Source organism: Sulfurospirillum sp. UCH001 (assembly GCF_001548035.1).
Taxonomy (GTDB): domain Bacteria; phylum Campylobacterota; class Campylobacteria; order Campylobacterales; family Sulfurospirillaceae; genus Sulfurospirillum.
In genome coordinates, this window is record NZ_AP014723.1 from 57,672 (window position 1) to 115,342 (window position 57,671).

Below are 57,671 nucleotides of genomic sequence, written 5' to 3' on the forward strand. Positions count from 1 at the left end.
TGCGCAACAGATGCGGTTGAGTAGCCTGCCACGTTTTTTACAGCGATGCCCTTTTGGCTCGCATAGGCTAAATCAACATTGTTTGTTCCTGTCGCGGTGACACAGATGAGCTGTAGGTTTGGGCAAGCGTCCATTGTTTCAGCATTGATAACAACTTTATTGGTCAGTACGATATTCGCATCTGCGATGTGTGCAATACACTCTGATGGTGCTGTTGTTTGGTATGTGTGAAACTCTCCAAAAGATTTAAAGAGACTTAAGTCTATATCGTCTCCCATGGTTTGTGCGTCTAAAAAAACGATCTTCATGCATTAATCCTTTTTAAGTAATGGTATCCATTCATCAAGTGTTAAAACACGACTAAAGCCAAAGGCTTGAGCAACCAAAAAAGAGCGGTGTAACTCTTCTGCGCTCACCTCGCCTGCACTATTGGAGAAAGCAAGAGTTCCGTTGGCGTCGCTTAAAAATTCCACATTATATCCTAGTTGCGATGCATCCCTCGCAGTAGCGTCACAGCAGTTTTGTGTCATGTATCCTATGATAGTAACGGTGTCAATACCGAGCGTTCTTAACCTATAGTTTAAGTCTGTTCCTACGAATGAACTGGCATGATTTTTTTCGATGTAAAGATCAGGTTTTATTTTTTTGATCTCATCGTGAAATTCCCACAAGTGGCTCCCTTTCACAAATGCGCCTGCATTTTCTTTGAGGCTGGTATGTTGCACTAAAACAGCAAAAATGCCCTCTTCTTGAGCTTTTGCAATAGCTGTTTTGATCTTCTCAAAACTATGAGGTGGATAGGAAATTGGCAAAGCACCCCCATCAAAATACTCATTTTGGACATCAACAACAATAAGAGCACGTTTCATAAAATCTCCTTGACTGTTTGGTCAAGAGGCATTGTAGCAGTTCTTGACTGATTAGTCAAGTGGACGAAAAATATGCTATAATCAACCCAATTATAAAGGAACTATAATGGAAACGACACGTGACAAGCTGATAAATGCAACATTTGACGAGGTTTTTTCGCATGGCTATCAAGGTGCGTCACTCTCTGACATCTTAGCCAAAGCAGGCGTACACAAAGGCTCGATGTATCATTTTTTTGCCAATAAAAAAGAGATGGCTTTAGCTGCGATAGAAGAAAGCATACTCAAGCGAAATATGGAAAAATACCGCTATGTTGAAACCTATAAAAGCGGATTTTTAGAAGAATTTTATACACGTTTGCGCGACACATCGGTGAGAGACTTCAAACGAGGATGTCCTATTGCTAACATAGTGCAAGAGATGTCCAATATCGATGAAGATTTTAATGTGTTGATGAAGTCCATTTATGGGGCGTTTCGTGCAAACATTAAAGCTATTTTAGACAAAGCCATCGAAGTGGGAGAAATGAAGCCATGCGATACAACAAAACTAGCTCTTTTCATCACCTCAATCATTGAAGGTGCCATACTTGCAGCAAAAGCCAGCGGCAATGCACAGGATTATGTCGATGTAATTGAGGAGTTGATCGTGCATATTGAGAGTAAAAGGTAGTTTAAAAATATTGCAACCGTGACTCTAGGCGTGAAGTCTAAGAGTTTATACACTGAGATTTATGTACCCATTGTTTGATTAACCAAGAACAAACGAAGTATAACCCACAACTCTGCTATCATCACCTGTGCGTGCAAAACTGGTACGGTAATCTAAAAAGTGTGCTTTTAGGTGATGCGAAAGTGCACTTTGTACCATTGCTTTAACGCCTGTCAGTCCACAGGCTTCACACCCATGTGAAAGAGCGTGTAGGTCGAGATGTGAAATAGCATTGATGCAGAGTGTATCGAGTTTGTTGGCTTCTTCTTCTGTGTAAAAATGGCTAAGATCCGTACTGATGACGACAAGTGTTTTTTCATCAAGTAGGAGTGTGTCAACAAGCGTTGAAAGCTCCCCATGGGTGATGTCTCCGTACACAATTTCAACAACGCTTGCATGTTTAAAATAGTGCCTAATAAAGGGCATTTGTACCTCTGTGGAGTGCTCTTCATGTGCCATAGGGTGAAAGTCTAAAAAGGCAAATTTCTTCTGTAAAGCATGGCTATACTCTAGGTCGATTTTGATTTCACCACAAGGTGTGTGGTACGCCTCAAACAGGGCGATGGAAGCACCGGCAATGTAGATGCGATGACTTGGACCCAGAACAACGACACGCTCTATATCGGGACGTTTTGAAGCGGTATAGTGGTAGGCAAGATTGGCAGTGTACCCACTGTAAATGTAACCCGCATGAGGCACAATAAGTGCGCGAGGTCGGACATCGAGTTTTAATGCTGGCATCTCTTTATCAAAATGGGCAATATAATGTTTTATGTCATTGCAACTATCGGGGTAGAACATGCCTGCTACGGCAGATTTTCTATATTTATTCATCAAAAACTCCTACGAGTTTGGTCTTGCAGCTGGGACAACATCCCTCAACAAGGTAGTTTTCAGTGACTTCAAAACGGTGACGCTTGATCAAAACTGTATGACACTTGGCACATTTTGTTGGGTTTTCAAGTCCTACATTGCCGATGTAGATGTGCTTAAGCCCTGCTTTTTGGCCGATAGCTTCAGCCCTCTTGAGTGTTTCTAAAGAGGTCGCAGGAAGTCCTTGTTCGTGGTAATCAGGATGAAACGCACTGATATGCCATGGCGTCTCTTCTCCTAACTCTTTAGCGATAAACGAAGCGATGGAGGTTAGCTCCGCATCTGAGTCATTTTTCGTTGGAACGATCAGTGTAGTCACTTCTACCCAGATGCCATTGCGTTTGAAATGTTTGAGGTTTTCCAAAATGGCTTCTAGTCCACCACCGAGTTCTTTTTTGTAATAGTCATAGTTGAACGATTTGAGGTCAACATTAGCAGCATCAATGATGCCCACCATATCATCTATCACTTCAGAGGATTCAAATCCATTGGTTACAAAGATATTTTTAATGCCTTTTTCATGAGCTAAAATGGCTATGTCTTTTGCATAAGGGTAAAAGATGGTTGGTTCGTTGTAAGTGTAAGCGATGGAGGCACATTCGTATTTGAGTGCCATCTCTACGATGTGTTGAGGCGCAAAGTACTCTTTAGACTGTACCGTTTTTTCTTGAGAAATACTCCAGTTTTGACAGAAAGGACACTTGAAATTACAGCCAATGGTGCCGAGTGAAAAAGCTCTGGTATCGGGTAAAAAATGATACAGTGGTTTTTTTTCCACAGGGTCAACGTGCATAGCGACAGGGTAGCCATAAACAAGGTTTTTGATGACACCATTTACATGTTTGTTGACACCACAAATCCCTACTTGTCCCTCTTTAAGATGGCAATAATGCGCACATAGCAAACACACAAGACGTGTACCTTCAGCTTTAAAATAGTCCATTATTTCACCTTTTCGACCTTGTATCGCCAAATATCAGGATGGCTCTCTAAACAGCTAGATTCTAACCCCGCTTTTTGACACAGATGTGAAAAGAAAAGCTCAAAAGAAGGAAGTTGTTCCCATACTTGAGGTAAAAAAGTTGCTTTTCGACTCCCTTTTTGAAGAATGATGCCATCCACATTCACATGAATTTTAGATTTTAAATCCGCAAGATCACGATACTCAACCACCTCAGGTACACTGAGCAGCGAGACTTCAATGTGAACGCGTGAAAATTCTGCAAGGCTGAGCGGATAAAATCTAGGGTCTTCAAATGCAGCAGCTTGAGCATTGTGAATAAGATCATCTAAAAATGCTCTATGTGCAATCAAAGATCCAATGCAGCCTCGAAGCTGGTTATCGAGTGTGAGCGTTACAAAGGTCGCCTTGGGTTTAGTAAATTCGGGGTAAAGCTCCAATAGAGCTTTTCTATCAATAGTAGAAGTATGGTTAAAGCCATCTTGGATGGCATGTTTAGCAATATCTAGGATCACGTTTTGCATGGCGCCTCCTTTGCAGAACATTATTATATGATAAAATGGCTAATAGGTTATACAAAAAAGGAGTTTAGATGCTGATGGCGATTTTGCAGCACACCCCTGTATGGGTTTATGTGCTGTTTGTAGCACTGTTGGGATTAGGATGGATGCAGAGTCGTGATCGTGTTGTGCCCTATTTTAGGGCATTTGTATTGCCATGTATGATGATGCTTTTTTCTATGTATGGTGTTGCATCTGCTTTTGGTATGGGTATTGGTGTGATTGCATGGAGTATCGGTATGATGATCGTAATGGCACTGGGTATTCGTATAAAAACGTTTTACAATGCAATTTATATAGAAGAGCGCAATGCCTTTGCGATAAAAGGAAGTTGGCTTTGGCTAGCTCTTATGATGGTTATTTTTTGGTTAAAATTTTCGGTAGGTGTAGTGCTTGCAAGAGAGTTAAAAATCGTTTCTGAGCCTTGGTTTATTCTAGGGATTAGTCTGTGTTATGGTTTGCTTAGTGGTATTTTTTTAGTACGTGTGATTATTTTATGGAAAATCAAAAGCATACAGGTAAAACATTAACACTGTTTTGCTAGACTAACGTATGATTTTTAAGGAGTAGTGGATGAAACAATGGATAGTGGCAATTCTAAGTATAGGGCTTTTTTCAGGCTGTAGCATGAGTTTTAATTATAATTTTTGGAGCCAGAAAGCACCCGAAACGCCATCTCCTGCTGCGGTAAAAGAAGTCAAAATAGCGCTTCCTAGTACAGTTTTGATGTATGATTTAGATATTACCGATCGTCCTTATACTAGCCTTGGTGAAGTAAGTGCAAGTCTGACAAAGCTCAATCCATGGGGTGAAGAGCCAACACAAGCTCAAGTAGAAGCTAAACTCAAAGAAGAAGCGGTGAAAAAAGGAGCGGATGCACTGATCTTTGTGCGTTACACCAAACTGGGTGCTTCATGGAACCGCCTCAGTGGCATCGAAGGCAAAGCTCAAGCCGTTAAATTCACACGATATTAATCATGACCAATAAAAATCTTTTTTTCTTTTTACTCTTTTTAGCGATGGTTGCATGGGGTGGTTCATGGGTCAATGTGAAAGTTTTAGGGCATTATGTCAGTGCTTTTGAGATGATCTTTTTGCGTTTTGGCATTACTGCTATTACGATGGTGCCGATTATCATATGGTTGAAGCATTCATTTAAAATTGACCTGAAAAGCTTTGGCTTAGTGATCTTAGTAGCGCTTGCATTGATTTTTTACAACAAATACTACTACCTCGGCACAAAATTTGGTACAGCCTCTTTAGGCGGAGCGATGGTAACAACGATGATTCCGATCTTAACCTTCATTTTACTTGCATTGATGGGAGTAAAGAAGGTGAGTTCTAAAGACCTGTTTGCCCTTGGTTTAGGCGCTGTGGGCGTTTTGACGATGTTGCACATCTGGACGTTTGATTTAGCGCACATCTTGGTTATTCAAAATCTTTACTTTTTTCTAGCGGCTATTTTATGGGCTATTTTGACGATTATCAGCTCAAAATCAACGAAAATTTCACCCATAGTTTTTACGTTTTATATGTATATTGTTACCGTTGTGCTGGATTGGGCATTGTTTGTAGATGTGAGTGCCATCCCTTTTGCATCGTTTGATAGTATCTTTTGGATTAACACGATTTTGATCTCCCTCGCTGCTTCCACCTTTTCCAATACGATCTATTTCTTAGGGATTGAAAAATTAGGTGCAGCAGAGGTAAGTTCATTTGTCTTTTTAGTCCCATTTTCAGCCATAGGACTAAGTGCTATCTTCTTAAATGAAAAAGTTGATTTTTTTATTATTATTGGAACAGTTTTAACGCTTTATGCGGTCAAACTGCTCAATAACATTACAATTTTAAAGCGACGCCAAAAAAGCGTTTGATACTCTCTAAATGGCGATCCAGCCCTTCAAAGCTGTGGTTGCCACCCTCTTCTACGACCATCTTGGCACCTTCTAAAACATCTTGTGCTTCTTCATAGTCTAAGACTTCATCCCCTTTTTGAAGTAGTACAAGCAGGTTATCAAGGTTTGGCTCTTCAATTTCATAGCTTTCTAACATATCAAGATGGGATTCATTCCATTCATAGGTTGAGTTGTCATAATAACTCACACCATGCCCAATGGCTCTCTTAAGTGTTTCAGGAGCATTGATGGCTGGGTTGATAAGGACAGCTTTGAGGTTGTATTTATCGCTCAGGTAGAGTGAATAATATCCACCAAGGGATGAGCCCATAAGATAAACAGGTTCATTGTCTTGATACGATTCGATGAGCTCACTGAGTGTTTTAATCGCAAGATCAGGAATAGTAGGGAGTGAAGGTGCAATAAAACGAATCTTATTTTCTTGACAATACGCACGAAGCATTTTTGCTTTGCTTGCCTCGCCACTCGAGCCAAATCCGTGAATATAGATAATCATGATTTTACCTTTTAATGAATAAGTTAAGCACCAAAGGTGCGCGGGCTTTGTGCCGAACAAAACCCAGTGTTAACGTAGTTTTCGGAGCTTTGCTTTGAAAACGTGAGTAGAGTTCTATGAAGAACTCTATTAAATGGAGTATAGCAAAAGTTTCGTTAGGCTATAATACGCGTAATTACTAAACGAGGTTTACATGAAATTACAAGAATTAGAAGCACGAAAAATTATCTTGATGGTCATGGGTGACAAGCGACCCCTTACAAAAACAGATGAAGAGTTGGCACTGCTTCTTAAAAAAAGATTGACTAAAAAAGAGTGTGAAGTGCTCAATACAGAAGTTTCTGGCAAAGATAAAGAAGTAACCATGCATGAACAAAAAATCGATGCAGTACGTTATGAAGCACTCAAAGCAAGTGCGATTAAAAAGATGAAAAATGAGTCTGTACATGGGGACTTTTTCTATACGAAAGGTGAATAAACGATGGAACATTTTGAAGTCATTGACAGTGTGTGTACCTACTGTGGCGTTGGTTGCGATATTGCTGCGAATGTTAAAGACAATAAAATTCACAGCATTTTTGCGCACCCTGAAGGCGTAGTATCTGAGGGAAACTTATGTGTGAAAGGCAAATACGGTTATGAATTTGTTGATGCGCCAGATCGTCTTAGAATTCCACGTATTCGTAAAAGCTTTTTAGCGAAAAATCCAGCTATTCAAGCACAGATTGCTTCAACACTGGTCGATCTTGATGAAACATGGGTTGAAACAACCCTAGATGGCGCTACCACAGCTGCCGCGATGAAACTTCAAGAGATTCAGTCAACGTATGGACGAACCAGCGTCTGCTCCATCGGAGGAGCAAGAACCTCATGTGAAAGTTCCTATTTGCTTCAAAAATTCACCCGCCATACCCTTAATTCTCCACATGTCGATAACTGTGCACGTATTTGCCACTCTCCAAGCCTTAAAGGTATGCGAACGACCATCGGTGAAGGTGCGGCAACCAACCCGTACAATGATATTTATAATGCCGAGTTTATGATTGTTTTTGGCTCGAATACGACTGAAGCGCATCCGATTATCTCCAATCGTATTGTCGATGTGGCAGGTAAGCACGATAATCTAGCTGTGTTTGATGTGCGCGAAATCACCTTGCACCGCTTTGCCAAGTACAAAGGTATTATCCCGCATGAATCAAATCTGTTAGTGCTGAATATGATGGCGTATGTCATCATCACTGAAGAGCTTTACAATGAGCATTTTTTGGCAGATCGTACCAAAGGATTTGAGGCATTTAAAGAGAAGATTTTAAATGATCCGTATGCCAATCCGAAGTATTTTGAGCACATAGAAGGCTATGAATACCTAAGCAAACTCATCCCAAAAGTAGCACGTGAATATGCCCTTAAAAAGTCGATGATTTTCTGGGGACTAGGAGTTACTGAACATATCGATGGCTCCTACGCGGTAATGGCGATTACGCATTTAGCGCTTATGACAGGGAATGTAGGAAAAACAGGTGCTGGTCTTATGCCACTTCGTGGGCAAAATAACGTTCAGGGTGCTTGCGATATGGGCATGCTTCCTTATTACGACCCTGATTATCAAACACCAAAAGAGATCGGTTTGATGACACCACAGCTCGTGGATGAAATGATTGATGGTCGTATTAAAGCGGTGATCAATATGGGCGAAGATCTCACGCATGTTCACCCTAACAGCAATAAAGTCAACCGTGCGCTTGATAATGTTGAGTTCATTATGGTGCAAGAGCTGTTTATGACTGAAATTGCCAATCGTGCTGACATTGTCATTGGCGTAAAGTCTGCTTATGAAAAAACAGGTGTTTATGTGAATGCTATGCGTCGTCTTCACCTCTCTCAACCGCTTGTGAAGTCTGATTTACCCGACGATTGGGAAGTCATCAAACTACTCGATAACAAATTAGGCGGAAATTATACTTATGAAGATTCCAAACAGATTTGGGATGAAGTACGAGAAGTAGCCTACAGACGTTTTTCAGGAGCAAGCTACAACAGACTAGAGCGCCACCGCGTTCGTGGACTACAATGGCCTGTACATACTGAAGATACACCTATTTTGCATCAACTCGATTTTAGAACTGAAGATGGCTATGGTGAATTTCATTACCACCAGTATGAGCTCCGCGGTATGGTGGAAGAGATACGTGAAAAAAGACTCACAGGTTATCATCTTACTACGGGAAGAACCCTTGCACAGTATAACAATGCCTCTCAAACCAGTCGTAGCGAAAGACTCAATAAGCGTTATGATGAAACGGTTTTACTCGTGCATGAAGATGACGCAGCCGACTTTACCAGTGAAAAAGTTATCTTAAAAACAGCATTTGGGCAAAGTGAACCGCTAACAGTAAAATTGACTGACAAAGTTCAACCTAAAACACTTTTCTGTACTTTTCACCATGCTAAATCGAAAATAAACAATCTTTTTGGTGATAGATGTGATGAATTTGTTTTAACTGCAGCATTCAAGTCGATCAAAGTAGAGGTTATAAACGTTTAAAGTGGCTAGATTCTAGCTGCTTTAAATGATAAGTTAGGGGATAATTTATAAAGAAGTGGCCGGGAGAGAGGGATTCTTGATGGGGGTGATTTCATACATTTTAAAACCTCAAAAGTCCTAAATTTAGGGATTTTAACTCTTCTAAAAACGATTAAAATAAACTTAAAAGTTGTAAAAAAGTTGTAAAAGCATTGTACTAAAAAACAGGTTTTTTGCCAAGATTTTTATATGTATTAGGTTTGTATTTAGTCCATGTTTTGCGATTCCAATTTTCTTTATTATTAGGGATTTCAAACACTTTTATGAAAAGTTAGATTAATAAAAGAAATAGCTCTTATTTTGTAAAATAAAAGACAATCATAAAGTTTGGTAAAATGGAAAAAATGAATACACAACAACTGACGTACATAGATTTATTTTGTGGTGCAGGAGGATTTTCACTAGGGTTTACAGATGCTGGATTCAAAAACATATTTTCAATAGATATAGAGCCAGAGTTTTGCGAAACATATAAAGCGAATTTCCCGAATCATAGATTAATAATCAAAGACATTAGCCAGCTTTCAGAGATTGAAATTAAATCTATCATTGGCAATAATCATGTAGACGTAATTATTGGAGGACCTCCTTGCCAAGGTTTTAGTATAGCTGGAAATATTGGGCGAAAGTTTATTGATGATCCTCGGAATAGTTTATTTAGGGAGTTTGCAAGAATCGTAGAAATAGTTAAACCAAGATTTTTTATAATGGAAAATGTCGCAAGATTATTTACCCATAACAATGGTCAAACAAAAAATGAAATTATTGATACATTTGAAAAAATGGGATATTTTGTTAATTGTAAAGTTTTAAATTCTGCAGATTATAGTGTCGCTCAAATTCGAAGAAGAATAATTTTTATAGGAAGTTTGGGTGGATCTAAGATAGTTTTTCCGAAAAAAAACTCTGAAAAATTTTTGACAATCAAAGATGCTATTGATAGTCTGCCCCCATTAGCATCTGGGGAAAAATCAAATATACCAAATCATGAAGCAATGTCTCATTCATTTCAGATGCTCACAAAAATGAGTTTTATAAAAGATGGTGGCAATCGAACACAGATACCTGAAGATTTAAGACCAAAAGCTGGAGATGTGCGTAAATATATACGCTACAAGAGTGAAGAACCTGCTATATGTATCACTGGAGATATGAGAAAAGTTTTTCATTATTCTCAAAATAGAGCATTATCTGTCAGGGAGTTGGCGAGTATCCAATCATTTCCAAATAGTTTTATTTTTAAAGGTAAAAGTATTTCTCAACAACAACAAGTTGGAAACTCTGTGCCTCCAAATATGGCTAAGGCACTTGCAAAGTCTATAGAGTTAATGTCAAGACACTATAAATACCCAAAAGTTAATTATATTGGAAATAAAGAAAAATTAGCAAGCTTAATATGTGATTATTTTCCAGAAGATGCTAATTCTGTTTTGGATGCTTTTTCTGGGGGGTGCTCGGTTAGTTTTGAAGCAAAAAAACGAGGTTATAAAGTTATTTCTAATGATGTATTGAAAATCAATTACTATTTAGCAAAAGCATTAATAGAAAATGAAGAAGTTACATTACAAGCACATGATGTTGAAATAATTTTTAATGGTAAGCCTAAAAAAGGATTTATGACTCGCAATTATGCAAATAAATATTTTTTTGAGCAAGAGTGTAAAGAGCTTGATAATTACAGAGAAAATATTAATAAACTTGATTCGGAATATAAAAAAGCACTTGCATACTCATTGATGAGAAGAGCCATGATTAGAAAAATGCCATATTCTAGATTTACCATTCCGTGGGAGCAGATAAAACAATTACGTGATGAAGATTATAGTTATCAAAAGTATAAACGTAAAAGAGCATATCATAACGAATCAATAAAATATCATTTTTTAGACAACTTGAATGAGTATAATAAGGCAGTTTTTAGTAACTGCCAAATAAATAAAGCATATAATGAAGATATTTTCTATTTGGTGGATGAAGTTAAAGCAGATATTGTTTATTTAGATCCTCCATATGCTGGTACAATGAATAATTATTTTAGTTTCTATGGACTTATTGATGAGTATATTGAATCTAAAAAAATACAACCATTTATAAATAACTTTATTGAAAAATCAGAAGTTTTTATGTTGTTTGATTTATTGTTTAGTAAATTAAAGAATTTTAAATATTGGATTTTGAGCTATAATAATGCTTCTTATCCATCAAAAGAAGATTTAATAATGTTATTAAAAAAGTACTCAGATGATGTTCAGTTTATAGAAATTGATCATGTTTATAAAATTACAGGAAAAGATAAAAAGCAAACACATTCTGAGTTTTTATTTATTGTAAAAAATAAAAACCATGATTCCGATAAGAGGATCAGAGGATAGTAATACAAGTGAGAAATATCAAAAAGTTGAAATAGTAAAATATTTTTCTTGAAGGGAGAGTTGTTTTATATGCCTCAAACTATACAAATATACGAAGAATATTGGCAACTAACAAATGCTTTTACAGACTATAATGGTGAAAAATTTTTAACAACGCTAAGGGTGTGTATTCAATTCATTGATCAATATAAGATTGAAGAATATAGTGAAGAAAAATATAAAAGGTTGCAAGATACCTTAGAACCTCATTTGCAAATAAATAAAATTTCAATTCGAAAAGCAATTAACCAATTAGTTAAGCTTGGCTTTATTAATTCTTTTCTTGTCTCTTACCACCCTGATTCTGTGGAGTATTCAAAAAACACTACAAGCAATAAAAAGCGTGAGTCTTTGCTCTCTAAAATTGTATATTCCAATTCTAGTTTTAATCGAGCAGTTAATAGAAATTCAGACTTGCATCAAATTAACTTTCTCATTAAAACATTAATCGAAAATAGTCCTTTGAGTCAAGAAGAAATTATTGCTTTAATGTTGGTAGATATTTCTTCAATACAAAAGGGGTATTTAGAAAAAAATGAGATTTTAAAGTATGTAAATGAGGCAAAAGAAATTGATTTTATATCACGTAAGTATAATCAAATTGGTTATTTGATTAATTTGCTAAGTAAGTTAGATGAATTAAAATTTGTTGATGATAAGTTATACTTTCAAGAAGATGCTAAAAGAATTTTTGGTGAAGATGTTTTCTACAAGGAAACGACAAAAAAACGTGATCCTTATTTACATAGGATATATAAGAACCAGCTCCAAGAAGAATCCATTGAATTGTTTAATAAGCCTGTTTGTATGATTGAAAAATTAGATTATCCAGTACTAATAGCTAGCCATATTAAGCCTTTTATAGATTCTAACAATGATGAAGCTTATGATCCTAATAATGGGCTTTTGTTGAGCAGGTCAATAGATGCTTTATTTGATTTAAAATATATAAGTTTTAATCAAGAAGGGTCAATTATTTTTTCAAGTGAATTAAGTGATGAAGTTAAAGAGGCTTGGAAAGACTATAAACTGGATGCAAGGGTTTTAAATCCTACACGATTAACTTATTTGCTCTACCATAATGATTTATTGAGATGAGAAATCCAAATTCTATGATACTTTTTGTACCATAGAATTTGGATTGATATAATTGATATTGTTGGATATTTGGGTTGAGTTCTGTGAGCATAGAGCAGTTCTAACCCTTCTCCTAGTCATAAAAACTTCCTCTTTCATTGGAATAGGGGTTCCAGAGGTATTTTTACTATTGGTTGTTCTTCTCTCTAAATATTGGATAGTCAATCCGTATTTTTTAGAGTATTTTTCAATCAAAGGGTGTCTGTAGTTAAAGTAAGTCAATTCCCCTTTAATCAATTTTAAATCCCTCAAAAGTTGTTCATGAGGGAAATCGTCCCCAAAATTTCCATAGTTAAAAGAACACCCACACGTCAGACTTAGAATCTCTTTGTGAGTGGTTTTATACTCTTGTGTTCCAATGGTTTGAGTGGCAAGTGTTTGATTTAAATGTTCTATTTTCTTGTCAAACTCTTCAATACTCATCATATTTGTCTGAAAATATGGAGGATCCATTGTCGTATAGGTGTCACTATGTCCACTATACTTTTTCAAAATTGTCTTATAGTCTTTGTTGTGAAACGTTACCTTTGCAGTGTTGTAAAGATAGTGGTATAGTCCTATCTTTCCCACAAAGTTGAAAAACCTTTTCACTTTCTTGGTGTCCGTTGATGCGGAGATGTAAGAGCCTGAATCTTTCATCTCGTAGTTTCCTCCAAAACCATTATTTAACAGAAAAAGAAGTATTGAACTTCCCTCGATGGTGTTTTTGGCTGTTCTGTTTTTCTCTATCCCATTCAGTTTTTGTAAAAGAGTGCTGTGGTACTCTTTGTATTGTTCTGACGTTGGTTGACATGTTTGGTATTGTTTAAACATGTCTTGAATGATATTTGAGATAAATACCATCATCTTTTTGTGCCCATTTTTATTTTGAACATTCTTGCTCAGAGTGTAAATTGATGGGTTTAAGTCATTCAAAATTACCGATGTATCTTTTGGAATATGGGTAAATAGTGAATAAAATGTTCCAAGACCACCCATGAACGGGTCAATAATGGTGGATATCTCTTGGCTGTCAACCACCTCTTTAAAATGAGTGTTGATAGTTTCATAAAACTTTTGTTTGCCCCCAGCGTATGGATAAAGATTTCCAAGATGTGGGCTGTTGAATGAAAAATACGGATAGTTTCTCAAAACATAGTCAGTCAAAACAGAATGGCTGATATCGCCCCTATCCAACAAGGCGTTAATTCTTTTAATGACTTGTGCATCTTTGGTATAGGTTAGTAAGGACAAAGCAAAAAAGATTTTAAAAAACTTCTTTGGGGATGCGTCTTTGTATGAAAATAAAACCTTACTCATTGTATCTCTGTTGATGCTCCTTGCCTCTGTTGTTTCCTCATGAGGGATAGACAAGATGGCATCATTTGTCGGTTTGACAAGATTTTTCAGTTTGATACTGATTAATTTCAATGTCGCTTTTAACTCTTTTAAATGGCTTATCTTGCCAATCGATTTGACAAGATAGTCAATCTCGTCAATTTTTTTGTCAGGGTTTAACTTACACAATGATTGCAAAATGGTATTTATCAACTTTTGGCATATGCCGTCAATCGTGTTGATACTCGTGATTTTTTTCTCTAAATCTTTGATGTAATCTGTTTTATGATAACTCTCTGCTTGATACATTTGAATCGGTTTCTTTGTTTCCATTTTATCTCCTTGGGTTTGATTTTGAGTAGCTGTTGTGTCCATCTTTTTTCCTTTTTTTGAATTTGTGATGACATCATAACAGGAGATAAAACTCTTTAAAAGTGCTATTTTATGGGTATTTGTATGGGGTTTAAGATTTAATTTATAAATAATTTATGGGATGAAAAATAGAGAGGTTTTTAATGTATGGGATAAAAATAGAATGAAAAAAATATCAAATTAATTTATGGGGTATGAGTGGATGGGTGGTGTATAAACTATGGGGTTTCAGTTAGAATTAAATGAAATTTATGGGATAAAGTTTTGAAAGAGAAAAAATAAATAATCTCTATTTTTTCTCAAATTGGCATAAAAAAGAGGAAATTATCAAAAAATAGTTATATGAGGGTCATTAAAGCGTTTCTTTTTAGCATTGTTTTTTCTTCTATCGACAATACCTTGGGCTAAATTTTCCTTTCGTTGCTTATCCGTTAATTCCATTAAATGGATACATTCATATGTGAGATGCTTTAAAATATTGTTGTACCACTTCTTGGATTGTTTTTCATTGTCATTAAGAAGTGTTAGAATGAACGCTAAAATCTCATTAGCATTTTCAGTAAAATGATAAGACTGATGCTTGCCCATAAACTCTATCAACTTTTTCTTATCTTCAAAAGAAACGCTGAAAGAACTTTTCTCTATAGCTTCTTTGATAGAACGATAGTCGCAACATCTATCTTCATAAACCACCCTTCTAAAAATTAATACATCATTACGAGAACAATCAGCACAACCTCTTGAATCAAGATAATCGGCTTCATTTTTAAGTTCTCTAAATGCTTTTAATTCTTGTGTTGTTTTATCAAACGTAATGAAATCTACTTCAACATAGTTCACAACTTTTTTCATTTGATTGTCAATCAATTCATTTTTCTTGCGTTGTGCATAAATTTGTGTGAGAGATTCTAATTTTAAAAAAGTATGACGAGTCATAAGCGGTGTATGTTTTGGCATGAATATTCCTTTTTGGGCAAACAAAAATAAAATTTTGTCTGATTTTTCTTTACTTATAATGTAATAGATAAGCAAAATCTTATCACATTTTATTTCAAAGGAGTGTCACGATGAACACGCAATTAATGATTATGGGTGAAATCAGTTTTATAAAAACTGGCGAGTATAAAGGTGAGGTGGTTAATAAACTTCAATTTTTTAATGAGGACGAGGCAAAAGGTATTTCAATTTTAGAAGTTAAATTGGATTCTACGCAAGATATGTCGGTTTTGAAAAAAGGTGTTAAAGTTCAAGTTCCAGTCACAATTTCAACTATGGATAGAGCTATTTTCTATAAACAACGAGGAAAAATTTTAACCAAATAAGCGTTTTTAATCTTCTTGCTCAAGGGTGTCACTTCTTGGGCTTCTTCTTTCTTTTATAAATTTTCAAAGGATGTATCATGGTAGACAATAATCAAAACGATGGTTTAGTGGAATATGTATTGGAGCAGATGTTTTATAATGAAACATGGTTATCTGTTGTTTTAGTGGTTGATAGTGCGATGGTTTTATGGGTGGCTCATCACTTCTTTGGTTTGAATATCTTTCAACTATTGGGGAAGTAATCAATGAATAAAGACATCATTTTTTTTCATTGCAAAAAAGTTATAAAAATGGGTGGTTACGCATTTATTGTGTTTATCTTTGTGGGGTTTTTAGAAGTCATTCACATTGATATTAAAAACAACAGCTATATTTCAAGCGTTACGAATGAAAAGGTGCCGTCAGGTTTTATTGTGAAAGATACACATCAAAATGTTCAATTTATTCGGCAAGAGCATGGGGAGTTGGTAAAAAATAGCCCATTCTTTCAAAAGCACGAACAACTTTATCAGTCTATTGATAAAAATGAATTTGTCTTTTCATTTATTGAGTATGTGAAAAATCTATTTCACTACTCTTTTAAAAATTCATACGCAAGCGAAGTCTATCAGGCTGATTTTTTCATGCGTATTTTGGTAGGTGGGTTGTTTTTTATATGGTTAATTTATAGGTATCTATTGAGGGCTAAATTTGAAATATTGCCTGTACGCTTCAACTTATACAATCAAATTGGAGAACAAAATGCACAATCTAAAAAAGTGTATGACATCTTTTCAAAAAAGAGCGATAATCAAATCATTTATAAAAACGCTTCTAAAATCAACTATGACAATTATGTCAAAGGATTAGAGGACATCAAGCAATTTCTTGGAATGGAAAATTTAGAAGTTCAAAGATTTAAAAAGGCTTCTGTTGCATTGGTGGTTTCTAAAATTCCCTCATCGGTAAAGTTTGATGTATCAAAACTAAAAAAGGGATTGATTTACATGGGGGTAGATAAATATTTAAAAGATTTCTATTTATCCATTAAAAATATGACACATACCATCGTGGTGGCTGAAACGGGTGCGGGAAAGTCTGTCTTTGTTCAAAATTTTTTAGTTTCTTTGTTTTTTAATCATGAAGAGATTGAGCAGTTCTATTTGATTGACCCAAAAAAAGCCGAATTTGGAAGGTATCAAAAATTAAAAAAAGTGACGTATGTTGAAAATGATATTGACATTTTGGAAACATTAAAAACGCTTCAATCAGTAATGTACCAAAGATATGAAACTATGAAGCGTGATGACTTAGATAATGGGGATGTCATTTATGGTGGAAAATTCATTATTTTAGTGATGGATGAGTTTGGAACTCTTGGAACGATTGCCGATACAAAAATGAAAAGCGAGGTGGAGAGAATTTTAATAGATTTGGCGCAAAAGAGTAGACGCGCAAAAATTAGAATGGTTTTCATAGGACAAAAAGCAACGCGTGAAAGTATTTCATCCAATGTCTTGGCAAATATCAGTACCAGAGGTGTTATGAAAACAGAGGATGGGGACAATATTATCAAAATGGTGGGCAATAAAGAAGAGTTAGAAGAGCGAGGGGTAAATCCTAAAAAATTTGTAAAGGGTAGGCTTTATTTCAAAGATGGGGCAAGTGGAGTCAATACTTTAATACAATCGCCCTTTTTTAACTTATCGGATAAAACCCATATTGAGTATTTAAAAACCATTGTGAAAGATTTAATCCCTCTAAAAAATGAAACGATTAAACAACCTTTGAGCGATGCAAGTATCAAAAGTATAAAAAGTGCTGATTTTTATGAAAAAAATTTAAAAAATTTGTGGGAGCGTGTTAAAAATATTCAGGATCAAAGTAAGGCAACAGAACTTAGAAAAGCAATTCAGAGCTGTAAAAGAGATTTGAAGCGTCAAAAAATCGATGATTTAGATATAAGGATAGAAACTCTTAACAAACAACTTTCCATTTAAAAACAAGGTTATTGGGGTTCTCCGTGGTGGCTTGCCACAACGGAGGTTCTCAATGTTCTTGTTTTCCACACAATCAATTTCAAAATTTGGCTTTCCCCCTTGTTTACTTAAAATATAGGTAAATAAAAAAGTGTGGTATGGAAAATGATAATAGACAAATACATTCAAGAGGCACAATCTTTATACGAGCAGAAGGAATTGAAAAAAAGACTTTTTGCTCAAAAGGTGCTTTTTACTCGAAAAGACAATTCAAGGGCGTTTAGCCTTGAAGATGTGAATACCTATAAGGAAAAAACAAAATCGGCATTGGTACAAAATGAAATCCGTTCCATCGCCAAGGTTATGGAAAAAAAGATAGTCATTTTTCAAACACGCACGATAAATCCCGTCTTGAATGTTCCATTACTAAATACAACGATTGAGAAGATTGATGTTGATATTAAAAAACAGTACGAACATTTCAAACGATTTCATAGACACATGAAGCAGTTTAAATATGAAGATAGAAAACTAAACTATAAATTTGTCAGGATGTATGAACTAACGAAGTCTTTAAATATTCATTCGCATTGTTTAGACATTTTGGATGACGCTTTGGATTTGGAGCATTATTTAAAATCAATCGTCCATGCAAGGAAAAATCACGACATTGGAAGAATTGAATTAGCCGTGAATGTTCCGACATTTCGACACATTGAAAAACTTTTTAAAAAAGGTTTTGTGGTAAGAGTGAATAATCAATACATCACTTTGAAACTGCATAGAAAATTTGGCTTTTATGTGATTTCAGATTTTGTGACAAGACAAAAAGGGAATTTCATTTATATCAGAGTTTTGCAAGAGAAGCAAAATGACGGCAAAGCCATCACAAAATACGCGTTTAAGTACCTATTGAAAACAACTAAAAAAACATCAAAAGAACAAGCCATTTTTTCAAAGTTAAAAATCAGGCAACAACAATTTTCAAAAGACTTTTTTAGCTGTGGGATTAGAAAAGACATCTTATATAGGACATCAAGCAAAATTTATACAATGGTTAAAAGAAAACGTGAGGGTATTTTTTTAAAGCCAACATTGGAAGATTTGAAAGGGTGTATTTTTTATACGTCACATCTTTTCAAAAGAAAGGTGGTGTTTCAACTTGAAAATTATGTTTTTTATCGTAAAAGCAAAAGAGCCAGTGAAAAATGGATTGAGTTATTGGATACCCAAAAATATGCGATTGAAGTTTATGAAGATAGATTTTCAGACGCTTCTTTATATGAGGACAAAGAAACCATCAATGGGTATTCCTCTTTGAGCGATTGGGTTAAAAAAGCCAATGACGTTATTAGAGCACTTTTTTATTCTGACATTGAATATCGTACCGACAAAGAGGAATTTGAAAAATGGTTTGAGGCTGAAAAGCCCTATTTGAGCTCTTTGATTACGATTGAAGAGATTCAATATGAAAACCAAAAAGCTCGAGAAGAGTATTTACACTATATAGACAAAATGGAGCAAAAAATCGCTGATTATTATGAGCGAGGTTGTCCTTATGTTATTGAATTGCGTTCTGATTTTTAGATGTATCCTCTGCAAAATCAAATGAAATTTTTGCAAGGTGTTTATACAAAATTTCGATTTTTGTCTGTGTCTTATAGTGGGTTTCTGTAATGTCGTCATTGAGGCTATGCCCGACAAGTTTTTTAATAATATCTGCAGGTGCTTCCACGTCATCTAATTTTTGTGTAAAGTTTTTTCTGAAACTATGTAGGCTTTTTAGTTCTTGATTTTCAGGGGTTAAAACAGATTTAATGGCTCTATTGAGGCGTTTTCCTATTTGATTATCTTCCCCATTGAAAAATAAAAATTCTGTCTCATTGGTTGCTAATTGATGTTTTACAAGTTCTAAAATATCGGGGTGGATAGGAACTCTTCTAATTGAACTTTTTGTTTTGAGAGTGCGTTCTCCCGATTCTTCGATGTTAAAATAGGGGATATTGTCCTCATATAAAATATCTATTTTTTTAAGCTCAATCAGTTCTTTTCTTCTAAGTCCTGTATATACAAATACTTTAAACATATTGCGGATGGTTTCGTCTTTGTAGTTTAAAAGCTCTTTGAGTTCATTATCGTCAAATTGGGTTTTATCAGACATCGCTTCCTCTAAATATTTTATTTTCATATTATTGGTTTTGATATAGTCATTACGCTCTAAATACTCAATAAGATTTTTGATATAAACAAACATATTATTGATAGTTTTGTTGGTAAGTTTGGGGAGTTGGTTAAATGCTTGTTTTTCTTTTTCGTCTTTAAATTTCATAATCTCATCAAAGGTTTTACCCTCAAATTGTTTGAATTTGAAAATATTGGATGGCAGTTGCTTGAGATTAGATTGTAAGGTGTTAAAAAATTTCTTTTTATTGATTTGGTGGATGTCCGTACTTTCATGGGCAAATAATAAAAGGTATCTGTACACATTATTAATTTTCTTGATGGTGTCAGCACTTTTGTTTTCAGTATCTTTTTTGTATGCCATAAACATAGTGAACGCTTCTTTGAGCGTAACGGGTTTAATTTCATCGGAATCTATAATGCGAACATTAGAGATTTTTTTCTGTCGTTTTTTCCCCATTAAAATACGCTCTATTTTATCGTTAAGCTCTTGGATAAGGGCTATATCTTCAGGGGTGTCGCCTTCATCTACTTGAATTTTATTAAATGTAAAATTGGGGTCAAGTTTTTTAAACATTGTCTGGCTCTTGTAAAGTTTGATTTTTAAAAGATTAGCACATAGTAGGTTATCCGTTCTTAAAGTCTGTTTAACGATGCTCCCATGAACTTTAATAACGAAATAGTAGGTGTTTCCAATCTTCTGTAAGTGCTTAGTGTTAGAATATAAAAAATTCCTTAAAAGTTGTAAAGAAGTTGTAAAAATCTCTCTGCGAAGTTGGTAAAGTGTCGGTTTTGTGGGGTGTTTTAATAAAGTGGCCGGGAGAGAGGGATTTGAACCCCCGGAAGTGTTACCTTCAACGGTTTTCAAGACCGCCGCATTAAGCCGCTCTGCCATCTCCCGACAGAAATTTTGTAGATAATAAATATAAAGGTGGAGGCGACACCCGGATTCGAACCGGGGATCAAGGCTTTGCAGGCCCATGCCTTACCGCTTGGCTATATCGCCACCGAATCTTCATCAGGTGGTGCCCGGAGCCGGACTCGAACCGGCACAGGAAAAACTCCCGAGGGATTTTAAGTCCCTTGCGTCTACCAATTTCGCCATCCGGGCAACGCATTTCTTTTCTAAACAAAACTAAATGGAGCGGGAAACGAGGTTCGAACTCGCGACCCCAACCTTGGCAAGGTTGTGCTCTACCACTGAGCTATTCCCGCGTCTAAAAAAGAGATGAGAGTATAGCAGTTTTTTTTTGAAATGTAAAGGTGTTTTGAGAAAATTCTTCAGATATAAGCTTTTTTAGAGTGGTTTTGCTATAATTTAAAAAAATTTTTAAGGAAGATTGATGCGTAGTGATCAAGTCAAAAAAGGGTACAACAGAGCGCCACATCGAAGTTTGTTTCGTGCGACAGGTTTAAAAGATGAAGATTTTAACAAACCATTTATTGGAGTAGCCAACTCTTATATCGATATTATCCCTGGTCACTTCTTTTTACATGAGTATGCGCAAATCATTAAAGATGAGATTCGCAAAAATGGTTGTGTGCCATTTGAGTTCAATACAATTGGTGTTGATGATGGTATCGCTATGGGCCATGATGGTATGCTTTATTCGCTTCCAAGTCGTGAGCTTATCGCTAACTCTATTGAAACAATGATGAATGCGCATATGCTTGACGCAATGATTTGTATCCCTAACTGCGATAAAATCGTACCAGGTATGATTATGGGTGCGCTTCGTGTCAATGTTCCAACCGTTTTTGTGAGTGGTGGACCAATGAAAAAAGGTTATACAAAAGAAGGAACACCAATTGACTTAACGACAGCATTTGAAGCGGTAGGCAAATTTGAAAAAGGCGACATTAACGAAGCTGAGCTTAAAGACATCGAGTGTAACGCTTGTCCAAGTGGCGGTTCATGTTCAGGTATGTTTACTGCTAATAGTATGAATACTCTAATGGAAGCTATGGGAATTGCACTTCCAGGCAATGGCACCATCCCAGCATTAACTCCAGAGCGTGAAGTGCTTTTGCGTGCTGCGGCAAAACGTGTGTGTGAAATTGCTATCGACGATCGCTTTAAAATCCGTAACATCCTTAATGAAAAAGCAGTTCGTAATGCCTTTGCCGTAGACATGGCAATGGGTGGAAGTTCCAATACCGTTTTACATATGTTAGCGATTGCAAAAGAAGCAGGCGTTAATTTTGCGATTAAAGACATTAATGAGATTAGCAAAAATGTTTCACATATTGCAAAAATTGCCCCTTCCCTCTCAACAGTTCATATGGAAGACATTAACCGTGCTGGTGGTGTGAGTGCTGTTATGAAAGAAGTTAGCAGACGCGATAATGGTATTTTATTTTTAGATAATTTAACGGTGACTGGTGAGAGTGTTGGTGAACGTATTGCCAATGCAGAGATTAAAGATACTACGATTATTCATACATTAGATAATCCTTACTCAAAAGTAGGTGGACTTGCAATTTTATTTGGAAATTTAGCCGAAGAAGGTTGTGTTATCAAAACAGCAGGTATCGTAGGTGGACGCCAATTTGTAGGTAAAGCAGTTTGTTTTGACTCTCAACAAGAAGCACTTTCTGGTATTGTTGGTGGCAAAGTAAAAAAAGGTGATGTTGTTGTTATTCGTTATGAAGGACCACGTGGCGGACCTGGTATGCAAGAGATGCTCTCCCCTACGAGTTTAATCATGGGAATGGGATTAGGCGCAGACGTAGCACTCATTACTGATGGTCGTTTTTCAGGTGCAACAAGAGGTCTTAGTATTGGTCACGTAAGCCCTGAAGCAGCAGAAGGTGGACTTATAGGATTGCTTGAAGATGGTGATACTATTCAGATCGATGTTGATGCCTATACTATCGAAGCAATCATTGATGAAGCAGAGCTTGCTAAAAGAAAAGCAGCATTTAAACCAAAAGTCAAAACGATTCACGGTAGCTGGTTGAAACAGTACCGTCAATTAGTAACCAATGCAAGCAGTGGCGCGGTACTTCGTACTGAAGAGGCATAATGACAGATTTTCTTAATCTATTGTTACAACATACCATTACTATGTTTGCGATCGTAGATCCGTTAGGAGTGAGTGCTATTATGCTCTCGCTTCTGCCTCAAAGTGCTACAAAAGAGCATATTGATAAAATAGCATGGAAAGCAACGATGACTATTATTGTTGCTTTTTTTGTTGTCCTATTGACGGGTAATTTTCTACTCAATTTATTTGGTATTGAAATTGATTCACTCAAAGTCATGGGTGGTATTATTCTACTCTTAACAGCTATCAAAATGGTACAAGGCTCAATGGAATCCAAAGATCAGACAGAGGAGGAGCGAGAAGAAGCCATCAGAAATGATGAATTTTCTGTCATCCCCTTAGGTGTTCCTATTACATTTGGACCAGGTATTTTTGCAACTATTATTATTTTACGTGGCCACAGCGAAGGAGTGACTTCGATTGCTGCATTGATTATCGCTTATTTGCTTGTTGCACTGAGTGTGTACTTAGCTTTTAAAAATAGTATTTATATTCGCCACTACCTCGGCATTACGGGGCAAAAAATCGTCAGTCGTTTGATGGGACTTATTGTTGGTGCAATTGCTGTACAGTTTATTGTTGGTGGTGTGAGCGTACTTGCAAAACATTATATGTAAGGATGTATGATGAATCAAGGTGGTTGGACATGCCCTCACGATGTTGAAGGGATTTGCGATATTATTAAAAAAGAGTGCGATCCTGGAGATCGTGGTTGTGTTTTATATGGAAAAGCAAAATTTTCCTGTGAAGATTCACCATCTAACGAAGCATTTGAAAAACGTATGGAACGTAAAATGCGTGAAATGTTAGGCGAAAACGAGAAGTAATTTCGAGAATATTTTAAGAGTAAAACTCATTTTGGAGTCATTGCTGACTCCAAAATCTATAACTGAAGATCGCTTTTTAAAGTGATTGAGACTGCGCTAAATATACAAAACCTAGAGCGAATAAAACAGCATTAATAAGGGTCATAGTTAATCCAGCTTTTACAACATTTAACTTTTTCATCTTTAAGCTCCTTTTGCATTTTCGGAATTATACGCATTTAAAACTTAAAAAACAATAAATTAAATTTTATCTATTTATTTTTATTTTCATTTGGTAACATTTTTACACCTTAATAAGAATAAAAAATATTAATATTAAATATATAAATTAAGTTAAAAATAAGTTAATTACTTGGATTAGGCTTTTGGTCTATACCCTATTCTAAAGCCACCCCAATGACGGCCTTTTACATAGATAGGGATTGAGATATCATGCATGACATCGCCATTTTCTCTACGATACGTTTGAAGAAGAACACGCTTCTCATGGTTTGCTCCTCTGACACCACTATCTGTAAAAATGCGTTTTGAGCGGTTACCGAAGAGGTCTTTTTCATAATTGCCTGTTAATGGCGCACGTGCATTGTGTGTAGAGATGTAACCTGATTTATGCATGGCAACAGCATAAAAAAGATTTTGTGCATTCTCTTTCATTAAGGTATCAACGATATCTGGAAAGGTTTGATCTGTAAAAGTATCATACGCAGTGGTATATTTTTGTGGATTTGTGTTAGCAATAGGTTTGAAATTAGTATCAAAAATAGCTTCAACAGTAAGTTTGCCGGTATTAATGGCATTCTCAAATAAGGTTTCCACACGTGACTTTGCGTTAAGACAGAGTTGATACATCTTTTCATGGTATTCATCCATTGCAAAAGCACTGAGGTTCTCATGGGCTTCTTCTGCACCAGAAATGATGGCTTGTGTTTGACCAGAAATGGCTTTCATCTCTTTTGTACCTGCTTCGAGCTGGTCACTGATTTTTGAAATAGCCTCTTTAATAGTAAGAAGCTGATCACTATTATAATCAGCACTTTTTGCAATCGTGTCAATTTGATCTTCTATTTTTTCAGCATTATTGATAAAGTGTTTGATTTCATCACCTACATGCTGAACCGTATGCGTAGCACGTTCTATTTCATTGCGCAATGTTTCGATACTTGCATAAACATCGTTTGTATCTTGTTGGATTTGTTTTACAATAATAGTAACTTCACTGGTTGATTTTGAAGTACGCTCAGCAAGATTTCGTACCTCATCAGCGACAACAGCAAATCCACGTCCATGCTCACCTGCGCGTGCCGCTTCAATAGCAGCATTTAAAGCTAAAAGATTGGTTTGATCTGCGATATCATCAATGACCGTTGTGACATTTTGAATCGTGATAGATTTTTCTTTTAGATCATTGACTTTTGATGAGGCATCGGCAGATTGTACATTGATGCTGTTCATTCGTGTGATAATTTCATTGAGCTCAGCAATACTTTGTTGACTCTCTTTCATTGATATTTTGGCAAATGTAGATGCTTCTTGTGCATTTGAGCTTACCAAATTCACTTGCTCGAAAATATTTTGTGTTGAGCTTGAAATCTCAGAAATAGAATGTGCTTTTTCTTCTAACTTTTTAGACATTGTGTCTATAGAATACATGAGTTGTGCCGTAGCAATAGAATTTTTCCCTGCACTTTGTGAGTAATTTTCACTCAAGTATGTTAAGAGTGTCACAAGACGATAAATTCTTGGAAAAAGAGAGTGAAGTAATGTATGCTTTTCTGTTACGTGTAGAAACTCTTTTTGATGGGCTTCACGTACATTTTTATCACGGGAGTCAAACTCGCTTAGAAGTTCTACTGCATGGGAAAAAGGTTGAATAATAACTTTATTGAGCGTAAGTGTTGCAATTATAAAAAGAACAAATGAAATGATTGCAATGACAAAAGGTTCTGTAATAAACCATGCAACGCCAAATAAGCCTACTCCTAACAGTATAAAAATACTACTGATTTTAAAAAAATAACGTTGAAGCATTTTTTTCCTCGACTCTATAAAGATTAATGTATCAGAGTAACACATTAAGATGATAAAGTCATGAAAAAAATGATTGTGACAAAAAAATAACTTTATTGTGTTTAGATTTGACACTCATAGAAAAAAGAGCAAAATTAAGATAAAATTTCACATTTAAAATTTTTAGGAGCGATACAGTGTCGAGTATCTCAAAATATAGCAAAATCAATAGTTTGAAATCTGTTAAAAAATGTCTTTTCCCTGCTGCTGGGTATGGTACACACTTCCTCCCTGCAACAAAAGCGATGCCAAAAGAGATGTTACCTGTTCTTACAAAGCCTTTGATTCAATATGGTGTTGAAGAGGCGGTTAGTGCAGGTATTGACACTATGGCGATTGTCACAGGTCGTGGTAAGCGTGCGATTGAAGACCATTTTGACGTGAGTTATGAGCTTGAGCACCAAATTAAAGGTACCTCAAAAGAGAGCTACCTTACTGAAATTCGTAATCTCATTGATAATTGTACCTTCAGTTATACCAGACAAGTGGAGATGAAAGGCTTGGGTCACGCAATTCTAACAGGTAAAACATTGATTGGAGATGAGCCATTTGCTGTTATTTTAGCGGATGACTTGTGTGACAACAATGATGATGACCCAGTACTTAAACAAATGGTAGAAGTGTATGAAAAATACCGCTGCTGTGTTGTTGCTATCGAAGAAGTTCCAAAAGAAGAAACCAATAAATACGGTGTAATCGATGGTAAAATTGTAGACGGCAATGAGTCGGTACTTCGCGTGTCTAACATGGTAGAAAAACCAGATCCAAAAGATGCTCCAACCAATTTGGCGATTATTGGTCGTTATATCCTTACCCCAGATATTTTTGAAGTCATTGAAAATACAAAACCAGGTAAAGGTGGAGAAATTCAAATTACCGATGCTCTTTTAGAGCTTGCAAAACAAGGTAAAGTTATCGCGTATAAATTCCAAGGAAGACGTTTTGACTGTGGTTCTATCGAGGGCTTTGTTGAAGCGACAAACTACTTCCACGATAAAGTAAAATAAATCTTCAGTAGCCTATTTTAGGGCTTTTCCCCTCTTGCATTTCTAAAGTGCAAGAGGTTTTTTCCATTTTCATTCTACTGCATAAACTCCAAGATAAACCCTTTATTAGCTTTGCTTAGCTATAATCTTGCCATTAAATAATAATGAGGCGGAATTATGTCCAATCACGAAACAAAGTATATTTTTATTACTGGAGGCGTTTTAAGCTCTCTTGGTAAAGGCATAGCAGCGGCGAGTATCTCTACCCTTTTAAAAAATGTTGGCTTTAAAGTCAGCATCCTCAAAGCAGATCCTTACATCAATGTCGATCCAGGCACGATGAGTCCACTAGAACATGGTGAAGTTTTTGTAACCGATGATGGTGCTGAAACCGATCTTGACCTTGGTCACTATGAGCGTTTTTTAGATGAAAACCTAACCCAAGCCAATAACTTTACAACAGGGCGTGTTTACTCTTCTGTTATCGAAAAAGAGCGCCGTGGAGATTACCTTGGTAAAACCATTCAGGTTATCCCTCACATTGTTGATGAGATTGCCAATCGTATTAAAGAAGCAGGAAAAGGGAAAGATATTCTCATTGTAGAAATTGGTGGAACCGTTGGGGACATTGAAGGCTTACCATTTTTAGAAGCGATTCGCTCTCTTAAAAGTGAGCTAGGCAAACGCAGAGCAATGAACATTCACCTTACTCTTGTACCATTCATCAAAGCAGCGGGTGAGCTTAAAACGAAACCAACCCAACACTCTGTTCAAGAACTTCGCCGTATTGGTATTACGCCAGATATGCTCATTTGCCGTTCAGAATATCCACTTCCTAAAGAGCTTAAAAATAAGCTTGCTTTCTCATGCGGTGTTGAGCGTAATTCTGTCATTGAGTGTTTGGATGCAACGACAATTTATCAAGTACCTCTTAGTTTCTTAAAAGAGAACATCCTAGCGCCAATTTCTGAGACACTTGATCTTGGAGATTTAACACCACATATGGACGAGTGGGATCTTTTAGTGAAGCGTGTGATTGCACCACGCGATGAATTAATGATCGCTTTTGTAGGTAAGTATCTTGATCTTAAAGAGTCGTACAAATCTCTTACAGAATCACTCATTCATGCAGGAGCACACCTCAATGCGAAAGTAAAAATTCGCTGGGTTGACTCAGAAGTGATCGAAGAAAAAGGATGTGAAGACATTCTCTCTGATGTTGATGGCATTTTGGTTGCTGGTGGTTTTGGCGAGCGTGGTGTTGTGGGCAAAATGGAAGCGATTCGCTACGCAAGAGAACACAATATTCCTTACCTTGGTATTTGTTTAGGTATGCAACTTGCAATGATTGAATTTGCACGTAATGTTCTGCATATCGAAGATGCTAATTCAGCTGAATTTAATCCAAACTGCAAAAACCCTATTATCTATTTGATTGACTCTTTTATGGATGCAAGCGGTCAAAAACAACTACGCACCTTCCAAAGTCCACTCGGTGGTACTATGCGTTTGGGTGGTTATGAGTGTGAAACAAAAGAAAATTCATTATTAAGAACAGTTTATGATGGTGCTAAAGTCATTCGTGAACGTCATCGTCATCGATACGAAGCTAATCCAGCATACCGTGAGTTTTTTGAAAAAGCAGGACTTATCGTGAGTGGTGAAAGTGATGGCTTGATTGAAGCCGTTGAACTAAAAGGACATCAGTGGTTTTTAGGTGTGCAGTTTCACCCTGAATTTACATCGCGTTTAACAAATCCTAATAAAACGATTTTAGGTTTTGCTAAAGCAGCTTTGACACAACGTCAAAATGGTTAAGTTACTGACAAAAGAGGATATAAAACGGATTCTTCAAAGCAGGTTTGAAAACGATGAGTGTACCCGTTTAAACGAGATTCCTAAGCCTTCCTCTTTAAAAGATATTGGGCGTGCATCTAAACGTATTGCTGACGCAATGCGTAACCATGAGCGTATTGCTATTGTTGGTGACTATGATGTGGATGGTGTTATATCTTCGGTTATTTTAAGTCAGTTTTTTGATGATCTTGGAGTGGATTACTCCTTGATTATCCCCAATCGCTTTACTGATGGGTATGGCTTAAATCCAGATATTGTTGCAAAGCTTGATGTGCATGTGATTATTACCGTGGACAATGGTATCTCTGCCATTGAAGCGGCACAAATTTGTAAAGAACAAGGGATTGATCTGATCATTACTGATCACCACAGTGTTCCTGCTGTTCTTCCTGAAGCCTATGCAATTGTGAATCCTAAACAAGAAGATTGTGCTTTCCCTCATTGTGAAATTTGTGGTGCACAGGTCGCGTGGTATTTGGTTGCGGCACTCAAAGAAGAGCTTGGAGTGGAGTATGATCTCTCTAGCTTTTTAGACCTACTGTGCATCGCTATCATGGCTGATATGATGGAACTTGTAGGGATGAACCGCGTGATGGTGAAAAAAGGTATTGGTGAGCTTAATCGTTCCAAACGCGCAGCATTCGAAGCCATAAGACAGTATTTTGGCAAAGCGACGTTAGAAGGTGATGATATTTCATTTTTAATAGCACCTTTGATTAACAGTTCTGGACGCATGGAAGATGCCATTTTCTCCTATGAATTTTTAAAATCAAAAGATGTGAATGACGCTTTGGTCAAACTTGATTATATTGTCTCTTTAAACGAAGCACGTAAAGAAGAGGAACGTCTTTTATTTGAGGCAACGCTTCCTTACGTCAAAGAGGCTGAAAATATCATTGTAGCATGGGGTGAAGAGTGGCATGAGGGGATAGTAGGGATCGTCGCTTCACGGCTTTCCAAACGCTTTAAAAAGCCTGCTATTGTTTTTTCTATCCGAGATGAAAAAGCCAAAGGTAGTGCAAGAGGCATTGGTGATGTTGATATTTTAGAACTGATCCGTTCTCAAGAAGCTATTTTATTAGGCTATGGTGGACATAAGGGTGCAGCTGGTGTTTCCATTGAAATCAAACATTTGGAACAATTTCGCATTAACTTAGAGAAAGCATCAAGCCAATTTACACAAGAAGTTTTAGAAGCAGACAATGATCTTTTAGGCGAGATTACTGCTGATCAGATTGATTTTGAGTTACTTGAAATTTTAGAAAATCAAGAACCTTATGGACAAAAAAACCCAAAACCGAGCTTTTTGTTGCGCAATATCGCTGTGAAAGTGGATCGTTTAATTGGTAAAGATGGACAACATCTCAAGCTTATTCTGCAAGAGGGGAGCGTTGCCCTTGAAGCACTTTTCTTTAATTATGATGTGAAAGCAAAACAAGGAGATCGTATTGATATTCTTTTTACCGTTTCACGCAATGACTATCGTGGGCTTGTAACGCCTCAACTACTGATTAAACAAATTCTCAAAAAGCACTAGGTTTTAAAACGTTTAACGGAGTTTTATAAGAACTCCGTTAAAACTCACGTCCATCTTTTACAGGTACAAAAAGACAATCACCGATGGTTTCTTTGCGTATGCCCTCTTCTGTTTTTATAAAACGAGTAATGATCTGTTTGTCGCCTTTTTCAATAGGTGCGACCAAAATTCCCCCAACCTTTAACTGTTCAAAGAGTTTTTGAGGAACTTCAGGGGTTGAGGCTGAAAAAAGGATACGATCATAAGGCGCAAACTCTCTCCATCCATTTTGACCATCATCAAAGCGTGTATGAATGTTTGTAATTCCTAGTATTTTAAAGCGTTCACGTGCCTCTTTAAGCAATCTTTCAATGCGTTCAATGGTAAAGACTCTACGAATGATTTTACTTAAAATAAGTGCTTGGTAACCACTACCACATCCTATTTCTAAAACACTATCTGCCCCTTTGGGACTTAATGCTTCGGTCATCTTCGCAACGGTTAACGGTGAGCTAATCCATTGGTTAGCGGCGAGTGGAAGAGCATCGAGTTTGTATGCGTGCAAACTCATCCCTTGTGGTACAAAGAGTTCACGCTCACTTTGGCAAAAAGCTTCATAGACATTAGGACTCATAGGGCATATTTTGGCGATTTCATCTGCCATTTTTTTATGTTTTTGAAAACGAATTTTTTCTTTAAAATGAGCCGTTTGCGGCATTATAGTCTAATCCTATGTCAAGATATCGTCGCATTTTTTTGATCTCATGAAAATCAAATGTTTGCATTATAAGCTTACTGTTATCATCGCTAGTGACATCACCAAATGGAGAGATAATGGCACTACTTTTAGCCATGCTCTCATCAGCACCATTTGCACAAAGTACATAGGCTTGATTGCTGATAGCAAGGGCTGTGGTAAGTACCTCAAAGTGCTTTTTGCGAAGTTTTCCCCAATACGCAGGCACTAAGATAAGATCTGCCCCTTTGATTTGCTCCCATAATGTGGGAAAGCGAAGTTCAAAGCAGATAAGTACAGCAATTTTTATTCCATTAACTTCAATAAGGCGGATATCTTCGTCTTTTCCTGCGCTAAAGTAGTGTTCTTCTTCCCCTAATGTGAACAGTTTAGCTTTTGCACGCGTACAAATCAGCTTTCCATGATGAAAAAGCTTGAAGTTATTCATATAGCCTAAATCTGTTTTTTCAATTAAGGTGAGTCCAAATGTTTTATTGGAAGAGAGTTTTTCAAGAGATGGAAGCACATGTGCGGAAAATGCGGCAGCTGCTTCCATGTTATCGTAGCTATAAGCACTTAAACAGAGCTCTGGTGCTAAAACAATGCTATGAGAAGGTGTTTGCTCAAGAAGCATTTGCAAGGTTGCAAAATTCTCCTCAAAGCTTCGGCCTTCATAGGCAAATTGTAAAGCACAAAGCGTCGGTTTAGAAGTCATCGAATGAGAGACTTCCTTTACTGTAATTTGAGACATTTCCTTCAAAGAAGTTTGTTTTTTGGTCATTAAATTTTGAAAAATCATCGACCCATTTAATTGGATGATTTGCATTATAGAGTTTTTCAAAGCCAACAGCCGTTAAACGATCATCAATGAGGTAGTGGATATATGTTTCAATGATATCATCGGTGAAGCCCATAATTTGATTTTGAGTGATGTATTTACCCCACTCTATTTCAAGTTCACCTGCTTTTTGGAACATATCATAGACTTTTGCTTTAAGTGCAGCAGTAAAGAGTTCTGGACGTTCTTTTTGAACCGAATTAATCATGTTTTGGAAAATGAGAAGGTGTGTGATTTCATCACGCTGGATAAAACGAATCATCTGTGCACTTCCAAGCATCCTTCCCGCGCGTGCAAGGGCGTAAATCGCCGTAAAGCCTGAGTAGAAGTAAATGCCCTCTAAAATTTGGTTTGCAAACATCGCAAGAACTAGTTTTTCATCGGTGACATCACCTGCAAGCTCTTCATAAACGCTTGAAATGTAGTCGTTTTTACGACGTAAAACCTCATCATGCTTTTCCATTTCGTAGATAAGGTCGGTATTATCGCAAATGGCTTCAACCATTACAGCATACGATTTAGAATGATTTGCTTCTTCATAAGCTTGTCTAGAGAGACATGCATTGATTTCTGGAGCTGTAATATAGGGATTGATATTGTCAGCAAGGTTATTGGTTTGGAAACTATCCATGCTAATGAGTTGTGACCAAACAAGATCGTACATACGTTTTTCAGCATCGGTAAGATTACGATTATAGTCAATAACATCTTTTGTGGTGTCAACTTCTTTAGGAAACCATGTATTTGCTTCCATCATATCCCACAGTTTAAGTGCCCACGTGTATTTTGCTTTAGTAAAATTTAAAATTCCATGAGGATTTCCACCAAAGACTCTGCGATCATTTAAGCTCTCATATGAGTTTGGATTATAGATTTTTTTGCGCTCCACTACTGTTTCCTTGTTTCATTTTTTGTTTTAAAATAGGTTCTGCCAACTCTGTTGGCAAGCTTTAGTGCCATAGCGGCAAGCGTAGTCAAATTAGCTTTGCTAGTTTGACGTATAAGAGATTATTGTATCAAAAATTTCTTAATTCTATGGGCAAAAGTGGGGTTAATTGGCTCAAATCAAACTGATTTTGTTGCTTTTTTGTTGCGCCAAGTGTGGGCTCAACATGCAAATAGTTTTGAAGATAATACGTCCCAAGATACTCTTTTTTATGCAAATCTTCAATAATAGCATTGATGTCAGCAGGTGTGAGTAAATCACTGTGTAATGTAGTTCGTACTTCAAAAGGCAAATAACTTCGAATAAGAAGATTCAAACTTTGTTCGAACCTCTCAAAATGCCGATAATGAGTGAGTTCAGTATATTTATAATGAGGTGCTTTATAGTCCAATGCTATGTAGTCCACAAGACCATTTTCTATTAATGTTCTCAATAACTCAGGATTCGATCCATTGGTATCAATTTTGATTTTATAGTCTAAGGCTTTGATGGCTTCACAAAATGCTTCAAGATGGGGATATAATGTACATTCTCCACCACTTAAAACAACACTATCAAGTCGCCCTTGTCTATTTTGTAAAAATTCGAGTGCTTCGTCTAAGCTAATGTTTCCATTATCTCTGACAATGTGAGGATTGTAGCAATAAGGACATGCCATATTGCATTTAGCAAACCAAAAAATAGACGCTAGATGATGGGGATAATCTAGCGTCGTAAATTTGGTAATGCTGTGGATTGGTTTATTTATGGCAGCATCTTTCAATAAACTGTGTTCGTTCTTTGTGCTCACCTGTTTTTCCTACGTTAAAGGATTCAACTGGGCGATGATAACCCATAACACGCGTGTAAACGATACATTTAGTACGTTTTTCTTTTAATTTTTCTAAGATTTCTGTTTTGCTCATGATGCTTCTCCTTTTTTGTATTGTTCAACGAGTTCTTCGTCACATTTAGGGCAAAATTCATGCTCACCACTGATATAACCATGCTTTTCACACACTGAGAAGACAGGTGTGATAGTAAGGTACGGCATACGGTAGTTCGTTATGACATTTTTTACCAACTTTTTACACGCTTCGCTTGAACTGATACGCTCTTTCATATAAAGATGCAGTACGGTTCCACCTGTGTATGAGCATTGAAGATCATCTTGTAAATCCAATGCTTCAAATGGATCATCGGTAAAATTCGCAGGAAGTTGAGAGGAATTGGTGTAATAAACATTTTTTCCTGATCCTGCTTGGATGATCTCAGGGTAGCGCTTCTTATCTTCTTTAGCAAAACGGTATGTTGTGCCCTCTGCTGGGGTTGCTTCAAGGTTGTAGAGATTACCTGTCTCTTCTTGATAAGCGACCATTTTGTTGCGCATAAATTCTAAGATTTCATGAGCAAATTCCATTCCATACTCATCCGCAATATTGTGTTTATCGTCTGTAAAATTGCGGATCATTTCGTTGATTCCATTAACACCAATGGTTGAGAAGTGACTGTTAAATCCTGGTAAATAACGTGCTGTATAAGGATAGAGGCCACGATTATACATCTCTTGAACAAACACACGTTTTTTTTCTAATGTTGACTTGGCGAGATCCATTAGGTATTCAAAACGCTCCATAAGTGCAGCTTTATTACCTTTGTAGAGATAACCAAGACGTGCCATATTGAGTGTTACAACACCAATACTTCCTGTCATTTCTGCACTTCCGAAAAGTCCACCACCACGTTTTAGTAGCTCTCTTAGATCGAGTTGTAAACGGCAGCACATCGAACGTACATGTCCTGGCTTATACGCTTTTGGATTTTCGACAAGTTTTCCATCAGCGTCTCTCACGTATTGGCTTCCAATAAAATTTTGGAAATAAGATGAACCAATTTTCGCTGTATTTTCAAATAGAAGGTCTGTATTTTCGCCATCCCAGTCAAAATCTTCAGTGATGTTAACCGTAGGAATTGGGAATGTAAAAGGTTGACCTGTTTTATCGCCCTCAGTCATCACTTCGTAGTAAGCTCTGTTTATGAGATTCATCTCTTTTTGGAAATGCTTGTAGGTCATAGCTTCAAGTGAAGTCACACCACGTTTTTTTGCCTCTTCAAGAAGTTCTGTATCGTTAATATCTTTGAAAAGATGGCGCTGACTTGATGTTGGAATTTGATCAGCTAAGTCTTTAGGCACAGTCCAATCAATCGTAATGTTGGTAAATGGGCTCTGTCCCCAACGAGCTGGTACATTAAGATTGTAAATAAAGCTACGAATCGCTTTTTTGATCTCTTTATACGAAATTTTATCTTTAAACGCATACGGTGCTAAGTAGGTATCAAATGAGCTAAACGCTTGCGCTCCTGCCCATTCGCTCTGAAGTATTCCTAAAAAGTTAGCCATTTGTCCCAGTGCTTCTCTAAAGTGCATCGGAGGACGGCTTTCAACACGACCACGAACGCCATTAAAGCCTTCATCTAAAAGAACTCTAAGGCTCCAACCTGCACAATAAGCTGTTAAACAGTCAAGATCGTGGATATGATAATCACCATTTCTGTGTGCTAATCCCTCTTCTTTAGAATAAATTTTATCAAGCCAGTAGTTTGCAATGACTTTTCCTGCTGTATTGTTAACAAGACCCGCATTAGAGTAGCCTGTATTGGAGTTTGCTTTGATTCTCCAATCGCTTTTGCCAATATATTCTTCAATGGTTTGACTTGAGTTTACATAGGTTGTATCTTCATTGAGTCCGTAAATATGCTCACGTTGCATTTTATGTGTATGACGATAGAGAATGAAAGAGCGCATAACATCGAAATAACGTGATTTATAGAGCTCTTGTTCGATCATATCTTGGAAGTCTTCGACCGCTGCTACACGTTTTTTCTCAATACGCTTAAGAATCTCTTTAAAGATACTTTCGTCGTACGTTACACCTTCACTTTTGAATGCTTTTTTGATTGCATCTTCGATTTTAAAAGGTTGAAATTCTTCTGTTGTGCCGTCACGTTTGAGTACTTTGGTTAGCATGGTTATCCTAGATTTAAAAGTAGTGAAGATTATAGTAAGTGTAAAATTTAAAGAAACTTAATAATTAAGCTGAAACAAATATGTCACAGGCTCTAAAAAACTAGATTTTATAGTTTTTTCTTAATGATTTTAAATGCTTATTTTAAGTGCTTTTATTCATATTTTGAATAAAAAATATTATATAAAAAAATTAATATTATTTTTTAAAAATTAGAAAGAAGTTTCTTGTTCTAGTGCGTGTTTAATTGCTTCGTTCACATGTAAAACAGTCGTGTCAAATAGCGCAAGATTGGAACTTCTTTGATCTAGTAAAAGCCCAATTTCAGTACATCCTAGAATAACGGAATCAATACGTTCATCACCTTTTTTCAAATCATCAATAATGTGTAAAAACTTTCTTCTTGAGTCTGTTTCAATTTTACCAATACAAAGTTCATTGAAGATAATCTGATTGATTGTCTCAATGGATTTTTCATCAGGAACAATCACATTAATCTTATGTGCATTTAAAATATCTTTGTAAAAAGATTCTTGCATGGTAAATTTTGTACCTAGTAAAATTGCATTGCGTTTTTCTTGAGTCAGTAATGCAGTGGCTGTGGCTTCGGCGATATGAAGAAAAGGAATGTTAACAAAAGGGGTAACTAGAGGAAGAATTTTGTGCATGGTATTTGTACATAGAAGAATGAAATCTGCTCCTGCACGTTGTAGTGAAAGGGCTGCTTCTTTAATAATTAAAGCAGCCTCTTTCCAATTTCCTTCATTTTGTAACCGTGCTATAGGTGCAAAATCAACAGAATAGAGAATAATCTTAGCGCTATGAAGGCCTCCGAGCTTTGCTTTTACACCTTCATTGAGAAGTTTGTAATAACTCGTTGTGGATTCCCAACTCATACCACCAATTAATCCTATCGTTTTCATGCTCACCCTTGCGTCATTATGGTTACTGGCACCCTTCACATTCGATACTTCTATCCGCTACTTCGAGCTTGTTTTCAGGCGATTGTGAACGTAGATAATACGTTGATTTAATACCCAGTTTCCAGCCTAACATGTAAATGTCATTGAGGTATTTACCACTGGCTTTATCTAAGGTGATAAAGATGTTAAGGCTTTGTCCTTGATCGATCCATTTTTGTCTAATTGCCCCCGCCTTAATCAGTACTCTTTGATCGAGTTCATACGCAGGCGTGTAAAATCCCCATGTATCAGGATTGAGGTCTGGAGCAACGACAGGAATCATGCCAGAGAGATTCTCTTCAAACCATTTACGTTTATACACAGGTTCAATCGTTTGAGTTGTTCCTACAAGGATAGAAATTGAGCTGGTTGGTGCAATTGCCATTAGATAGCCATTGCGCATACCATTTTGTTTTACTTTTTCTTTTAAGTTGTCCCAGTCATACATGTAACCAAAAAGTCCACCACGGTCTACTAATTTTTTTGCTTCTTCATTAGCTGTATCGATAGGGAATATACCTTTACTCCATTTTGAACCTGAAAATTCAGGATAAGCGCCTTTTTCAATGGCAAGATTAGAAGATGCAAGAATAGCGTTATAACTGATTGCTTCCATGACTTCATCAATTTTACTGAAGTGCTCGTAACTTCCCCATGCAATGTGTTGTTCTGCAAGCATTTGTGCTTCACCCATCACGCCTAAACCAATAGCACGTGATTTGAGGTTTGTATGTTTTACTTTTGCATGTGGATAGAAATTAAGATCGATAACATTATCGAGCATTCTAATAGCGACAGGTATCGTTCGTTCAATATCTTCTTTGGTATTGATTTTAGAAAGGTTGACACTTGCTAAATTACATACAGCCGTTTTTCCTTCTATCATCTCTTTTTCAACAATGAAAATATCTTTGCCATCGATGCTATCAAGAGCTGTTACCTTTTTAGCCTCTTTGGTAATGCCACTATCTACTTTAACTAAATCACTCTCTTCATAAGTAATATATGTTTGATCATTAAAAACGATTTTAATTTTATAGTGATTTGGTTGTGTATTTTGGAAAATCTCTGTACATAGGTTTGAACTTCGAATAATGCCGGTATGGTCATTTGGATTAGCCTTATTGGCGTTATCTTTAAAGCATAAAAAAGGACTTCCGCTCTCAAAATAACTGGTAAGGATTTTTTTCCATAATTCTTTCGCAGGTACATACTCTTTTGCAACATTTTCATTTTGTTCATATGCGATATAACGTCTCTCAAACTCTTCGCCAAATACTTCACAAAGATCGCCTGTCTCTGCTGGGTCAAAAAGTGTCCAAATGGCGTTTTCTTCTACACGCTTCATAAACAAGTCATTGATCCATAATGCTGGGAAAAGTTCATGTGCACGACGTCTCTCTTCGCCTGAGTTTTTCTTTAGATCTAGGAAGTCAGAAATGTCCATATGCCACGGTTCTAAATAAACAGCAATAGCACCTTTTCGTGTTCCCAATTGGTCAACAGCGACAGCAATGTCATTGGTAATTTTCAAAAATGGAATAACGCCACCAGCAGCATTCTTATGTCCATCGATCATTCCGCCCATTGAACGTACTAAGTTCCAATCCCAACCAATGCCACCGCCAAATTTACTAAGGAGTGACATCTCTTTGTAAGAGTCAAAAATACCTTCGATATTATCTGGAGTACTTCCGATGTAGCAAGAGCTTAATTGATGGCGTGTTGTTCGTGCGTTTGATAGGGTTGGAGTTGCAAGCATCACTTCAAACTTACTGATAACATCATAGAACTTCTTAGCCCAATCTTGTGAATTAAGCTCATTTTGTGCTAAAAACATTGCGATTGCCATGAACATATGTTGTGGCAATTCAATAGGCTTACCTTGTCTGTTTTTAATCAAATAACGATCATGTAATGTTTTGACACCAAGGTAAGTAAACTGGAGGTCACGCTCTGGTCTTATATAGGCTTCGAGATCTTTTAGATCATATTTTTCTTTTAGGCCTAAAGCGATGCGTCCCTCTTTTTCTCCACGTTCCAAATATTCTGCAAAGTTTCCATAACCTGTAAAACCATTTACTTTGTGATAGAGGTCATACAAGAAAAGACGTGCAGCAACATAGGTCCAATTTGGACGGTCAATGTCGATTTTATCAACCGCTGTTTTGATCAATGTTTTTTGAATTTCTTCTGTAGTGATTTGATCACGAAATTGAATTTTTGCATCGACTTCAAGCTCACTTTGAGAAACGTTATCTAAACCTTTGATGGCTGAGCTAGTATATTTTTGTATTTTAGAGATATCTAGTGGCTCAATGCGACCATTACGCTTTTGAACGGTTAACATTATTTAAACACCCTTTGAAAGATTTTATCAACATTTTTTGTATAGTAGCCATAGTCAAAACACTCTCTGATTTCTGCTTCACTAAGTTTTGCTCTTAAGTCCTCATCTGCTAATAAGTTTTGAAGGTATAAGCTCTCTCCCTCAGCATTAAGGGCAGGTTTTCCTTGTTGTAGGTCTTCCCAAACTTTCATCGCATTACGTTGAACAATTTTGTAAGCATCTTCACGTGAAACATTTTTAAGAGGGAGTTCTAGAAGAATTCTTTGTGAAAAGACAAGTCCACCTGTAAGGTTAAGGTTTCTCATCATATTTTCAGGGTAAACCACAAGTTTAGAGATAACGCTGTTAAGACGGTTAAGCATAAAGTCTGTTGTGATAAAACCATCTGGTAAAATAAAACGTTCAACTGAACTGTGACTGATATCTCTTTCATGCCACAATGCAACGTTTTCCATAGCAGGGATAGCATAAGAGCGAATCATACGGCAAAGACCAGTGATATTCTCACTTAAGACTGGATTGCGTTTGTGAGGCATTGCAGAGCTGCCCTTTTGTCCTTTTTCAAAGAACTCTTCACATTCATAAACTTCTGTACGTTGATAGTGACGAACAGCCACAGCAATTTTTTCACAACTTGATGCTAAGAGTGCTAGAGCATTCATCAAAGCAGCATAACGATCACGTTGAATCACTTGGTTTGAAACAGGTGCAGGAGTGAGTCCTAAATCTTCACAAACAAGTTCTTCAAGCTCAATAGGTGAATGAGCCATATTCCCCATAGCTCCACTGATTTGTCCAACAGAAATTACTTCCATTACATTTTCAAGATTTTTGAGGTTTCGTTTGATCTCTTCATACCAAATTGCAAGAACGAGACCGAACGTAATAGGCTCACCATGAATTCCATGACTTCTTCCGACCATCAAAGTCATTTTATGTTCCATAGCTCTCGTTTTCAAAGATTCCATAAGCACTTTAACATCATCAATAATAACGGCTAAAGAGTCACGCATTTGAAGTGCTACAGCAGTATCGATACAATCAGAACTTGTCATACCATAATGTACCCATCTGCTCTCTTCACCAAGGCTATCGGCAACACTTGTCAAGAAAGCGATAACATCATGGCGTGTCACTTTTTCAATTTCATCAATTCGTTCAATATTGAACTTTGCATTTTTAACGATTTTCTCACAATCAGCATCTGGAATGAGGCCTAGTTTATTCCACGCTTTTGTTGCAGCTTTTTCAACTTTGAGCCATGCGTCATATTTTGCCTCAATTGTCCAATGCTTTTTCATCTCTTCTCTTGCGTAGCGCTCTACCATTTTCATTCCTTGTCTGTTTTGTGATTTTTCTGTGATAAAATACTGTGAATTTATCTATAGAATCGTGTTTTATTTGATTCTTTATTTTAACAATATCGGACTAAAAAAGGGTTGAATTTTGGCGTATACTTTCAAAAAATTTGTTCTTGAAAAACCAACACTGGCCTTTCGTTTTTTAATGGATACCTTTAACATTAGTATGGGTGAAGCACAAAAAATGATTGACAAACGAAGAGTCTTTGTTGAGGATGAACAACTTCTCAAAAAATCAGCGCTGATTGTAGGCAACATTAGTGTTGTTGTTTTTGAAGGTTCTCCTAAAGGGCTACAACCCATTTTTGAAACTGAAGATTTTGCAGTTTTCGAAAAACCAAGTGGTGTAATGATGCATCCACGAAAACGCAGTGATGGTTATACTCTAAATGATGAAATAAAATCACTCTATGGGAAAGATGCAAATGCGGCTCATCGCATTGATAAAAGTACAAGTGGTTTAGTTTTGGTTGGCAAACACAAGCAAGCAGAAATTGAACTTAAACATATCTTTGCTACTAGGCAAGTTCAAAAAAGTTATATTGCCTTGGTTCATGGAAAAATTGATAGTGTTTTGATGATAGATGAAAAATTAAAACGTGATGTTGAGACAAGTCAAATTCGTTTGAAAGTTCATGTTGATGAACGAGGAAAAGCTTCTCAAACTAAAATTTCCCCCCTGCACTATTTTGCGGATAAAGATGCAACGTTGGTTGAGGCTATTCCTTACACTGGAAGACAGCACCAAATTAGAGTTCATTTGTTCCACGTGAAACATCACATTGTGGGCGATCCACTTTATGGAATTGATGAAATGGCTGCCGAAAAATTTTTAGATGGATTGATGAGCAAAGAAGAACAATTTGAATTAACAAAAAGCTCAAGATTACTTTTACATGCACAATCACTCTCTTTTGAATACAAAGGTATACCTTACAAGATAGAATCTACATTTGATGCAAAAACAATATTTTATAATTTAATGAAAGGATAGAAATGAAAACAGTTATAGTTGATGGTTCAAGAGTTGCACCTAGCAAAGTTGTTTGTGTTGGAAGAAATTATGTTGAGCATATCAAAGAGCTAAATAATGAAGTTCCTACTTCAATGGTTTTGTTTATGAAACCTAACTCTGCATTAAGTAGTGAGTTAATAACAGGAGCACAAACACCATTGCATTATGAAGGTGAAATTTCATTTTTGATTAGAGAAGGGAAGCTTTTTGCTGTTGGTTTTGGGCTTGATTTAACTAACCGTGAACTTCAAAGTGAGCTGAAAGCAAAAGGTTTACCATGGGAGAGATCTAAAGCTTTTAATGGTGCAGCTGTTATGAGTCAGTTTGTCAGTATAGAAGAATCTGATATAGCTAATCTCTCAATGCAATTATGGATTAATGGTGCGTTAGTTCAAGAAGGAAATAGTGACCTTATGATTTATAAACCACTCACTGTTATTGATGAAATTAACTCTTTTTCAACTCTTGTTGATAACGATATCGTTATGACAGGAACACCAAAAGGTGTTGGAAGCTATGTAAAGGGTGATAGATTTGTAGGAAAGATTTTTCTTGGAGATAGTGAAATTATATCACATGAATGGGTAGCTAAATAAAAAGAGCTTGATAGGATAAGCCCTTATTTTTCTTTTTTAAAGAGGACTGTAACGAGTCCTCCTACTCCTATAATTACAACAATAATTAAAAATCCTAATTGAAAAAGATCAAGCATTGTCATGTTTCTCTTCCTTATCTTTTAATTGTCCACACGCTGCACTGATGTCCAATCCTTTTGACTGGCGAATGGTACACAACACACCATGATCAACAAGATATTGTTGAAATGCAACCATATCTTTCTCTAAAGGTCTACCAAAATCACTTCCTGGATGAGGATTGAAATAAATCAAATTAACTTTCGATTTTATGCCATGTAGCAGCTTCACCAGCTTCTTTGCACTCTTTTGGTCATCATTGACTCCTTTCATGACCAAATATTCAAACATGACCCGTTTACGAGCATCTATTGGGAATGCTTTTACCGCATTGATGATGGATTCAATATTATAGGCTTTGTTAATTGGCATAAGTGTTTGTCTAAGTTCATCATCAACAGCATGAAGTGAAATAGCTAGTAAAACGCCTAAATCCATCTTACCCAACTTTTCAATTTGAGAACTGAGTCCACTCGTAGAAATCGTTTGCCTGCGCGGTGAGATAGAAAGACCATCTAAATCATTAAAGATACGTACAGCCTTACTCACGTTAGTGAGGTTGTCTAATGGTTCACCCATGCCCATATAAACAATGTTAACTCGCCTATTTTCTGCAATTGCGTTATCTCGTTTGATCATTAAAATTTGAGATGTTATTTCACCTACTGTGAGATTTCGTTTAAAACCACTTTTACCAGTTAAACAAAATGCGCAGCCAATTTTACAGCCTACCTGTGAAGAGATACAGATGGTGTAACGTGTATGATGCACAAGCTTACCATCTTCATCAGTTTGTTCTTGTTTCATAGGTAGAAGAACAGATTCCACTGTGCTCCCATCTTTAAGTGCAAAAAGATATTTTTTACTACCATCCCTACTCTCTTCAACTTTTACAATTCGAAGTGGATCAAGATAGTATGTAGCATTGAGCTGCTCTTTTAAATCTTTTGGCAAATTTTTCATTTCATCAAACGACGTAACGTATTTTTGATAGAGCCATTGATAGATTTGTTTAGCTCTAAAAGAAGGTTTTATAACTTCAGATAGTTCTTCTTTTGAAAGATCAAATATATTTTGTTTTTCCATAATTCCTCAAATTTTCATATTTTTTTCTACATGCAATATAATAAGTTCTTTTGCTTTTGCATGGTTTTTTATAAAATCAGTATGGGCATTTTCGTTGCAATAATTTGTTACAACAAAAAGACCAGAACAGGGAATTTTAAATTGATTGGCAACACTAATAACCGAAAAAAATTCCATGTTTTCAAGTTCAATACTCTTTTCAATCATTTTATTGGCGATTGATGTATCAACGGTAATGTAATTGCTTGAATTAACAATAGGAGAAAGATAATTTGTTCCACGTGAAACATATGGAATCTCTGAATCAATTTGATTCTTTAAAGGGGTATAGCACTGATTTTGTAAATAGCCTAGCTCAATATTGGCAGCACTATGGCTATGAACAATTTCAAATGGTTGATAATTACCATAGCTACCTGCTGTTCCAACAAAAAATAAAAAAGCTGGTTTTTCTTCAAGAATCAATTTTGTAAGATTGATAGCACTTTCTATAAGACCAACACCAATTGGTTTTGCAAAATCGAACGTTTCATTACGTCCTGCACAGAGAATCATAATCTTACTGCAATTCCCTCATGTGCGAGGTAGCGTTTTAAATCCATAATATCAATTTCTTTAAAGTGGAAAATGGAAGCAGCAAGTGCAGCATCAGCACCATTTAAAAATGCATCTTTGATATGTTCCATCGTCCCCGCTCCACCACTTGCAATGACAGGAATGTTAAGCATATTGCTCATTTGAGAGGTTAATGGGATATCATAACCATTTTTTGCGCCATCACAGTCCATAGAAGTTAAAAGTATTTCTCCTGCTCCACGTTCTTGCGCTTCTTTAGCCCAAGCAAGAGCATCAAGACCAGTATCAATCCTTCCACCATTGATAAAAACATGCCACGAATCACCCATACGTTTAGCATCAATTGCGACAACAATACACTGTGAACCAAAACGTTTTGATGACTCATCAATAAAATGCGGATTTGCAATAGCAGGAGAATTGATGCTTACTTTATCGCATCCTACATTTAAAAGACGGTAAATATCATCCAGTGTTCGAATACCCCCTCCAACAGTGAGTGGTATAAAAACTTCTCGTGCAACTTTTTCAACAATATCTACAATCGTTCCACGACCTTCATGACTCGCTGTAATATCTAAAAAAGTGAGTTCATCTGCACCCTCTTCATTATAGCGTTTTGCTATTTCAACAGGATCTCCTGCATCTTTGAGTCCAACAAAATTAACACCCTTTACAACACGTCCATTTTTAACATCGAGACAAGGGATAATACGTTTAGCAAAATGCTCCATAAACACTCTTTTTTAGATAAATTATAGAGTCAAATGATAGCGAAAGAATTAAAAAAAACTTCTGAATAGGGAGATTAATTAAGACTATAACTCTTTTATAAGTAAAGATTAGCTACAATCGGATAAATTTTAGAAAACAGGGTACAAATTGATAGAGGCAAAAAAGAAATTTGGCCAAAATTTTTTAAAAGATAGTACTGTTCTGAATAAAATCATCCAAGCGATGCCCCGAAACGATCGTAAACTCGTTGAAATAGGGCCTGGCTTAGGTGATTTGACGCAAGAACTGCTAAAGGTTAAGTCTTTAGTAGCATACGAGGTCGATGAAGACTTGTGCGTTTATTTGAGAAAAAAATTCTCAAAAGAGATAGATATGGGGAGCCTAACATTGGTCCACACCGATGTTTTAAGCCAATTTGAAAAAGGGTCACTGCTCAATGAACCCTATGATTTGGTGGCGAATTTACCCTACTATATTGCGACAACTATTATTTTGGAAGCTTTAGAAGACCCTTATTGTAAATCAATAGAGGTAATGGTTCAAAAAGAGGTTGCAGAGAAATTTGCAGCAGTTCCTAAAACCAAAGAGTTTACTTCTTTAGCTATTTTAGCTCAAAGTATTGGTTCCGCAGAACTACTTTTTGATGTCGATCCAACATCGTTTGATCCACAGCCTAAAGTTGTCTCTTCTATTCTCAAAATTGACAAACAAAAAGAGTTTGTTGAGGGGTCATTCTCAGGTATCTTTGAAAATAAAGAGCAATTGCAAAGCTTTAAAAAATATTTGCGCAGCTCTTTTCAAAGTCCAAGAAAGACTTGGTTGAAAAATATTTCATCTGAGTTTGATAAGCAATCTGTAAAAAATTTGATGCAGATGCATAATCTCCCTGAAACCATTCGTCCTCATGAAATAAGCGTCTTGTCTCATCATCTACTATTTAAACATTTAAGGTTGAATGATGCAAGAAAACGAAGTAACGCAACAACAGAACAACAGTAATCCAAAGCCCAAAGAACATACACCAAAAGCTTCAGGACAATCCAAACAAACGCATACTAACACTAAAAAACAAGTGAGTCAAAACTCACAAACAAATCCTCCTAAAGACGCATCAAGCGAACCTAGCGAGAAAAAACCGCGCAATAACAGACGACGAAAAGGTAACAAATCTCCTACAGCATCAATTGAAGGTAATGAGCCTTGGCAAAGAGATATGAAAAAGGCGATTGAAGCCAACCAAAAAATGCACAGAGAGAGACTCAATCGCTCAAACTTGATCGACCAGACTTCAAAGGGAAAGATTAAGATCACACCACTGGGTGGACTGGGTGAAATTGGTGGAAATATCTGTGTATTTGAAACCGATACCTCAGCGATTGTATTGGATGTAGGTATGAGTTTTCCGAGTGAAGATATGCACGGTGTTGATATTTTAGTACCAGATTTTAGCTATTTACGTCAAATTAAGAAAAAAATAGCTGGAATTATTATTTCACATGCTCATGAAGATCATATTGGGGCAATCTCTTATCTTTTCAAAGAGATGCAATTTCCTCTTTATGCAACGCCACTGCCACTGGGTATGATTTCAAATAAATTCGATGAACACGGTCTTAAAGTGCACAAAAAATACTTTAGACCTGTTGAAAAACGTAAAATCTATAAAATTGGGGAGTTTGAAATAGAGTGGATTCACATTACGCACTCTATCATTGATGCATCCTCACTTGCTATTACAACAGATGCTGGAACGATTATTCACACAGGTGATTTTAAAATTGACCACACACCAATTGATGGTTATGTGACTGACCTCAATCGTTTTGCGCATTACGGCGAGAAAGGTGTTTTGTGTTTGATGAGTGACAGTACAAACTCTTATAAAGAGGGTATTACACGTTCTGAAAGCACCGTTGGAAAGACGTTTGATTCAATCTTCGCAAAATCAAAAGGACGTGTCATTATGTCTACGTTCTCTTCCAATATTCACAGGGTTTACCAAGCAATTGATTATGGTTTGAAATATGGGCGAAAAGTATGTGTTATTGGGCGTTCAATGGAGAGAAACCTTTTTACAGCGATAGATTTAGGTTACATTCAATTGGATAAAAGTATTTTTATTGATCCGCATGAAGTAAATAAGCATAATGATAAAGATGTTCTTATCGTAACGACAGGAAGCCAAGGTGAAACGATGAGCGCGTTGTATCGTATGGCTACAGATGAGCATAGACATATTAAAATTAAGCCAACTGATCAAATTATTATTTCCGCAAAAGCAATTCCTGGTAATGAAGGCAGTGTTTCTAAAGTACTAAACTTCTTACTAAAAAGTGGAGCTAACGTAGCATACCAAGATTTTAGTGAAATTCACGTTAGTGGTCATGCTGCACAAGAAGAGCAAAAGTTGATTTTACGCCTTGTAAAACCACGATTTTTCTTGCCAGTACACGGTGAGTATAATCATATTTCAAAACATAAAGAAACTGCTATGCAGTGTGGTATTCCTGAGCGTAATATTTATCTGATGAGCGATGGCGATCAGGTTGAAGTATGTGCAAAATATATGAAAAAAATTAAAACCATTAAAACAGGAAAAGTGTTTATCGATAATCAAATTAATGAACAAATTGCAGATGATGTTGTTATTGATCGTCAAAAGTTAGCAGATTCTGGTTTAGTCATGTTAGTGATTCAGATTGATAAGAGTGAGCATAAATTGATTTCAAAGCCAAAAATTATCAGCTATGGGTTAGTACCAGATCGTGATGATAAAGCTTTCTCTATTGAGATGGAGGGCGTTATTGATCAGTTTATTGTTAATGCAAAAGCAGAACTTCTTGAAAATGCGAGAGCATTGGAAAATGAGGTTCGACAGGTAGTTCGCAAGCATATCTATCGCCAAATGAAAAAATACCCAACGATCGTACCGACGATCTTTATGATGTAGGAAATATGATGCAAGATTTTAAAGCAATAGCCAAAGAAGTATTAGAACTAGAAGCAAAAGAGCTCTTAAATGCAGCTCATATGATTGGTGATGAGATAAGCGAAGCAACCAATGTTATCGCTAACATTAAAGGGAAACTGATTGTAACAGGCGTAGGTAAAAGTGGTTTAATTGGAGCTAAAATTGCAGCAACATTAGCAAGTACAGGTACCAGTAGCTTTTTTCTCCATCCGACAGAAGCAATGCACGGTGATCTTGGAATGGTAGGAAAAGATGATGCTGTGTTAGCGATTAGTTATAGTGGTGAAAGTGAAGAGCTTATTAAAATATTGCCACATATCAAACGTTTTGATATTCCTTTAATTGGCATGGCACGCAGCAAAGAGTCTTCTTTAGGGCATTACAGCGATATCTTCTTGCCATTGCACATTGAAAAAGAAGCGTGTCCACTTGATGCAGCACCAACATGTTCAACTACACTCACACTTGCTCTTGGTGATGCGTTAGCAGTTTGTTTGATGAAAAAGAAAAATTTTCAAAAAGAGGATTTTGCATCATTCCATCCTGGTGGTAGTTTAGGTAAGCGTTTGTTTGTCAAAGTGAAGGATTTGATGCTCACGCAATCACTTCCAATTGTCCATGAGACAACTAAACTCAAAGATGCCATCATAACCATGAGTGAAGGCAGACTAGGTAATGTTCTCATTACAGATAAAGACAATAAACTCTTAGCAATTTTAAGCGATGGAGATTTGCGTAGAGCGCTCATGAGAGATGATTTTAGCATGGATGCAACAGCATACGAATATGCTACAAAAAATCCAAAAAAACTAGACGATGAAACGCTTTTAGCGAGTGATGCATTGGCGTTCATTGAAACATATAAAATACAGCTTTTAGCGATCACTGATAAAGTAGGGACGCTTAGAGGTGTTTTACATATCCACCATTTAGTGGAAGCAGGAATAAAATAATATGGAATTAATGAGACTAAACAAAATGATTTCGCATAACACGCATTATTCAAGACGTGAGGCGGATGAACTTATCAAAACAGGACAGGTCAAAGTAGATGGAAAAGTCGTTCAAGACCTTTCCACGCAAGTGAGTTTTAAAAATAAAATTGAATTAAATGGCAAAGCCCTTTTTGAAAAACATGGATATTCAGTGATTGTATATCACAAACAAAAAGGTGAGTTAGTAAGTAAAAAAGATGATCGTGGTCGTAAAACGATTTACGATACCCTCCCCTCAAAATTTGGACATTATCTTAGTGTAGGAAGACTAGACTTTGCAAGTGAAGGACTCCTTCTTTTATGTGATTCTCCTTCAGTCGTTTCAGCACTGATGCATGGTGATTTAGAACGTGTGTATTATGTCAAAATCAACGGCATGGTAACACCGGCAATGGAAAAAGCAATGCAAGAGGGACTCTCCTTAGAAGATGCTCGTAAAGGTGGACATGCGAAAAGTGAAATTCGTGCAATGGACTTTGCACCGTTTCTTTCCTATCGAATTATCAAAAATAGCCCAACGTTTTCAACGATTAAAGTGATGATTAACGAAGGCAAAAACAGAGAGCTTCGACGCTTCTTTGGTTATTTTGATGTAGATGTTGTCGATCTAAAACGTGTAAGCTATGGCAAAATTGATTTAGGTATGCTCAAACCTGGCAAGCATCGCTTTTTTACAGGAAGCGAATACTCTGCACTAAGAGATTATCTTGAATATATGAAAAAAGATAACGGCAAAGAAGCTAAGAGTGCTGATTGGGATGAAGAGGACGATGATCAATAACTTCGCCCTCTTCTTTCGCCCAAAAGCGATTGAAGAGTTAGCAGGACAAAAGCACCTTAGTGGTGAAAGTAGCCCTTTTCGTAAGCTTTTAAAGTCTGGCTCTATGAGCCACTCTCTTTTCTTCGGTCCTGCTGGCGTGGGAAAAACGACATTAGCACGCATTGTAGCTAGCGAATTAGGACTTCCGTTTTATGAACTTGATGCAACCAGTGTCAAAGTAGAAGAGATTCGCAAAATCCTCTCCCAGCATCGAGGTGCTTTACAAAAACCGCTTATATTTATTGATGAAATTCATCGTCTCTCAAAAACGCAGCAAGAGGTACTGTTGTTGCCTATGGAAAATCATGAAGCGATTGTGATTGGAGCTTCAACAGAAAACCCCTACTTTGTGCTAAGTTCTGGTATACGTTCACGCATGATGCTTTTTGAGTTTTATCCACTCGAATATCAAGATCTGAAAGCAATTGTTGGGCGTGTACGTGAAAAAGTGACATTTGAAATTGATGAAGATGCGTTAGCGTATTTGATAAGCTCAAGTGCGGGTGATAGCAGAGCGTTATTAAATCTACTTGAGTTCTCGCTCAAAGTTGATTTACATGTTACGCTTGAAATGCTCAAAACTTTACGACCTAGTGCTTTAAAAGATGGTGTTAGTTCTGATAACACGCATTATAACTTGATTAGTGCCATGATTAAGAGTGTTAGAGGTTCCGATGTTGATGCGGCTCTATATTATCTAGCGCGTTTGATTGATGGAGGAGAAAGCCCTGATTTTATTGCTAGACGCCTTGTTATTCTTGCAAGTGAAGATATTGGCAATGCCAATCCCAATGCATTAAATCTTGCCTCTAGTACACTCTTAAGCGTGAGTAAAATAGGTTATCCAGAAGCACGTATTATCCTCTCACAATGCCTTATCTATTTAGCGTGTAGTCCAAAGTCTAATAGCGCTTATTTAGCTATAAATAGTGCCTTAGACTATGTGAAAAACGAAAAAGCACTTAAAGTACCATCTCATCTTAAAAGCCCTTCTCCTAAAGGGTATCTTTATCCTCATGATTTTGGTGGTTGGGTCGAACAAAAATATCTTGAAAAACCACTTCATTTTTACAATAATTTGCCGATAGGGTATGAGAAAACACTTTCTGAGTGGCTTGTTAAAATTAAAACAAAAGATAAATTATCCTAAAAAGGTACGTACCATGATGTGCGGTATAGAGGTATTTTGATGGACGTTACAACGGCTTCACTGCTTGCTAATCAGCTTCAGACACTGGATCCAAAAGCAACAGCCAAAGAAAATGCTACCAAAATTATCCAAGATAGTGCTGATATTCCCTTATCACTCAGTGCACAAAAAAGTACAACAACACCCAATAATGCACAAGAAGTTGTTGGGCAGCTTTTAAGCACTGCTGTCAGTGAAGCAAAATCTAAAAGTGCCATTTTTGAAATTTTGCAAAATAACCAATTGTTTAAAAATATGGGTAATTTTGCAGAAGATATCAAGAGTTTAACGTCTCTTATTAAACTTGATTCATCGATTACTAAGCCACTAGCTCTCTTACAACTTTTTTCTAAAAATATTGAGCAAGTAGATGTCAAGATGCTTCAAGAACAAATAAAGAATTCAGGTATTTTTTTTGAATCAAAGTTAGCTAACATTGTTACTCAAAAAGGTGTTGCAGAAACAATTCAGACACTTACATTAGAGCTAAAAGAGCATTTTAGTAGTACCAGTACAGCAGTGAGCCCTATTGCCAAAGAAATTACTGTAATTATGGATCGACTCAATACTTTGCAAGAACTTTCATCAAAAGAGGCTCAAATAAGCCTTAAAAGCCTACTTGACCTTTTTCGTCAAAGCATTAAAAAAGAGCTTACATCTGAGACTATTCCTATGTTTAAAGAGGTCTATCAAACGGTTCAAAAGCTTGATTATGCCATTGAACAGATGGATCTTATTAACTCAAAAATTGATAATTATCCTCCGAGTATGAAAGTAGAAGAACATTTTACGACACAGGTAAAAGTGTTGTTAGAGCAGATAAAAGAGAATTTGAGTACTTTACAGTTAGATGACTTACAACCGAAGATTGATCAATTACTTACTAAAGAAACGTTATTAAAACAAGGCAATACTACAACTCCTCTTCTAACAAACGATGCGTTAGAAAGTGTTACTAACGAAGTTAAACAAGAAATTGTTCATTCCCCTACTCAATCACTGTTAAAGAATGATAATTCGATTGATGAAACACATTTACTCACTAAAGAAGCGATCAAAGCACCAGAACAAAGTATATCTCCTACTTCATTAGCGACAGCACTAAGCAGCAATACAAATTTTCAGAAATCTTCTGAAACAGTCGAAGAAGCGCTTAAGATGGTTGTAAATCGCCTTAAGCAGCAGATCGAAATTTTGGATACTAAAACAATTCAGCAGGCTAATTTTGTCGATAAAAGTGCAATTTTGGAACAAAAAATTCATAGCTTGATTAAACCAGAGCTTTTTGTAGGTAAAGCTATGACGCAGAAACTTTCACTGGACCCAACAGATGTTGAACTATTGAGTGACATGAAAGGTGTCTTAACAAAGTTGAATGATTCTTTGGCTCCAACACCTCAGAATCGAGAGGCATTGGAGATTACCAACCGATTATTGACACAAATTGAGTACCATCAACTTTTTTCTTATGTGAGTAGCTCAACGCATCTTTACATTCCTTTTAGCTGGGATGGGCTAAATGGAGGCTCGATGATGATGAAACAAACGAGCGATGAGAAGTTTCATTGTCAGATTGATCTTGATTTAGAACAGTATGGGAAGCTTAATATGATGCTTTTGCTTTCAGGAGAAAAGTATATTGATATTTCTATTGCAGCTCAAAAAAAAGAGTTAGGCGAAAAAATTACACAACAATTAGTTGAACTTAAGCGTGCTTTAAATGAGGTAGGACTCATTACGGGTACTGTAAAAATGTTAGAATATAAAGACGTAAGTGCCGTTAAAAATGACTATTTTAGTGGCGAGAAGCTTCAATTTGGGATTAATATTAAGATATGAATACACCAACACCAAAACCTCAAAAAGCTGTTGCTCTTAAATACGATCGTGAAAAAAGTGGTGCACCCAAAGTGATTGCTTCTGGTAAAGGCGAGGTAGCCAATAATATTATCAAGTTAGCGCAAGAACACGATATTTTTATTAAAAAAGACGCAGATTTGGTGGAACTTCTCTCCAAGATAGAGCTTAACAAGGAAATCCCACCGATGTTGTATAAAGCGGTTGCCGAGGTTTTTAGCTTCATCTACAAAATTACAGATGATAAGCGCAAATAAAAGCTAAATACCTCGTACTTTTAGACTTAAGAGCCCTACATACTCATGCAGTGCAATATAGCTTTTGTAAAGTGAATGTGCATTAGGAAGATAATCCCACATATCTTTAGCTCTGTGATTGATTTTAAAATTAGTTGCTGCAGGAATCACTTTAAATCCAAAGTGTTCATAAAGCCTAATTGAGCGTTTCATGTGATACGCAGATGTCACAAGATAGATAGTCGGCTCTTTAAGCCCTGCTTTTTCAAAAGCAACTTTACTGAATTCAGCATTTTGGTAAGTGTCGAGACTTTTGTCTTCTACATGCAAAGAAAACTCTTTGGTACTTAGACTTTTTGAAGTTGGTGTAGCAATTTCAAGATAGAGTTTCAACTCTTTGAGACTATCTAAAAAAGCATCACTCTCTAAATACTCTTTTTGCGTTCCACCACCACTAAAAAGTAATGGAAGATTGTTAGATTTTGCAACCATGAGTCCCCACATCATACGCTTATATGCATCACTACTAAGTGGTAGATTCGCAACACCTTGCGTATGCCCTCCTCCAAGCACAATAACAGCATCTACAGGTGTCTTGACAATGTTTTGGTTAAAAGGATCTTCCAATGGCCTTAAAAGCCAATCTGAGACATAAGAGTTGCTTAAAAGATAAAAAATAATGGCATTGGCTATAAAAAAGAGTCGAAAACGTTTTGCATAGAAAGCAGCAAGGAGAAAAAGAATAATAAAAATACCTGGTGGTAGCACCAGGTATGTAAAAAGCTTTGAGAGAATATAAACGCTACTCATTAGAGCATAATGGCACTACGTTCGCCAGCTTTAAGCTCACCGATGACATAGCCATCACTGTTTGCAAGTACATCATCGACATTTTCAGGGCTAACAACGAGGATCATGCCTACGCCCATATTGAAGGTACGATGCATTTCGCTTTCTTCTACGTATTGGCTCATAAAGTCAAAGACAGGGAGTGTTTGGATTTTTGATTTATAGACGTGTGCTTGTAAGCCTTCAGGAAGAACACGAGGAAGGTTTTCAACGATACCACCGCCTGTGATGTGTGCTAAAGCGTTGATTTTAGATTTAAGTGCTTTAAAAAGCTTAACATAGATGCGTGTTGGAGTTAAAAGGGTTTCAATGAGTGGCTTACCATTGAACTCTGTCTCAAATGTATAACCTAACTTATCAAAGAAGAGTTTACGTACCAGTGAAAAACCATTAGAGTGAACGCCAGAACTTGGAAGAGCAATGAGAACATCACCAGCTTTGACGTGTGGTAAGCGGTTCATTTCATCTTTTTCAGCAATACCAACAGCAAAACCTGCAAGATCAAAATCTTTACCGTGGTACATACCTGGCATTTCAGCAGTCTCTCCACCAATGAGTGAACACTCTGCTTGAATACAACCTTCTGCAATACCTTTAACAATGTTTACAGCAGCATCAATTTCGAGTTTACTCATAGCATAGTAATCAAGGAAGAAAAGTGGTGTACCGAAGTTACAGATAAGATCATTTGCACACATAGCAACAAGGTCAATACCAACAGTCTCATAAATTCCTGAATCAATAGCAAGTTTAAGTTTTGTTCCAACACCATCCGTTGCACCTAAAATAACAGGTTTTTGATACCCTGTAGGTAACTCATAGGCACCTGCAAAAGAGCCAATGCCTCCGATGACATTTTTATCAAAAGTAGATTTGACTAGTGGTTTAATATTTTCGACAAATTGGTTTCCCGCGTCTATATCGACACCAGCGTCTTTGTAGCTGACAGTGCTCATGGATATGCCTTTAGTGAGGTTATTGTTTAATAGATTTTAACAAAACTATGTTAAAATCGTTATAAAAATAGCAGAAGGTATTAAGATTAGATGGCGTATGAACATGCAATCGTTCTTACAGGCAGTATTGGAACAGGAAAGAGCACAGTTTCATCCATGTTGCAACATCATGGATTTGAAGTCATTGATGCCGATAAAATTTCAAAAGAGATTTTGCCTTTACACGTAGAAGAAGTAAGAGCGCTGTTTGGTGAGAATGTGATTGTCGATGGGCGTATTGATAGAAAAGCCCTCGGTGAAATTATTTTTAATGATAAAAATGAGCGTGAAAAGCTTAATGCTCTGATGCGACCATTGATTCGCGAAGAGATTTTTCGTCGAAGTGAACTTTTAGAAGTGAAACAGAAGCCTTACATTATCGATATACCTCTTTATTACGAGAGTGAAGGATACGACTGCAAATTGGTCGTTGTTGTTTATGCACCTGTTGAGGTTCAGCGTAAGCGATTAATGGTACGAGAGAATTTCACTAAAGAAGAAGCACAAAAGCGAATTGATGCGCAGATTAGTATTGAAGAGAAGAAGATCTTAGCCGATTTTCTTATTAATAACTCTTTTGATATGAAATTTCTAGAGAGTGAAATCGAAAAATTTATCAAATTTGTACGGGGAAAATATGCAAATTGCAAAATATAATGCAAATGGAAATGATTTTATTATTTTTCATACGTTTATCGAAAAAGATAGAAGTGCACTAGCGCAACAATTGTGCCATAGACAACGAGGTATTGGCGCAGATGGACTCATTGTTTTACTTCCGCATACAGAATATGACTTCAAATGGCAATTTTACAATAGTGATGGAAGCGTAGCCTCTATGTGTGGAAATGGTACACGTGCCTGCGCTCATTATGCATTTACACACCAATTGGCTGGTTCATCTATGCGCTTTTTAACAGGAGCGGGTGTTATTGCTTCTGTTGTAGAAAATGATAGTGTTGAGACAGAGTTAACAACGCCCAAAGTACTCAGTGAATCGTTTGAAGAGAATGGACTAACATGGCACTTTTGTGATACGGGAGTTCCACATTTAGTAACATTTGTTGATGATACAGCATGCTTTGATAAAATGATTGCTCGTCAAATGCGCTATAAGTATAATGCTAATGTTAATTATGCAAAACTTTCAAACAATGCATTACATGTCAGAACCTATGAACGTGGTGTTGAAGATGAAACACTCGCTTGTGGAACTGGTATGGCAGCATGTTTTTACAGTGCATATCGTCAAAAACTAGTGGGTGAGAGTGCTAATGTTTATCCAACCAGCGGAGACGAACTTGGATTACGCATTGAAGATCAAAGACTCTTTTTTAAAGGAAGAGTTCAAAAAGTCTTTGAGATGACTCTGGAACTTTAATTTCGTGAAGTTTTTCTCTACTCTTCTTATCGCCTCTTGTATGCTCATCCAGAGCTCTTTATATGCAGGAGGTTTATCTTCAGAGTACTACCAAATTGAAGATAATGCAAAACAAAAAGAGGAATTTATTCGCGAATTAAAAGTGTTGGTCGATAAAGGTAATGATGAGATTAAAAAAGATCGAGAATTCATTACCAATTTCTTTGCAAAAGCAATGCCGGATGCTTTTCGCGGTCTTAATCAACAAAATGTAGGCTATTTAATCTCTTTACGTAATAAATATGGCATAGAATCGCTTTTTGATCGAGATGAGTATTTTAAGCGAATTGATGTAATTCCTACTTCATTAGCATTAGCCCAAGCGGCACTTGAGAGTGGTTGGGGGAAAAGTCGTTTTGCACGAGAAGCAAATAATCTTTTTGGGCACTGGACCTATTCAGGTGTTGGTTTAATGCCACAAAATCGAACGATTGGTAAAACCCATATGATTCGTATCTTCGGATCACTTCAAAAATCCGTGAATTCGTATATGCTAAATCTCAATACTAATGATGCGTATATTGCATTTCGAGAAAAAAGACTACAAGCACGAAATAATGGGAAAATATATACTGGCATGGAAGCTGCAAAAACAATGATCAATTATTCTGAGCTAAAAGAAGAGTACATTAAAATGATCAGAGAGATGATCGAACAAAATAACCTACTCATCTATGACAAATAGGCTATTATTAAATTAGAGGTTAGCCTCTTTCATAAGTTCTGCTTGGTAGTGTGTAATAATAGGCTCAATAATCTCATCAAACAAACCACCTTCCATAATTGCATCTAAACGGTACAACGTAAGCCCTACTCTGTGGTCTGTGATACGATTTTGTGGGAAGTTATAGGTACGAATACGAGCACTTCTATCACCTGAGCCTACTTGCGTTTTTCGAGCTTCACTCTCTTTTGCATTGCGCTCTTGCATTTGCATATCATAGAGTTTTGCTTTGAGGATTTTCATAGCAGCATCTTTGTTTTTATGCTGCGATTTTCCATCTTGGTTTACAACAACAAGTCCTGTCGGTAAGTGAGTTATCCTAACGGCACTATCAGTCGTGTTAACTGATTGTCCACCGTTACCTGATGATCTCATGACATCAATTTTGAGATCTTTTTCTTGTATGTCGATTTCAACATCATCAACTTCAGGCATAACCGCCACTGTAACAGCTGAAGTATGTACACGACCTTGTGATTCAGTGAGTGGAACACGTTGAACTCTGTGTACACCACCTTCATATTTAAGACGAGAAAAAGCACCCTGCCCTTTAACAAGCGCGATAACCTCTTTAAATCCGTTGAGTACACCTTCGCTGAGAGAAACGACTTCTACTTTCCAGCCACGATTTTCGGCATAACGAAGATAAGATTTAAAAAGATCTGCAGCAAAAATAGCAGCTTCATCACCACCTGTACCTGCACGAATTTCTAAAAAGATATTACGTTCATCATTTGGATCAGTCGGTAAAAGGAGAACTTTGATCTCTTCTTCAATCTCCTCTTTACGTGGTTCAAGAGTTTTAAGTTCTTCTTTTGCAAGTTCACCTAACTCTTCATCCTCTAATAGGAGTTTGTTTTCTTCAATTTGCTCCAATGTTGAAAAATATTCAAGCGTTTTATCTTTAATTTTCTCTAATCCAGATTGTTCTTTTGAAAGTGCAGTCATCTTTTTAATATCAGTAGCGATATTAGGATCACTTAATAGTGTAGAAAGTTCATTATAACGTTCGAGAAATGGGAGTAATTTATCTTTTAACATGGGAAGAAACTAAATAAAGAGGGAGTTGCCGCAAGTTATGCAGCAACACTACCTAGCGTATTAACGAGTTGTGCTAATCTGCTTACACGACGAGCAGCTGTATTTTTAGTTAAAATACCTTTGCCTGCATAAGAGTGAAAGCTTTTATTCACATTTTTCAACGCAGTTTCAGCTGCCGCTTGATCACCAGCTTCAACAGCCTCTCTCACAGCTCTTGTAAGATTTTTGATTCTAGTTTTATAAAATCTATTTCTTTCTGTGCGTTTTTTCGTTTGTCTAATACGCTTTTCTGCTGACTTG

Annotated in this window: 55 protein-coding genes, 4 tRNA genes and 1 pseudogene (2 of these 60 cut by a window edge); 30 read left to right on the top strand and 30 right to left on the bottom strand. The window is 36.6% G+C overall.

Going from position 1 to position 57,671, the window contains the following annotated elements; all coding sequences use genetic code 11:
* Positions 1 to 308, bottom strand: the 5' portion of a protein-coding gene (locus tag UCH001_RS00280) for a D-2-hydroxyacid dehydrogenase (protein ID WP_067172703.1). 625 nt of this gene lie to the left of the window's left edge; the window shows 308 of its 933 coding nt (coding positions 1–308); it begins with the start codon at positions 306 to 308; the stop codon falls past the left edge of the window.
* Between the two features lie 3 nt (positions 309 to 311).
* Positions 312 to 869 carry a cysteine hydrolase family protein gene (locus UCH001_RS00285; RefSeq protein WP_067172706.1) on the bottom strand — a complete coding sequence of 186 codons (558 nt, stop codon included), beginning with the start codon at positions 867 to 869 and terminating at the stop codon, positions 312 to 314.
* Positions 870 to 975: 106 nt separating this feature from the next.
* Here UCH001_RS00285 and UCH001_RS00290 point away from each other — a divergent pair, with 106 nt between their 5' ends.
* Entirely contained in the window at positions 976 to 1,542 is a 567-nt protein-coding gene (locus UCH001_RS00290; protein ID WP_067172709.1) for a TetR/AcrR family transcriptional regulator, read from the top strand.
* 78 nt (positions 1,543 to 1,620) lie between these two features.
* Here UCH001_RS00290 and amrB read toward each other — a convergent pair whose 3' ends face one another.
* The 3 genes from amrB to amrA are packed head-to-tail and all read right to left on the bottom strand — an operon-like array spanning position 1,621 to position 3,939.
* Positions 1,621 to 2,415, bottom strand: a complete 795-nt coding sequence (gene amrB, locus UCH001_RS00295; protein ID WP_067172711.1) for an AmmeMemoRadiSam system protein B — start codon at positions 2,413 to 2,415, stop codon at positions 1,621 to 1,623.
* Complete coding sequence (gene amrS, locus UCH001_RS00300) at positions 2,408 to 3,397, bottom strand: AmmeMemoRadiSam system radical SAM enzyme (RefSeq protein WP_067172713.1); 990 nt, start codon at positions 3,395 to 3,397, stop codon at positions 2,408 to 2,410. The genes amrB and amrS overlap by 8 nt, the downstream gene beginning before the upstream one ends.
* Positions 3,397 to 3,939, bottom strand: a complete 543-nt coding sequence (gene amrA, locus UCH001_RS00305) for an AmmeMemoRadiSam system protein A (RefSeq protein ID WP_067172715.1) — start codon at positions 3,937 to 3,939, stop codon at positions 3,397 to 3,399. The genes amrS and amrA overlap by 1 nt, the downstream gene beginning before the upstream one ends.
* A 68-nt stretch (positions 3,940 to 4,007) precedes the next feature.
* Here amrA and UCH001_RS00310 point away from each other — a divergent pair, with 68 nt between their 5' ends.
* From UCH001_RS00310 to UCH001_RS00320, 3 genes are read left to right on the top strand one after another with little or no spacing between them, the layout of a single operon-like run.
* Positions 4,008 to 4,505, top strand: coding sequence for a DUF6622 family protein (locus UCH001_RS00310; protein ID WP_067172718.1), 498 nt, complete (start codon positions 4,008 to 4,010; stop codon positions 4,503 to 4,505).
* Between the two features lie 43 nt (positions 4,506 to 4,548).
* Positions 4,549 to 4,950, top strand: a complete 402-nt coding sequence (locus UCH001_RS00315; protein WP_067172720.1) for a hypothetical protein — start codon at positions 4,549 to 4,551, stop codon at positions 4,948 to 4,950.
* A gap of 2 nt (positions 4,951 to 4,952) precedes the next feature.
* The gene (locus UCH001_RS00320; RefSeq protein WP_067172723.1) at positions 4,953 to 5,849 is read left to right on the top strand and encodes a DMT family transporter; all 897 of its coding nucleotides are present in this window, start codon (positions 4,953 to 4,955) and stop codon (positions 5,847 to 5,849) included.
* Here UCH001_RS00320 and UCH001_RS00325 read toward each other — a convergent pair.
* Complete coding sequence (locus tag UCH001_RS00325; protein ID WP_067172726.1) at positions 5,815 to 6,387, bottom strand: YqiA/YcfP family alpha/beta fold hydrolase; 573 nt, start codon at positions 6,385 to 6,387, stop codon at positions 5,815 to 5,817. The genes UCH001_RS00320 and UCH001_RS00325 overlap by 35 nt on opposite strands.
* A 193-nt stretch (positions 6,388 to 6,580) precedes the next feature.
* On the opposite strand from UCH001_RS00325, the gene UCH001_RS00330 reads away from it, so the two are divergent.
* The 4 genes from UCH001_RS00330 to UCH001_RS00350 all read left to right on the top strand — a co-directional run bounded on the left by UCH001_RS00330 (position 6,581) and on the right by UCH001_RS00350 (position 12,480).
* Positions 6,581 to 6,865 carry a hypothetical protein gene (locus UCH001_RS00330; RefSeq protein ID WP_067172728.1) on the top strand — a complete coding sequence of 95 codons (285 nt, stop codon included), beginning with the start codon at positions 6,581 to 6,583 and terminating at the stop codon, positions 6,863 to 6,865.
* 3 nt (positions 6,866 to 6,868) lie between these two features.
* A complete protein-coding gene (locus tag UCH001_RS00335; protein ID WP_067172732.1) occupies positions 6,869 to 8,932 on the top strand; it encodes a molybdopterin oxidoreductase family protein in 2,064 nt (687 codons plus the stop codon).
* A gap of 374 nt (positions 8,933 to 9,306) precedes the next feature.
* Complete coding sequence (dcm, locus tag UCH001_RS13075) at positions 9,307 to 11,343, top strand: DNA (cytosine-5-)-methyltransferase (protein WP_197651430.1); 2,037 nt, start codon at positions 9,307 to 9,309, stop codon at positions 11,341 to 11,343.
* A gap of 69 nt (positions 11,344 to 11,412) precedes the next feature.
* Positions 11,413 to 12,480: an HNH endonuclease gene (locus tag UCH001_RS00350; RefSeq protein WP_067172734.1), complete on the top strand. Its 1,068-nt coding sequence runs from the start codon at positions 11,413 to 11,415 to the stop codon at positions 12,478 to 12,480.
* A gap of 12 nt (positions 12,481 to 12,492) precedes the next feature.
* Here UCH001_RS00350 and UCH001_RS00355 read toward each other — a convergent pair whose 3' ends face one another.
* Positions 12,493 to 14,169: a DNA adenine methylase gene (locus UCH001_RS00355; RefSeq protein ID WP_145973090.1), complete on the bottom strand. Its 1,677-nt coding sequence runs from the start codon at positions 14,167 to 14,169 to the stop codon at positions 12,493 to 12,495.
* Between the two features lie 366 nt (positions 14,170 to 14,535).
* The gene (locus UCH001_RS00360; protein ID WP_067172740.1) at positions 14,536 to 15,165 is read right to left on the bottom strand and encodes a hypothetical protein; all 630 of its coding nucleotides are present in this window, start codon (positions 15,163 to 15,165) and stop codon (positions 14,536 to 14,538) included.
* A gap of 110 nt (positions 15,166 to 15,275) precedes the next feature.
* Between UCH001_RS00360 and UCH001_RS00365 the strand changes: the two genes are divergently transcribed.
* The 4 genes from UCH001_RS00365 to UCH001_RS00375 all read left to right on the top strand — a co-directional run bounded on the left by UCH001_RS00365 (position 15,276) and on the right by UCH001_RS00375 (position 19,075).
* Positions 15,276 to 15,530, top strand: coding sequence for a hypothetical protein (locus UCH001_RS00365; RefSeq protein WP_067172742.1), 255 nt, complete (start codon positions 15,276 to 15,278; stop codon positions 15,528 to 15,530).
* A 77-nt stretch (positions 15,531 to 15,607) separates the two neighbouring features.
* Positions 15,608 to 15,772: a hypothetical protein gene (locus UCH001_RS13185; protein WP_158508923.1), complete on the top strand. Its 165-nt coding sequence runs from the start codon at positions 15,608 to 15,610 to the stop codon at positions 15,770 to 15,772.
* Positions 15,773 to 15,775: 3 nt separating this feature from the next.
* Positions 15,776 to 17,509 (top strand): FtsK/SpoIIIE domain-containing protein, encoded by a 1,734-nt coding sequence (locus UCH001_RS00370; RefSeq protein WP_067172745.1) that lies wholly within the window; start codon positions 15,776 to 15,778, stop codon positions 17,507 to 17,509.
* A gap of 198 nt (positions 17,510 to 17,707) precedes the next feature.
* Positions 17,708 to 19,075: a hypothetical protein gene (locus UCH001_RS00375; RefSeq protein ID WP_145973091.1), complete on the top strand. Its 1,368-nt coding sequence runs from the start codon at positions 17,708 to 17,710 to the stop codon at positions 19,073 to 19,075.
* On the opposite strand, the gene UCH001_RS00380 is transcribed toward UCH001_RS00375, so the two are convergent.
* The 5 genes from UCH001_RS00380 to UCH001_RS00400 all read right to left on the bottom strand — a co-directional run bounded on the left by UCH001_RS00380 (position 19,050) and on the right by UCH001_RS00400 (position 20,884).
* The gene (locus tag UCH001_RS00380) at positions 19,050 to 20,246 is read right to left on the bottom strand and encodes a tyrosine-type recombinase/integrase (protein WP_067172749.1); all 1,197 of its coding nucleotides are present in this window, start codon (positions 20,244 to 20,246) and stop codon (positions 19,050 to 19,052) included. The genes UCH001_RS00375 and UCH001_RS00380 overlap by 26 nt on opposite strands.
* 236 nt (positions 20,247 to 20,482) lie before the next feature.
* Positions 20,483 to 20,570, bottom strand: a tRNA-Ser gene (locus UCH001_RS00385).
* A gap of 31 nt (positions 20,571 to 20,601) precedes the next feature.
* Positions 20,602 to 20,675: transfer RNA gene (locus UCH001_RS00390), tRNA-Cys, on the bottom strand.
* A gap of 17 nt (positions 20,676 to 20,692) precedes the next feature.
* Positions 20,693 to 20,780: transfer RNA gene (locus UCH001_RS00395), tRNA-Leu, on the bottom strand.
* Positions 20,781 to 20,809: 29 nt separating this feature from the next.
* Positions 20,810 to 20,884, bottom strand: a tRNA-Gly gene (locus UCH001_RS00400).
* 128 nt (positions 20,885 to 21,012) lie between these two features.
* Here UCH001_RS00400 and ilvD point away from each other — a divergent pair.
* Genes ilvD through UCH001_RS00415 form a run of 3 tightly spaced genes read left to right on the top strand, consistent with a single transcriptional unit; the run spans position 21,013 to position 23,543 of the window.
* Positions 21,013 to 22,695 (top strand): dihydroxy-acid dehydratase, encoded by a 1,683-nt coding sequence (ilvD, locus tag UCH001_RS00405; protein ID WP_067172751.1) that lies wholly within the window; start codon positions 21,013 to 21,015, stop codon positions 22,693 to 22,695.
* Entirely contained in the window at positions 22,695 to 23,333 is a 639-nt protein-coding gene (locus UCH001_RS00410) for a MarC family protein (RefSeq protein WP_067172753.1), read from the top strand. The genes ilvD and UCH001_RS00410 overlap by 1 nt, the downstream gene beginning before the upstream one ends.
* Before the next feature lie 9 nt (positions 23,334 to 23,342).
* Positions 23,343 to 23,543, top strand: coding sequence for a hypothetical protein (locus tag UCH001_RS00415; RefSeq protein WP_067172756.1), 201 nt, complete (start codon positions 23,343 to 23,345; stop codon positions 23,541 to 23,543).
* A 1,032-nt stretch (positions 23,544 to 24,575) separates the two neighbouring features.
* Here UCH001_RS00415 and UCH001_RS13520 read toward each other — a convergent pair.
* Positions 24,576 to 25,571: pseudogene (locus UCH001_RS13520) on the bottom strand (methyl-accepting chemotaxis protein); the annotation flags it as partial.
* Positions 25,572 to 25,747: 176 nt separating this feature from the next.
* Here UCH001_RS13520 and galU point away from each other — a divergent pair.
* The 3 genes from galU to recJ all read left to right on the top strand — a co-directional run bounded on the left by galU (position 25,748) and on the right by recJ (position 29,990).
* Positions 25,748 to 26,617: a UTP--glucose-1-phosphate uridylyltransferase GalU gene (gene galU, locus UCH001_RS00425; RefSeq protein ID WP_082705631.1), complete on the top strand. Its 870-nt coding sequence runs from the start codon at positions 25,748 to 25,750 to the stop codon at positions 26,615 to 26,617.
* A gap of 156 nt (positions 26,618 to 26,773) precedes the next feature.
* Positions 26,774 to 28,414: a CTP synthase gene (locus UCH001_RS00430; RefSeq protein ID WP_067172760.1), complete on the top strand. Its 1,641-nt coding sequence runs from the start codon at positions 26,774 to 26,776 to the stop codon at positions 28,412 to 28,414.
* Positions 28,407 to 29,990: a single-stranded-DNA-specific exonuclease RecJ gene (gene recJ / locus UCH001_RS00435; RefSeq protein ID WP_067172762.1), complete on the top strand. Its 1,584-nt coding sequence runs from the start codon at positions 28,407 to 28,409 to the stop codon at positions 29,988 to 29,990. Before UCH001_RS00430 ends, recJ begins: the two co-directional genes overlap by 8 nt.
* Positions 29,991 to 30,027: 37 nt before the next feature.
* Here recJ and UCH001_RS00440 read toward each other — a convergent pair whose 3' ends face one another.
* The 9 genes from UCH001_RS00440 to purB form a co-directional block, all read right to left on the bottom strand.
* Positions 30,028 to 30,687, bottom strand: coding sequence for a protein-L-isoaspartate(D-aspartate) O-methyltransferase (locus tag UCH001_RS00440; protein ID WP_067172765.1), 660 nt, complete (start codon positions 30,685 to 30,687; stop codon positions 30,028 to 30,030).
* On the bottom strand, positions 30,665 to 31,420 hold the full coding sequence (locus tag UCH001_RS00445) for a carbon-nitrogen hydrolase family protein (RefSeq protein ID WP_067172767.1): 756 nt from the start codon (positions 31,418 to 31,420) through the stop codon (positions 30,665 to 30,667). The genes UCH001_RS00440 and UCH001_RS00445 overlap by 23 nt, the downstream gene beginning before the upstream one ends.
* Positions 31,410 to 32,432, bottom strand: coding sequence for a ribonucleotide-diphosphate reductase subunit beta (locus tag UCH001_RS00450; protein WP_067172769.1), 1,023 nt, complete (start codon positions 32,430 to 32,432; stop codon positions 31,410 to 31,412). Before UCH001_RS00450 ends, UCH001_RS00445 begins: the two co-directional genes overlap by 11 nt.
* 127 nt (positions 32,433 to 32,559) lie before the next feature.
* Entirely contained in the window at positions 32,560 to 33,279 is a 720-nt protein-coding gene (locus tag UCH001_RS00455; protein ID WP_067172772.1) for an anaerobic ribonucleoside-triphosphate reductase activating protein, read from the bottom strand.
* Positions 33,230 to 33,394, bottom strand: coding sequence for an anaerobic ribonucleoside-triphosphate reductase (gene nrdD / locus UCH001_RS13130; protein WP_145973092.1), 165 nt, complete (start codon positions 33,392 to 33,394; stop codon positions 33,230 to 33,232). The genes UCH001_RS00455 and nrdD overlap by 50 nt, the downstream gene beginning before the upstream one ends.
* The gene (locus tag UCH001_RS00460; protein ID WP_067172774.1) at positions 33,391 to 35,496 is read right to left on the bottom strand and encodes a ribonucleoside triphosphate reductase; all 2,106 of its coding nucleotides are present in this window, start codon (positions 35,494 to 35,496) and stop codon (positions 33,391 to 33,393) included. Before UCH001_RS00460 ends, nrdD begins: the two co-directional genes overlap by 4 nt.
* 210 nt (positions 35,497 to 35,706) lie before the next feature.
* Positions 35,707 to 36,417, bottom strand: a complete 711-nt coding sequence (locus UCH001_RS00465) for an aspartate/glutamate racemase family protein (protein ID WP_067172777.1) — start codon at positions 36,415 to 36,417, stop codon at positions 35,707 to 35,709.
* 22 nt (positions 36,418 to 36,439) lie between these two features.
* Complete coding sequence (locus UCH001_RS00470) at positions 36,440 to 38,806, bottom strand: ribonucleoside-diphosphate reductase subunit alpha (RefSeq protein ID WP_067172780.1); 2,367 nt, start codon at positions 38,804 to 38,806, stop codon at positions 36,440 to 36,442.
* Positions 38,806 to 40,134, bottom strand: a complete 1,329-nt coding sequence (gene purB, locus UCH001_RS00475) for an adenylosuccinate lyase (RefSeq protein ID WP_067172781.1) — start codon at positions 40,132 to 40,134, stop codon at positions 38,806 to 38,808. The genes UCH001_RS00470 and purB overlap by 1 nt, the downstream gene beginning before the upstream one ends.
* Positions 40,135 to 40,252: 118 nt before the next feature.
* On the opposite strand from purB, the gene UCH001_RS00480 reads away from it, so the two are divergent.
* Together UCH001_RS00480 and UCH001_RS00485 are read left to right on the top strand one after the other, a co-directional pair.
* A complete protein-coding gene (locus UCH001_RS00480; protein WP_067172784.1) occupies positions 40,253 to 41,161 on the top strand; it encodes an RluA family pseudouridine synthase in 909 nt (302 codons plus the stop codon).
* Positions 41,162 to 41,163: 2 nt separating this feature from the next.
* Positions 41,164 to 41,778, top strand: coding sequence for a fumarylacetoacetate hydrolase family protein (locus UCH001_RS00485; protein WP_067172787.1), 615 nt, complete (start codon positions 41,164 to 41,166; stop codon positions 41,776 to 41,778).
* A gap of 108 nt (positions 41,779 to 41,886) precedes the next feature.
* Here the strand turns inward: UCH001_RS00485 and rlmN are convergent, their stop codons facing one another.
* The 3 genes from rlmN to hisF are packed head-to-tail and all read right to left on the bottom strand — an operon-like array spanning position 41,887 to position 44,273.
* Positions 41,887 to 42,963 carry a 23S rRNA (adenine(2503)-C(2))-methyltransferase RlmN gene (gene rlmN, locus UCH001_RS00490; protein WP_067172790.1) on the bottom strand — a complete coding sequence of 359 codons (1,077 nt, stop codon included), beginning with the start codon at positions 42,961 to 42,963 and terminating at the stop codon, positions 41,887 to 41,889.
* A gap of 6 nt (positions 42,964 to 42,969) precedes the next feature.
* Positions 42,970 to 43,518 carry a purine-nucleoside phosphorylase gene (locus UCH001_RS00495; RefSeq protein WP_067172791.1) on the bottom strand — a complete coding sequence of 183 codons (549 nt, stop codon included), beginning with the start codon at positions 43,516 to 43,518 and terminating at the stop codon, positions 42,970 to 42,972.
* Positions 43,515 to 44,273: an imidazole glycerol phosphate synthase subunit HisF gene (gene hisF / locus UCH001_RS00500; protein ID WP_067172794.1), complete on the bottom strand. Its 759-nt coding sequence runs from the start codon at positions 44,271 to 44,273 to the stop codon at positions 43,515 to 43,517. Before hisF ends, UCH001_RS00495 begins: the two co-directional genes overlap by 4 nt.
* Positions 44,274 to 44,421: 148 nt before the next feature.
* Here hisF and rsmA point away from each other — a divergent pair, with 148 nt between their 5' ends.
* The 7 genes from rsmA to UCH001_RS00535 are packed head-to-tail and all read left to right on the top strand — an operon-like array spanning position 44,422 to position 52,363.
* Complete coding sequence (rsmA, locus tag UCH001_RS00505) at positions 44,422 to 45,273, top strand: 16S rRNA (adenine(1518)-N(6)/adenine(1519)-N(6))-dimethyltransferase RsmA (RefSeq protein WP_067172797.1); 852 nt, start codon at positions 44,422 to 44,424, stop codon at positions 45,271 to 45,273.
* Complete coding sequence (locus UCH001_RS00510; protein ID WP_067172800.1) at positions 45,233 to 47,224, top strand: ribonuclease J; 1,992 nt, start codon at positions 45,233 to 45,235, stop codon at positions 47,222 to 47,224. Before rsmA ends, UCH001_RS00510 begins: the two co-directional genes overlap by 41 nt.
* Before the next feature lie 8 nt (positions 47,225 to 47,232).
* Positions 47,233 to 48,198 (top strand): SIS domain-containing protein, encoded by a 966-nt coding sequence (locus UCH001_RS00515; RefSeq protein WP_067172803.1) that lies wholly within the window; start codon positions 47,233 to 47,235, stop codon positions 48,196 to 48,198.
* 10 nt (positions 48,199 to 48,208) lie between these two features.
* Positions 48,209 to 49,021: a pseudouridine synthase gene (locus UCH001_RS00520; RefSeq protein ID WP_231963944.1), complete on the top strand. Its 813-nt coding sequence runs from the start codon at positions 48,209 to 48,211 to the stop codon at positions 49,019 to 49,021.
* The gene (locus UCH001_RS00525) at positions 49,011 to 50,210 is read left to right on the top strand and encodes a replication-associated recombination protein A (protein ID WP_067172809.1); all 1,200 of its coding nucleotides are present in this window, start codon (positions 49,011 to 49,013) and stop codon (positions 50,208 to 50,210) included. The genes UCH001_RS00520 and UCH001_RS00525 overlap by 11 nt, the downstream gene beginning before the upstream one ends.
* Positions 50,211 to 50,249: 39 nt before the next feature.
* Positions 50,250 to 52,088 (top strand): flagellar hook-length control protein FliK, encoded by a 1,839-nt coding sequence (locus tag UCH001_RS00530; RefSeq protein ID WP_067172811.1) that lies wholly within the window; start codon positions 50,250 to 50,252, stop codon positions 52,086 to 52,088.
* Positions 52,085 to 52,363: an EscU/YscU/HrcU family type III secretion system export apparatus switch protein gene (locus UCH001_RS00535; protein WP_067172813.1), complete on the top strand. Its 279-nt coding sequence runs from the start codon at positions 52,085 to 52,087 to the stop codon at positions 52,361 to 52,363. Before UCH001_RS00530 ends, UCH001_RS00535 begins: the two co-directional genes overlap by 4 nt.
* A gap of 3 nt (positions 52,364 to 52,366) precedes the next feature.
* Here the strand turns inward: UCH001_RS00535 and UCH001_RS00540 are convergent, their stop codons facing one another.
* Together UCH001_RS00540 and purM are read right to left on the bottom strand one after the other, a co-directional pair.
* Positions 52,367 to 53,152: a YdcF family protein gene (locus tag UCH001_RS00540; RefSeq protein ID WP_067172817.1), complete on the bottom strand. Its 786-nt coding sequence runs from the start codon at positions 53,150 to 53,152 to the stop codon at positions 52,367 to 52,369.
* Entirely contained in the window at positions 53,152 to 54,147 is a 996-nt protein-coding gene (gene purM / locus UCH001_RS00545) for a phosphoribosylformylglycinamidine cyclo-ligase (protein ID WP_067172820.1), read from the bottom strand. The genes UCH001_RS00540 and purM overlap by 1 nt, the downstream gene beginning before the upstream one ends.
* Positions 54,148 to 54,237: 90 nt before the next feature.
* On the opposite strand from purM, the gene coaE reads away from it, so the two are divergent.
* Genes coaE through UCH001_RS00560 form a run of 3 tightly spaced genes read left to right on the top strand, consistent with a single transcriptional unit; the run spans position 54,238 to position 56,291 of the window.
* Positions 54,238 to 54,843 carry a dephospho-CoA kinase gene (coaE, locus tag UCH001_RS00550; RefSeq protein WP_067172823.1) on the top strand — a complete coding sequence of 202 codons (606 nt, stop codon included), beginning with the start codon at positions 54,238 to 54,240 and terminating at the stop codon, positions 54,841 to 54,843.
* Positions 54,824 to 55,567 carry a diaminopimelate epimerase gene (gene dapF / locus UCH001_RS00555; protein WP_067172826.1) on the top strand — a complete coding sequence of 248 codons (744 nt, stop codon included), beginning with the start codon at positions 54,824 to 54,826 and terminating at the stop codon, positions 55,565 to 55,567. The genes coaE and dapF overlap by 20 nt, the downstream gene beginning before the upstream one ends.
* Before the next feature lie 4 nt (positions 55,568 to 55,571).
* Positions 55,572 to 56,291 carry a glucosaminidase domain-containing protein gene (locus tag UCH001_RS00560; RefSeq protein WP_067172827.1) on the top strand — a complete coding sequence of 240 codons (720 nt, stop codon included), beginning with the start codon at positions 55,572 to 55,574 and terminating at the stop codon, positions 56,289 to 56,291.
* 12 nt (positions 56,292 to 56,303) lie between these two features.
* Here the strand turns inward: UCH001_RS00560 and prfA are convergent, their stop codons facing one another.
* Together prfA and rpsT are read right to left on the bottom strand one after the other, a co-directional pair.
* Positions 56,304 to 57,371: a peptide chain release factor 1 gene (prfA, locus tag UCH001_RS00565; RefSeq protein ID WP_067172830.1), complete on the bottom strand. Its 1,068-nt coding sequence runs from the start codon at positions 57,369 to 57,371 to the stop codon at positions 56,304 to 56,306.
* A gap of 35 nt (positions 57,372 to 57,406) precedes the next feature.
* On the bottom strand, positions 57,407 to 57,671 hold the 3' portion of the coding sequence (gene rpsT, locus UCH001_RS00570; RefSeq protein ID WP_067172833.1) for a 30S ribosomal protein S20. 11 nt of this gene lie beyond the right edge of the window; only the last 265 of its 276 coding nucleotides appear in the window; its start codon lies beyond the right edge, outside the window — the gene reads right to left on this strand; it ends in the stop codon at positions 57,407 to 57,409.

Bases quoted from the DNA above. Each gene is read 5' to 3' on its own strand.
- UCH001_RS00285 (WP_067172706.1), bottom strand. From the start codon at position 869: ATGAAACGTGCTCTTATTGTTGTTGATGTCCAAAATGAGTATTTTGAT.
- UCH001_RS00290 (WP_067172709.1), top strand. From the start codon at position 976: ATGGAAACGACACGTGACAAGCTGATAAATGCAACATTTGACGAGGTT.
- amrB (WP_067172711.1), bottom strand. From the start codon at position 2,415: ATGAATAAATATAGAAAATCTGCCGTAGCAGGCATGTTCTACCCCGAT.
- amrS (WP_067172713.1), bottom strand. From the start codon at position 3,397: ATGGACTATTTTAAAGCTGAAGGTACACGTCTTGTGTGTTTGCTATGT.
- amrA (WP_067172715.1), bottom strand. From the start codon at position 3,939: ATGCAAAACGTGATCCTAGATATTGCTAAACATGCCATCCAAGATGGC.
- UCH001_RS00310 (WP_067172718.1), top strand. From the start codon at position 4,008: ATGCTGATGGCGATTTTGCAGCACACCCCTGTATGGGTTTATGTGCTG.
- UCH001_RS00315 (WP_067172720.1), top strand. From the start codon at position 4,549: ATGAAACAATGGATAGTGGCAATTCTAAGTATAGGGCTTTTTTCAGGC.
- UCH001_RS00320 (WP_067172723.1), top strand. From the start codon at position 4,953: ATGACCAATAAAAATCTTTTTTTCTTTTTACTCTTTTTAGCGATGGTT.
- UCH001_RS00325 (WP_067172726.1), bottom strand. From the start codon at position 6,387: ATGATTATCTATATTCACGGATTTGGCTCGAGTGGCGAGGCAAGCAAA.
- UCH001_RS00330 (WP_067172728.1), top strand. From the start codon at position 6,581: ATGAAATTACAAGAATTAGAAGCACGAAAAATTATCTTGATGGTCATG.
- UCH001_RS00335 (WP_067172732.1), top strand. From the start codon at position 6,869: ATGGAACATTTTGAAGTCATTGACAGTGTGTGTACCTACTGTGGCGTT.
- dcm (WP_197651430.1), top strand. From the start codon at position 9,307: ATGGAAAAAATGAATACACAACAACTGACGTACATAGATTTATTTTGT.
- UCH001_RS00350 (WP_067172734.1), top strand. From the start codon at position 11,413: ATGCCTCAAACTATACAAATATACGAAGAATATTGGCAACTAACAAAT.
- UCH001_RS00355 (WP_145973090.1), bottom strand. From the start codon at position 14,169: ATGGAAACAAAGAAACCGATTCAAATGTATCAAGCAGAGAGTTATCAT.
- UCH001_RS00360 (WP_067172740.1), bottom strand. From the start codon at position 15,165: ATGCCAAAACATACACCGCTTATGACTCGTCATACTTTTTTAAAATTA.
- UCH001_RS00365 (WP_067172742.1), top strand. From the start codon at position 15,276: ATGAACACGCAATTAATGATTATGGGTGAAATCAGTTTTATAAAAACT.
- UCH001_RS13185 (WP_158508923.1), top strand. From the start codon at position 15,608: ATGGTAGACAATAATCAAAACGATGGTTTAGTGGAATATGTATTGGAG.
- UCH001_RS00370 (WP_067172745.1), top strand. From the start codon at position 15,776: ATGAATAAAGACATCATTTTTTTTCATTGCAAAAAAGTTATAAAAATG.
- UCH001_RS00380 (WP_067172749.1), bottom strand. From the start codon at position 20,246: ATGTTTAAAAAACTTGACCCCAATTTTACATTTAATAAAATTCAAGTA.
- ilvD (WP_067172751.1), top strand. From the start codon at position 21,013: ATGCGTAGTGATCAAGTCAAAAAAGGGTACAACAGAGCGCCACATCGA.
- UCH001_RS00410 (WP_067172753.1), top strand. From the start codon at position 22,695: ATGACAGATTTTCTTAATCTATTGTTACAACATACCATTACTATGTTT.
- UCH001_RS00415 (WP_067172756.1), top strand. From the start codon at position 23,343: ATGAATCAAGGTGGTTGGACATGCCCTCACGATGTTGAAGGGATTTGC.
- UCH001_RS00430 (WP_067172760.1), top strand. From the start codon at position 26,774: ATGTCCAATCACGAAACAAAGTATATTTTTATTACTGGAGGCGTTTTA.
- recJ (WP_067172762.1), top strand. From the start codon at position 28,407: ATGGTTAAGTTACTGACAAAAGAGGATATAAAACGGATTCTTCAAAGC.
- UCH001_RS00440 (WP_067172765.1), bottom strand. From the start codon at position 30,687: ATGCCGCAAACGGCTCATTTTAAAGAAAAAATTCGTTTTCAAAAACAT.
- UCH001_RS00445 (WP_067172767.1), bottom strand. From the start codon at position 31,420: ATGACTTCTAAACCGACGCTTTGTGCTTTACAATTTGCCTATGAAGGC.
- nrdD (WP_145973092.1), bottom strand. From the start codon at position 33,394: ATGAGCAAAACAGAAATCTTAGAAAAATTAAAAGAAAAACGTACTAAA.
- UCH001_RS00460 (WP_067172774.1), bottom strand. From the start codon at position 35,496: ATGCTAACCAAAGTACTCAAACGTGACGGCACAACAGAAGAATTTCAA.
- UCH001_RS00465 (WP_067172777.1), bottom strand. From the start codon at position 36,417: ATGAAAACGATAGGATTAATTGGTGGTATGAGTTGGGAATCCACAACG.
- UCH001_RS00470 (WP_067172780.1), bottom strand. From the start codon at position 38,806: ATGTTAACCGTTCAAAAGCGTAATGGTCGCATTGAGCCACTAGATATC.
- purB (WP_067172781.1), bottom strand. From the start codon at position 40,134: ATGGTAGAGCGCTACGCAAGAGAAGAGATGAAAAAGCATTGGACAATT.
- UCH001_RS00485 (WP_067172787.1), top strand. From the start codon at position 41,164: ATGAAAACAGTTATAGTTGATGGTTCAAGAGTTGCACCTAGCAAAGTT.
- rlmN (WP_067172790.1), bottom strand. From the start codon at position 42,963: ATGGAAAAACAAAATATATTTGATCTTTCAAAAGAAGAACTATCTGAA.
- UCH001_RS00495 (WP_067172791.1), bottom strand. From the start codon at position 43,518: ATGATTCTCTGTGCAGGACGTAATGAAACGTTCGATTTTGCAAAACCA.
- hisF (WP_067172794.1), bottom strand. From the start codon at position 44,273: ATGGAGCATTTTGCTAAACGTATTATCCCTTGTCTCGATGTTAAAAAT.
- UCH001_RS00510 (WP_067172800.1), top strand. From the start codon at position 45,233: ATGCAAGAAAACGAAGTAACGCAACAACAGAACAACAGTAATCCAAAG.
- UCH001_RS00515 (WP_067172803.1), top strand. From the start codon at position 47,233: ATGCAAGATTTTAAAGCAATAGCCAAAGAAGTATTAGAACTAGAAGCA.
- UCH001_RS00520 (WP_231963944.1), top strand. From the start codon at position 48,209: ATGAGACTAAACAAAATGATTTCGCATAACACGCATTATTCAAGACGT.
- UCH001_RS00525 (WP_067172809.1), top strand. From the start codon at position 49,011: ATGATCAATAACTTCGCCCTCTTCTTTCGCCCAAAAGCGATTGAAGAG.
- UCH001_RS00530 (WP_067172811.1), top strand. From the start codon at position 50,250: ATGGACGTTACAACGGCTTCACTGCTTGCTAATCAGCTTCAGACACTG.
- UCH001_RS00535 (WP_067172813.1), top strand. From the start codon at position 52,085: ATGAATACACCAACACCAAAACCTCAAAAAGCTGTTGCTCTTAAATAC.
- UCH001_RS00540 (WP_067172817.1), bottom strand. From the start codon at position 53,152: ATGAGTAGCGTTTATATTCTCTCAAAGCTTTTTACATACCTGGTGCTA.
- purM (WP_067172820.1), bottom strand. From the start codon at position 54,147: ATGAGCACTGTCAGCTACAAAGACGCTGGTGTCGATATAGACGCGGGA.
- coaE (WP_067172823.1), top strand. From the start codon at position 54,238: ATGGCGTATGAACATGCAATCGTTCTTACAGGCAGTATTGGAACAGGA.
- dapF (WP_067172826.1), top strand. From the start codon at position 54,824: ATGCAAATTGCAAAATATAATGCAAATGGAAATGATTTTATTATTTTT.
- prfA (WP_067172830.1), bottom strand. From the start codon at position 57,371: ATGTTAAAAGATAAATTACTCCCATTTCTCGAACGTTATAATGAACTT.